Source organism: Nocardioides convexus, from assembly GCF_011090295.1.
Window position 1 is genome coordinate 1 of the sequence record NZ_JAAMYA010000002.1, and the last position, 46,203, is coordinate 46,203.

Here is a 46,203-nt window from a genome sequence, read left to right on the forward strand (position 1 = left end):
CCTGGTGCAGCAGCACGATCGTTCCCGCGCCCGTCGGAACGTCGATCTCGCGGAGCTCGCCGGTCTCGGCCGGCACGGTGCCGACCGCGGGGATCCACAGGGTGCGCGGCGCGCGCACGCGAACGCCCAGCACGATCACGCCGGTGTCGAGACGTCGCCGGGTGCTGAGCAGTGCTGCTCGCAGCCAGCCGTCGCCCTCGTCGTCGACCCTCGTGACCGCCCGAACGGCCAGGAACCCGAGCAGTCCGCCGCCCACGATCACCAGGTATGAGCGGAACACGACGATCGCGATCACCCACACGAAGCCGAGCAGCGCGAAGATCGCGACGGTGCTGGTGGAGATCGACCCGAACGACTTCCGCTCTCTCGTCTGGCCACCGAGGATCCCGGTCCGTGGCTCCTCGAAGGCGAGCGTCGCTGCTGCCCCGCTCCCCGTCAGGCTCCGCAGCCACCGGTTCCTCGTCTCTGCCGCTTCCTTCTTCATCTTCTGCGCCACCGTCGCGGCCATCACCGCCGCGGCCGCGACGGGTCCGCCGGCGGCGGATGCGCCACCCGCGCTCGAGGCGCCAGCCGACGCGCTCGCCCCACCGCCTGCTGCCTTCGACGCGGCCCCCGCTCCCCCGGCGCCGGATCCTCCGGCACCAGCACCGGGTGCACCCACCTTCGGTGCTCCCGGTCCACCAGGCGCGCCGCCTCCCGGGCCGCCTCCAGCGCCCCGGCCAGCCGATCCGCCCGGCGCCGGCCCAGCGCCCGGCCCGCCGACAGTCGGCTCCGCCTGGCGACCGCGGCCTGGACCCTGGGTCGCCGCCGGCGACGACGCGCCCGGGCCGGACGACGTCTCCTCCTGCGGCGCGCGCTGGGACTGCTTGACCTTCATCCGGTCCGCCGGCGACCGTCCAGGGGCACCGCTCCCCCGCGACGCTGAGTGCGGCGCGGGCGGTCCGCCGGCGAAGTCCGGCGGGACCAGCTTTGCTGACGATCGCGGGCGCCAGCAGCGGCGCGATCGCCAACATGAAGGTGCTCACGACCACGTACAGGCTCGTCTTGAACAGGTCATCGTCGAGGCCGTCACTGACGGCAGCCCACGTCGACCAGTACGCGAGGTTCACCGCGAACGGCATGAGCCAGATCCCGACCAGGAGCGCCGCGAGCGCCCCGAGGACCTTGCGCCACGGCGGGTACAGCCAGAACGCGATCGCGACCGGCACGAGGAGGCCGAAGAAGTTCGCGCCCCACTGCGCGAACGTCATCTCCACGAGCACGATGAACCCGAAGAAGGCGGCGAATCCGAACATCAGCATCGCCACCAGGCCACCGCCGACGGCCGCGAAGAAACCGCCGTCGTGGGGCACGTTGCCCATCAGCCTTGATGAACGACTCCGCCGCAGATCCCGCCTTGTCGTTGCCCTCCTTGCCCAGTGAGCGGGCCAGGCCGGCGAACATGCCCTGCGTGACCATCATGATGGCTGGCGCCATGCCCATCGCGGGCACCGCCCACGGCAGACGTCCCAGGACCTCGCGGGCGAGTGTCACTCCCGACACCGAGGTGTCGGGACCGCCGATCTTGGCAGCGATGAAGATCAGCATGAACGCGAGCACGATCAGGCCCAGAGCGAAGGTGACGGCGTACTGCTTGGCCCACCAGTCCATGTCGTAACCGGGCTTGGCGACGTGGCTGGTGGCGTCGGTGATCTTGTCCATGATCCAGACCGTTGCCTCGGCGGCGGACTTCGCCCACTCCTCGGCCATGTTCGACGGGCTGAACGATGCGATCGAGTCGATGGCCTGCGCTAGTGCGTCGAGGCTCTCCTTGAGCCCCTTCAGCGGCGCCGACACCGTGTCCGCGACGCCCCCGGTCACGTCGTCGACCTTGTTGCAGACGCTTTGAACACCAGCCTTCTCGCAGGCCGCGTTCTTGATGTCGCCCGCCTTGTCGCCGACCTCGTCGACGCCGTCCTTGACGCACTTGACGGGACTGCTGATGCAGTCGCCTAGGTCGGCTCGCGGGCGCGGGCCGGCTTCCGGTGCCGCCTGCGCGGATCCAGGGCCTGCGGCGAGCAGCGAGACGATCAGCGCCAGCGCCGCGATCACCCTGCTCATGCGCCCGGCTCCTTGCCGAGCAGGTCGGTGGGCCACGCCTCGCTGTAGCCCTTGAACAGCAGCCACCCGCCGTCACCGAACAGGTCGGCTCGCTCCTGCAGGCTCACGTTGGGCCGCAGCAGGTCCTTGGGGGTCGGGACGTCCTTCTCCGGCCATTCCCACTTGTCGTCGACGGCGAGACGCCAGTCGTTGGCCGCCCACTTCCAGCGAAGCGGGTACACGTTCCACTTCACCCTCAGGTTGTCGATGTGGGTGGGCGAGCCGATCCCTTCGATGCACGGTGCCCAGGTCAGCACCCACACGTCGGTCGGGGGCGTCGGGATCGGCGCGTCGCTGTTGTTGGTCTGTAGCGCGTCGCCGCGCATCGTCCGGTACATGCCGTACTGCGGCAGGCACTCGTTGTAGAACCGGTCTCCCGGCTCCCCGTCGAGTGGCTGGCCGTTGCCATCGAGGCCGTCGCGCGCTTGCGCCGCGGCGATCACCTCGTCGATGTCGGAGGCCTTGTCATAGCCGAACTCCTTCTGCACCGCGGCGCGGTCGGGGGCAGCAGGCTCGTAGCCGGCGGTGCGGGTCGCTTCCAGGCTCGCTGCGGACGCCTCGACGGCACCGGCGAGGGTCTGGGGGAAGCCCCGCGGGACCCCGCCCACCTCTCGGGTGGCCAGGTCGAACGTCGCGGTCGCGTCGCCGACCGCTAGGCCCTTGGGCAGCGGTGCCGGACCCGGGTCTGCGGTCGTTGGCTTGTCGTCGCCACCGGTCAGGACGGTGACCGCGACCACGAAGGCCACGACGAGGGCGAGGAGCGCCAGGAGTAGCCCTCCCCTGCGCCGCTTCGGTGGGCCGGCCACGGTCTCCTGGCCGGTCTGTGTTGTGGTTGCCATCGCTGCGTTTCCCTTGCCGTGTTGGGTCGGATCGGAGGGTTCGAGGCCGTCAGGCTGGTGACGAGCGCGGCCACGAGCGGGCCACCCACGACCATCACGATCGCCCGCAGGTCCCACTGCACGACGGTCGCCAGGCTGAGCGGGCGAGCCAGGACGTAGGTGCCGGCGCCGGGCGTCGTGGCGCCCGTACGCCGACACGACGAGCCCCGCGAAGACCGCGGCGATCACGGTCGCTGTCATCGCCGCACCCTCTCGCCCCACATGGTCGCGGGGCTCATCAGAACCCCACGAACACGAGGTAGATCGCGGGAACCATCGCGACGCCGACGATCGCGCCACCGTTCCAGATCAGGTCGGTGCGCACGTCGTCGAGGTCGGAGCCGTACTTGCCCTTCTTGGCCTTCGCGAACTTCGTGATGTTGATGATCAGCTGCGCACCGAGGTAGCAGAACGCCAGCGCCCAGATCAGCCCGAGGATCTTGCCGACCCGGGACTGCAGCAGGTCGGTGAACGGCCCGAAGTTCGGGCTGACGCCTTGGAAGGGGTTGTACTTCTCCGCCTCGATGATCAGCGGCAGGGTCGACAGCAGGTCGTGCATCAGTGGGTCTCCTCGATGTGTGGGCTAGCCGGTGCGGGATGGTCCAGACGCGACGCCACCGCGGCGGCCGCCCGGAGGTAGGCACGCTGCGTGGCCTTCGCGAGCGCGGAGTAGCGGATCTGGTCCGCTCCCAGCGCGGGGTCGTTGGGAATGACGACGACGTCGCGGCGTTCGGTTCCGAACTCCCGCTGCAGGCTCGGCGCTGTAGGCGAGGTTCGCGGGGTCCGCCTCGGAGACGATGACGACGGCGTTCTGGACCAGGTGGGCCGAACGCTGGTCGCGCGCGCGGAGCCCCTGCAGCATCTCCCGCGCGGCCTCCGCGTGGTCGCGCCGATTCACCATCGGGACCACGAGGACGTCGGCTCGGTCGATCATCCGCGTCCAGTTGGGAGCGGTCTCCTCGTTCCCGGAGTCGACGAACGTCAGGCGGTAGTACTTCGTCACCACGCGCCAGATCGCGTCGAAGTCTTGCTCGGTGATCCGTTGCTGGTTCGGCAGCAGGTGCGCCGCCGAGGGCAGCACGTCGTAGCGGTCCTCGCTCTGGTGGTGCACGAACCGGGCGAGGTCGGCGACCCGCGCGTCGGTGTGCAGCAGGCTCTTCGGCCCGCGGTAGCAGGTCGAGGACCGTCGCCTGGTGGCGAGCCTGCTCGGTGCGCCAGCCCAGGGAGCCGCGGGTGGTGTTGTTGCACCAGGCGAGCACGCCGGACCCGCCGCGGCGTGCGAACAGCGCGGACAGCGCGATCGTCGTGGGCGACTTCGACGCCCCGCCCTTCGGGTTCGCCACGGCGATCGTGCGTGGACCGACCCACAGTCGGCTGATCTCTCGGCCGTCGGCTTGCTCGGCGCGCGCGGCCTCGTCGAGTCTCGTCGCCGATCCCGAGCTTCGCGAGGAACCTCCGCCAGCCTCCGGCCGGCGGTGCGTCGGTCTCCTGCTGGGTCAGGAACGACCGTGAGAGCGGCGCGACCTCCGGGGCGCCGCTCGGCGGTGCGGGCGGTCCCGCACCATCCAGGCCGGCCGTCTGGCCGGCGGCTTGGTTGGCGCCGCGGGCCGCTGCCCTGTTGGCCGCCGCTCTGGCCTGCGCCACCCACAGATCGGGAAGGCTCCGCGCCCGCCTCCTCCTGAGGAGCCGCCGGAGGCGGGACGCTCGCCTCCTCCTGCACCGGCGGCCCGGACGGCTCAGCCGACGAGTCCGGTTCCGGCTCCGCTGCAGCGTGCTGCGGCGGGGCAAGCCCGCGCTGGGTGAACTGGCGACCGCTGATGAGGTCTTCGGGCTCCACGAGAAAGCACTCCCTGTCAGGTCCGAGAGCGGGGCAAATGCCCCCTCTAACAGTGTGTGTCAGACCAGTGTCACAGACACCGCCGACTCTTCGATATCGCGTTCTTCCCCGATCTGGCGTTGCCAGACCTTCGAAGCACACCCTACTCTCTCTATAGCCTATCGTCCACGATGTACCCGTTACTATCTATTCCGACCAATGTCTAGTCACGAATGCGGGTTGATATGCACACCGAGCCCGAAGTACGGCACCCTGAGCGCGTGCCGCGCTCCGTCATCACCACCTGGCAGCCCGAGTCGCTACGTGAGCGGCTGGCGGCCCGCGGATGGAGCATCGGTCAGTTCGCGATAGCGATGGACACCACCGTCGCCGCGGTCAATAACTGGCTCTACGGGGGCGCCCCGTCGCCTGGGACGCTGCGTCGCATCGCCGCGACCCTCGAGGTCGACACCACCGACCTCGCGCCGATGAGCACGGAGCCCACTCTCCACGAGTACCGCTGGCACGCCGGCCTCACCGCCGCCGAGCCTGGCGGAGCGGATCGGCCTGTCTGCTAACCGGACCAGCGTCATCCTCCGAGGTGAGGGCCGCATTAGCGCCCCTGACGCTTGGGCGGCCGCGCTCGGCTTGTCACCAGATGTGGTAATCGCCGCCTGGGAGGCCACCCGCCGCCAGGCAATGCCGTCGTAGGCCCTGTCAATCCCTGCCTACACTTCATCGACTTCCACTCTCGGGAAAGACGCTCATCGTGGCCAAGAAGGCTCGCCGCGGCCGCCACCTTCCTCCTGTTGGCCCCGCTCATCTTCATCGTCGTCGTCGCCTCGAACCCGATGACGAACGCCTGCCAGCCCAGCGCAGCGAACATGCCCGGTCTCCCGACCACGCCGGCCACGGGCACCGTCACCGTCGCGCACGCCAACATCAAGGTGAACCTCTCGCTGCCGGCCTACCGCGCCGACCTCGCCACGGTCGTCGAGGACCGCCCCGACTTCGTCACCCTCAACGAGATCTCCAACCGCAGCAACGCAGGCTCTCGCGCCGGCCGGGTACGCCGCCCACCGCGATCCCCGGCCGGCCGACCTCAGCCGCGGTGCCGCTGGCCAGGCCATGTCCACCGCCGTCCTGTGGCGCACCGACACCTGGAACAAGATCGCCGGCGGCCGCGTCCTCCTGGTGCCCTCCGGCCCCCAGAAGTGGGACGCGGGACGCTCCGCGACATGGGCCACCCTGCAGAACCGCGATGGCGGCGTGGTCTCTGTGGTCTCGGTGCACATGATGGTCAACCCGAAGGCCAGCGCTGCTCGCCAAGCCATCTACCGCGCCGCGATGGACAAAGCTCAGCGCCCTGGTCGGCACCCTCGCCAAAGACGGACTGGTCTTCGTCGCCGGCGACTTCAACGCACAGTGGTCCTCCAACGACTCCTGGGGTCCACGGCGGATGCTCCGCCCCGCCGGTCTGCTCACCACCATGGACGTCTTCGGCAAGCAGACCACCCACGACGGCGGCGGCGTCATCGACTACCTGTTCTTCCAGGGCGCGCAGGTCAACGCCACGCGCCAGTGGCTGCGCGAGCCTGAACTCCGACCACAAGATGCTGGCCGGCACCTTCGACATCAAGGCCCAGGACCCCGCGGCGACGACGTCGACGACCACCGCCGCACCCATCAGCCTCGCCTCCGGCACCACCGTCGCGGACCTCAACGCCCAGCAGACCCGCAACGCAGCGGCGATCGTTGCCGAGGGCACCGCCCGCCGGATCCCGTCCCAGGGCATCGTCGTGGCGCTCGCGACCGCCAGCCAGGAATCGAACTTCCGCAACTACGCCAACGACGGGCGCGGCGGTGACCTGGCGCCCGAGCAGCGCGGCATCGCCCGCTCCCTGAGCCTTCCCCACGAGGCCGTCGGCACCGATCACGGCTCCCTCGGCATCATGCAGCAGCAGTGGCCGTGGTGGGGCACGATGGAAGAGGCTGATGAGCCCCCGCACCGCGGCGGGCAAGTTCTACGAGGCTCTGCAGAAGGTCGACGGCTGGCAGACCAAGTCCGTCGCCGCGGCCGCCCAGGCCGTGCAGCGCTCCGCGTTCCCCGACGCCTACGCCGACGACGAGCCCCGGGCACGGCAGATCCTCGCCAACCTCGATCCCGAGGCCGCGCTGCAACTGGTCTCGGCCGCCACCGGCGGCGACTGCACCACCCCCGCCGGCGGCGACACGCAGTGCGCGCCAACCCAGTCCCCCGCCGAGGAGGGCCTGACTCCTGACGCGCTGCTCGTCCTGCGGTGCGTGAACTCCACGTTCGGCGAGCACACCTACGGAGGCGTCGGAAACCGCGCCTCCAACCCCGGCTCGGACCACCCCAGCGGCCGCGCCGTCGACGTCATGATCAACGACTGGTCGACCCCGAAGGGCATCGCTGCCGGCGACGCGATCGCCGCCTGGCTCACCCAGCACTACCGGGAGCTCGGCATCACCTACGTCATCTGGCGCGCCCGGATCTGGAACCCCGGTTCGGGCTGGCGGCCCTACCGCCACCCCTCGGGCGCCACCGACCCCACTTCGCTCCACATGGACCACGTGCACGCCTCCGTCAAGGGCAACGCCGGAACCGGCTTCGCCCTCGCCGCAAGCGGCCGCATCGTCGTCCCGCTCCCGGCCGGCACCTACACCGACCTGCACAACTACGGACGCTCCGGCACACACTGGTCCAGCACCCACACCGGCACCGACCTGTCCTCGCCCTGCGGGACGCCGGTGTCCGCGGCCACCGACGGCACCGTTGAGATCACCCATCCCGCCTGGGCCGGGCGCTGGCTGCTCACCATCAGCACCGGCACGGGTCAGGCTCTCGACGTCCTACGCGCACATGAGCGCCCTCAACGTCCGTGCCGGACAGCAAGTCCGTGCCGGACGAACTCGTCGGTCGCGTCGGTTCGGAGGGCAACTCCACCGGCTGTCACCTCCACCTCGAGGTCCGGCCCAACGGCAAGGACACCGTCGACCCGTCACCCTGGCTCGCCGAGCGTGCCCGATGACCACCCAGCCACCCACCGGAGGATCCACCGTGACCACCTGGACCAAGATCATCTGGGCGCTGGTCGCCGTCGTCATCGCCTTCACGCTCGTCCAAGTTTGCTCACCCGTGGCCACGAAGCGGCCGACGCTCCCGCGACCGCCCCGAGCCCCTCGTCATCGGAGACGGCAGGCGACAACCCCTCCCCCGCCGTCTCAGGCGCGGTCGGCGACCCCGCGCACGGCGAGGATCCCGCCGCTCTGCCGAGCGGTGTCGGCGCCTCGACCTGGCAGGCCACGGCTCGATCCTTCGCGGCCGCGTTCACGAACACCGACGGCGGCAAGGACGCCTGGCGCGCCCGGCTGCGCACCTTGGTGGCGCCCTCGCTCGACGAGGCCTACGCCGAGACCGACCTCTCGCTCGTACCGACCGCCACGTTCCTCCGGATCCTGGGCGGTCGAAGCGTGCCGAGCGAGGAGCCGACCTACTCGACACTCGCGGTCTACACCGGTGGCCTCCAGACTCGATCTCACTCTCTCCCAGGACCCCACCACCCACCGCTGGGTGGTCGTCACCGTCGTACCGAAGGAGACCTCATGACCGCCCTGCGATGGATGCTTCGCCACTGGTTCCTGAGCCTGTGGCTCATCGTGACGCTCGTCGGCACCGCCGCCATCTTCGCCTGGGCGGCCGCCGACGTGCTGAGCCACCATGCCGAGTGCGCCACCCGGCACGCCGCCACGTGCCCGCCCGGGGGCCAAGACCAGGGCCCAGGCCGATGAACGCCTCCCAGCCTGACCAGAGTGATCGCGGTCGTCCGTCCGGACGGCTCGGCCACCATCACCCTCGGGGAGCACGTCCACGAGGTGCCGACCACCGACCCGACCGAAGCCATCGACACCGTGTTGTCGCTGGTCTCCGCCGAGGCGCGGATCACCGCGCGCCCGCTCGAGTCTGCAGGCCCAGCAAGGCAACGGCGCCGTCACCACCCTGTACGTCGACGTGGACGGCACAGTCGTCGAGGACCGCGCACTTCTGACCGCGCCTGCTCCAGACGTCCCGGCACCGCGCCGCGCCCGGCGGCGTGACCGGAGAGCCGCCGCGGCGAGTGCCGAAACCGGCCAGGTCGACCACGTCGACGCCGTCGATCACGTCGACGCCCACGACCTCGAGGACGCCGGCGCGGCCGATTCCAGGCTGGAATCGGGCGCCTGACGACCAGGTCGCTCCCCCCGCAGACGACTGGCCAACCGGGGCCGATGCGGCCGGTCCGGAGCCCTCGGACAACCGCTCGCCCTCCGACAGGCGCCGTCCCACCATCGTTCTTGCTGGCGTCGCCGTCATCGCCCTCCTGGCCGCGGGCGGTGCTGCCGCGCTCACGGCAGGGCGCAGTGACGACCCGGACGCCCCCAACCGGCCCGCAGCGTCCACCAGGCTCGCCCCTGGACGCAACGACCGCGGCGCCCACGCCGACCCCAACGGCGGTCGTCCTCGCAGCCCCGCCCAAGGTCGGCGTCAAGGCACCGCGACCGGGCCGGCTGGTCATGACGATCGCCGGCATTCCCGCCGGCCGCGCCATCGTCCTCACGATCGACCCGCGTCGCGGGCCCGCCCGTACGGTCCGCCTGCTCGCATCAGGCTCGGCCGACCGTCCATGCCGTCGCCGGCCTGCCGGCCGGCCGCGCACGGTGGACCGTTCGCGTCGCCGGCTACCGCACCGCGCAGGGCATCGCGCGGGTCCTCGCGCCCCCTCCCCCGGCGCCGCCGGCCGTCTCCAGCCCGGAGCCGGCCGCCCCGCCCACCTATGACCCCCCGCCCGCCACGTCGAAGCCGCCCAAAAGGGCGGCCGCGGCGGTGGCGGCGGCGGTGGCACCAGCCCCGTCGATCCCTCGACCGTGCAGACCGCTCCCGTCGGCTGAGCAACCGGTCACCCATCTCTCGGAAGGAACCCGTCATGACACCACGCAACGACCGGCCCCGCTCTCGCCCGCGGCGCGGACTTCACCGCACGCTCGTCGCCCTCCTGGCCACGGTGCTGCTCGCCGGCCTCACCACGGTGCTCACACCGACACCGGCGCACGCCGTGTCGCGGTGGGCCGGCTACTCGATCAAGGCCGGCCGGACCGCTGATGACAAGCTGGATCGGGGGCTACAAGGCTCAACTCGACCCGGCTGTACCAGTACCAGCCGAACGCCCTGCGCAACACCAAGGGCTACCGCGCCGGGATCACCGTCGTCGGCCGGCGGCTGAACACCCGGACCACGCCGGCCGAGGTCCAGCGTGCGGCGTACGTGCTGTCGCGGTACGGCGCCTACTCGAGCTCGGCGCAGGCCGCCGCGGTCGACGCCGCGACCTACCACTACCTGTGGGGCGGGACTCTGGCCTGGACCGGCAAGCGCGGCGCGCAGCGGATCCGGCAGACCGGCTCCCACGCCGCCCAGGTCCGCTCCCTGACCCGGCAGATGATCGCGACCGCGAACATCCACGCCGGCCCGGTCCGGGTCGGCGTCAGCGCCCCGGCCACGACCGTCGGCGGGTACGTCACCGTCACGGTGACGGTCGTCGACGGCGGCGGCTACCGACAGGCACGTGCGAAGGTCCGCGCGACCTTCCGGGGCAAGAGCATGGACGGCACGACCGACTCCCGCGGCCAGGCCCGCTTCCAGTTCCCCGCCGGCGCCGGCGGGACCGCCACCGTGACCGGCGCCGCTCTCGGCGTGCCGTCGCACTACCTCCAGGTCAAGCGCGCCAGGTCCTCGCGGCAGGCGAACGCGATCATCGCCGGCCGCAAGACTCAACGTCGCCCGGTCGACCACGGTGCGGATCTCGGGCAACCAGGCGTTGGCGATCGCCTCGACGGCATCGATCGTGACCAACCGGCAGACCTCGACCGTCCGGTTCACCGTGAACGGTCTCGGCGGCTCTCAGACCGCGACGACCGACACCTTCGGCCCGTTCTCGTCTGCCTCGGCGGCCTCGTGCACCGGCACGGTGCGGGCGCGTCGTACGCAGACGATCACCGGGAACGGGACGTTCACCTCTCCGGCTGCGCCGGCGCAGCCCACGGCCGGCTACTACAAGCGGCGGGTGACCTTGTCCGGCAACAGCCTGAACAACCCGACCAGCACGTGCGGGGCGCTGTTCACCAACCGCGCCGTCGTCACCGCCACCTACCGCCGGGTCGGTGACATCAGCCGCACGCTCGGGTCGACCATCAGCGCCCGCGTCGGCCTCAGCGGCCTGCCGAACACCAACCCGGTCAGCGTCGGGATCTTCGCCTACGGACCCTTCTCGTCCTCGGCGGCCGCCACCTGCACCAGACTCGAAGCAGAGCCTGGGCGCGAGTCGTGACCTTCCGGGGCAACACCACCATCGACGCACCGGCCTGGAAGCCCACCAAGCGCGGCGTGTACGTCGTGCAGGTCAGCGTCCCCGGCACCGAGACTCACCACGAGCGCGAAGACGCCCTGTGGCGGCTCCTACGGCTCCGTCCTCATCAAGTGACCGCGACGCCGGCGGCCTGGGCACTTCCCCTGGGTCGCCGGCGACACGCCGACGCCTCGGTCATCCGGGGTTGTAACAGTTACGTCCCTCAGGATTAGGACCATGCCCCAGCCTCACCGTGGAGAACGAGTCCTTCTCGGGACCCGAGTGCCTCTGGATATGGGCGACACTGTCAAGGCCGTCGCGAAGCGCAAGGGTTTCCGCTCCGTCAGCGACTACCTGCTGTGCCTCGTCGCTGACGACGTTGAGTACGAGATCGAGGACCCCCGAAACGTCCACGATCATCCGGGTCGCCGCTGACCGGATGACCTTCGGGGCAGCGCCCCGAAAACATCAAAGGCCAGTCGCTACCACGACTGACCTTGATGTGAGAACCGAGCCTACCAACTCGGCCCCCTGCAAGCCCTCACAGATCTCACTGAGGAGGCGGCTTTGTGCTGCCCACGATAACACCCAAACCGGTATCCAGGCCGCACCTGTGTGTGCGCGATTCTGACCGGAATCACCCCGCCCCTAGGCCGGAGTCATGACCGCGGCCGCGGACGCGGCGGGTCACGCTCTCGTGCTCGCCGGCGAGCAGTGGGCCGGCCTCGCGGTGCGCCTGGCCGCCCGCGGCCGGATGCGTGTGTCCCGCAACGGCCGCGACTACGCACTACGTGGCGAGCGGTTCGTCACCGTCGAGTCGCCCAACCAGCCGGCCGCGGTGATGGTCTACGACCGCGACGGATGCGCGCCCGTGCTGTTCCTCGACCTGGACAGCCACGACCTCGGTGCCGGTGCGGTCGACCGCGACCACGCGACGATCACCACGCTCCTGCGGCGGACCGGAGCGGCATGGTTCTCCGACCGCTCCCCCAACGGCGGCCGCCACATCTACATCCCCCTCGAGACGCCCTTGCCCTACCCGGACGCCCGGGCAGTCATGGCGAGGTTCCGCGCCCTCGCGCCGACCCTCGACCCCCAGCCGATGCTTGGCCTCACCGCGGGGTGCATCCGCCCACCCGGCGCCCGTCACCGCACCGGTGGCCACCAGGCTGCTCGCGGCCGCCGCCCACGCCCCGCACGACGACGGTGCCGCCCTACTCGGCGCCGCCGTCGCGGCACTCGACGCGCCCACCACGTCGACGGCGTGGCAGCGCCTGGTCGACGAGCTCCCGGCCGCCGCCCCCTCCGAGGCCGTCACAGTCCCTCACAGCCCCGTAGAAGGCCTCCAGGGCCCCCAGGACCCCGCAGAGGCGTCCCTGGAGCCCCTGGGCCGCTTCACGGCCCCCGACGAGCGCTACCAGCACATCGCGCGGACCGGTGAGTACGACACCACCCGCTACGCCTCCCCCTCCGAGGCCCGCCAGGCCGTCATCTGGGCCTGCGTCGCCTCCGGCTGGCAGACTCGTCGACGTCGTACGCCGCACCAGCGACGGCACCTGGCCAGGCCTGGCCAGCCTTCTACGCCCGCTACCCCGCCCCCCCACCGTCACCGCGCCCTCACCCGCGACTGGCGCAACGCGATCACCCACGAAAACGCCGGCGAGAACGCGCACACTCCCAGCCTGTCCACCAAAGCACCACTAGCCCGCAAGAAACACAGCGGGGGGCACCCCCCACCCCTACGAGCCCGGGGCACACCAACCGCACCGTCCGCGAATGGACCGCGGCCGTAGACCTGCTGACCGGACCACAGACGCACATCGCCGACCGCATGGTCCTGTGGGCCCTCGCTGAAGCCGCCGCACTGACCGGCGACCTCAACGTCGAGTTCGGAAACCGCGCCCTCGCCGTGGCCACCGGCCTCGACCAGTCGACAGTCGGGCGCGCGCTCAACCGCCTCCTCGCCGAGCCCCTGGACCGCCGGCTGATCGACCGCGTCCGCGAAGCCCACGGCGTCCGCGCCCACACCTGGTCCCTCAGGATCCCGCCCCTGCTCGCACCGGCAGTGGCCGCCAAGCCGTGGCGACGCGGCCGCATCCACGCGATCCGCCCCGCTTTCCGCGAGACTCGGCCCGATCGCCGCGTTCGCCTACGCCGCACTGGAGCAACTGGACGAGCCCATCAACGGCCGAGAGCTCGCCCCGCTCGCCGGCGCCAGCGTCGCCGCGACCTACGACGCGCTCAACACGCTCGCAAAGCCTGGGGCCTCGTCGACCGCATCCCCGCAGGATGGACCCTCTCCCCCACCGCGGCCACCACCCTCCAGCAGGCTCGCCGAAGCCTGGGGCATCGTCGACCAGATCCGCGCGCAGATCGAGCGGTACCGCGCCGAGCGCCGCTCCTGGTGGATCCGCCTTGGCCTCGTCGACCGCATCCCCCGCTACCTCCGCCTCGTCCAGGACAAACCCGACATCCCGTACGCCGGCGAACCCCCGATCCCGGTCCCTCCCCCAACGGCGGCCATCCGCCGTCCGCCGAAGACCTCGTAGCTCAGGTCCTCGGTGGCACCCTGATCTCGACGAACTCCGCCTAGCGGCCACCCAGCACGAAGCAGCCCACCTGAAGGAGCACCCCGTCATGGCCAAGCAGCGTCGCCGGTCGCGCGAAGAGATCATCGCCAAACGCGCCGCGGACCGCGCCCTGACCCGGCGCCGGCCGGTGACCACATTCGTCATCGGACCCACGACTGCGCTCGAGGACCTCAGCGCCGACGTGCGCCGAACCGTGGCGGCACTCGAGGATCTCGACCACCAGGCTCAGCGAGCGAGGATGGGCGTTCTCCGAGCTCTACTCCGAGTACTACCAGACCGTGTGGACCTACAGGCCCGACCACATCCTCCTGGCGCTCATCACGCTCGCCCACTCCGCCGACGACGACGGCCCCATGACAGACACCGTCGGCCGAGCGGCCGACTTCACCTTCGGTCCGGAGGTCTTCGACCCCGCCAGCAACCATCCCGACACCGGCAGACCGTTCGACCCCGAGCACGACGACCCCGGAGAGCCTTCGAACCCGAGGCTCGTCGACTCGCAACACGGCATCTCCGCAGATGCACTTCTTCCCGAGCCTGGAACGCCGCGGACTCCTCGGGCCGGCCTGAGAAGCCCAAGCCCCCCTGACTGCCGCGCGATTCCAGCCTGGAATCGCCCCAGCCGCCGGAAGGTGATTCCAGCAGGAATCACCCCAAACTGCAGCGCCCCTCCGGGGCTCTGAACGCGGCGCCTGCGGCGCCCTGAGACTCATCGAGTTTCTTCCTCCCCGGGCTCACGATTATGAGCCGCGGCCACCTCCGCGCAACCCCCGCGCTACGCGCCGGCGCCTCCGGTCGGCGCTCGCAAGGCTCGCTTATTTCCTCCCTCCCGGCCCCGGTCCCGGGGTTGCACTCCGGCGTCCCATCGCGGCTCGTAATCGCTCTTTGCCCGGGGCGGGCGAAACAGGGTCGGCAACGCAGACGCAGGCCCCCCGGTACCCCAGGGCAGAAAGGGTCCACCGTGACCACGACGCAGAACACCAAGAAGAACCCCAACCAGGCCACGTGGGAGGCCGGGACGCTCGTGCACGTCGCCCCGGGCGACCTCCTGGTCGATCGCAACATCCGCAGCGTCCCGAAGGATGCCGCGTTCAAGGACCTGGTGACCTCGATCAAGGCCCACGGCGTCCAGGTGCCGATCACCGGCCGGATCCACGACAGCGGGAGCCTGATCGTGAAGATGGGCCAGCGCCGCACCCTCGCGGCCATCGAGGCCGGGCGCGAGACCGTGCCCGTGTTCGTCCAGGACCACGACTCCACCGAGAAGGAAGACGAGATCCAGCGCATCGTCACCCAGCGCGACGAGAACCACCACCGCTCCGGCCTCACTCAGCACGACGAGCCTGAACTACATCGCCGGTCTCGCTGACCTCGGCGTCAGCGCGGCCCAGATCGCCAAGCAGAGCGCCGGTCTGACCACGAACCAGGTCAAGGACGCCCTGACCGTCACCGGGTCGAAGTTGGCCTCCGGAGCGGCCGAGCGGTACGACCTCAGCCTTGACCAGTTGGCGGCCGTCGCAGAGTTCGAGGACGACAGCGAGGCCGTCACGGCGCTGATCGCCGCCGCGACCACCGGCCGGTTCGACCACACGCTCGCCCAGGCCCGGCAGACCCGGGACTGGAACCTGGCGAAGGAGGCGCTGGTCAAGGACCTGACCGACGCGGGCCTGACCATCATCGATGAGCCGGGCTACCCCTCCCCCACCAAGAGCCTCGCCCGGCTGGCGGTCTCCGCCGAGGACGACACCCCGCTCAGCGAGGTTGAGCACGAGGACTGCCCCGGGCACGTCGTGTGGATCGGGCGTCGTGAGGTCGAGGTCGACAAGAACGGCAAGCCGGTCGTGCTGCCGCCCGAGCCCAGCATCGAAGCGCCCGACGCGCCCTACGACCTGGACGACCACTACTGGTTCGTCAACGAGCCCGACGACTACGAGGGAGACGACCCCCGCGCCGGTATCGCGCCCGACGTGCTCGCCGCCTACGACGAGGCCCAGGCCGAGTACGACAAGGCGGTGGACGAGTACCAGAAGGCGCTGGCCAAGGCCCGCGCCGGATCGCGCCGGGTCACCCTCCCGGCGGCCATCTACGGGTGCCGGGAGTGGGCCGAGCGCGGCCACCACGACCCGCACGCCTACCACTCCCCCAGCACCAGCAAGCCGAAGGCCTCCGAGATGAGCGAAGCCGAGCGGGAGGAAGCCAAGAAGGCCCGCAAGGTGGTCATCGACAACAACAAGGCCTGGGCACCCGCGCTCGACGTGCGGCGCGAGTACGTCGCGAACCTCGCCAAGGCCAAGACCCCGCCCAAGGGCACGCAGAAGTTCCTCGCCACCGCGCTGACCGAGGACGCCCGTCTCATCAGCGACGTCACCGCCCGCCACCTCGCGGGCGACTGGCTCGGCCTCAACGCGAAGAACACGCCCAAGGCCGCGATCGAGAAGGCCACCGACAACCGCGCCCTGGTCATGACCCTGATCCGGGTGCTCGCCGCCTACGAAGCACCGCTCGGCGGGCAGTTCGGCCGTGGCGAGTGGCGCCGTGACGGCACCAACAACGCCACCGGCCGCTACCTGCGGTTCCTGGAGAGCACCGGCTACGCGCTCTCCGAGGTGGAGAAGTTCGCCATCAGCAAGAAGACCGCCTAGCACGACGGCGGTCCCCTGTGGGCCCGGTCCTCAAGCCCGGGCCCACAGGGCCCGGGCGGCTGTCCGAGCCTCCCGGGCATCGAGCCCGGAAACCCGGGTGATTCCAAGCGGAATCACCTCCTCGGCACAGCCCCGGCGCGCCTCCACCGAACTGGCGCGCCGCAGTCTCATACTTCATGTATTACCGGCAATGGAGGTAAATGATGGCCAGCAAGAAGGGTCTCGGGGCCGCGGGAGCACAACTGCTCTCCCGGCCCTCTGGAGCCACGAAGAAGACGCCAGTCCAGCCGCCGGGCGATTCCGGCCGGAATCACCCCGACGAGCGCGCCGCGCCTGAGGGCGTCGGGGCTGCGCCCCGCGCTGGCAGCGTCGTCCATGCCCTGCGCCAGAGCGAGACCGGGGGAGAGGTCGTCCGCCGATTGCCGATCAGCGACGTGGCACCCCACCCCGAGAACCCCCGTGAATCCCTAGGCGATCTCGACGGCCTCGTAGCCTCCATCGCACAGGCTCGGCCAGCCTGCAGCCCGCGATCGTCGTCACCCGTGAGGACTTCGTTGCCGCCCACCCACGGTGGGTCGACCGTTTCCCGGACAAGCCGTGGGTCGTCGTCGCCGGCCACCGCCGGCGCGAGGCCGCCGACGTGGCTGGGATCGGCTACCTAGAGGCCATCGTCAGGCCCGGCGGCGACAAGGTCACCGACTACCTGACCTTCCACGCCGAGAACGTGCACCGCTCCGGCTTGACGGCCATCGGTGAGGCGCGGATCTTCTCGATGCTGGTCGACGCCGGCCAGGGGCAGCGGATGATCGCAGGCTCGTCTCGGAGTCAGCCAGGGTCAGGTCTCCAAGCGGCTCGCCCTCCTGAAACTCCCCATCGAGGTGCAGGACGCCATCAGCCGGGACGAGATCTCCGTCGCCGACGCCCTCGCTCTGACCGGCGTGCTCCCCGCCGACCAGACTCGACGTGTGGCAGCGAGCCCAGCGTGACCGCCTTCCCATCGCGAGCGTGGTCCAGCGCCACCAGCGCGCCGCTGAACAGCGCCGCGCGATCGCCAAGGCCCGCAAGGCCGCCGACGTTGAAGGCGTCCCCCTGGTCGAAGACCCCACCGCCGAGTGGGGGAGTGGCGCGAGCGGCGCAGTCCGACACCGCGTCTACGGCAACGATGAGATCGAGGCCGCGCGCGCCGCGGGCAACCTCCGCGCTCAGCCGACGCCCCACGGCATCGACTACTACAGGCTCCGTCCCGGTTCGCGACGAACGCGAACCAAGTGCCGATGACCCTGCCGAGAAGAAGGAGCGGGACAAGGCCCGCAAAGCCTTCGCACCGAGGCCGCCGGCAACTACGTGCACCGCGAGCCCACTGCCGGCGAGGCCGCCGACGCGCTCGCCGACAGGATCCTCTTCCACGCCGGCGACTACGCCGCTTGCCTCAAGCCTGGTGCACAAGTGGCTCGGCGACAAAGCTCGGAGAGCACCGTGACGACGCCTACCGGTGGGCCGAAACCCTTCGCGGGCGTGACATCAAGGAGCGCCGGTGGGCGGCGTGGGCGATGAGCGTCGCGCACGCCGAGCCTGCGCGCCCGCTACACCCACGTTCCCTGGGACGCCGACCAGGTCGCCTACCTGAGTGCCCTGCGACTCGGCGTCGGTTACCAGCCGACCGCCTGGGAGCAGGCGCGGCTCGACGCCGCCAAGGCCCGTGCGGCCAGGGTCAACGACTCCGATGCCCGCGATTCGACGGAGGTCAGCAAGTGAGCGTCCTGACCATCGCCAATCAGGCTGGCTCGTCCGGCAAGACCACCACCGCGGTCAACCTCGCTGCGCTGCTCGCCCGGGAGGGCAACTCCGTGCGGCTCATCGACCTCGACGGCCAGGCCAACACCACCTACTGGCTCGGCATCGCCCTGGAGGAGGTCACTGCCTCCAGCGGGGACATCCTCCTGCGCCAGGCGACGATCGCCCAGGCCGCCCTGCCCACCGGCGTTCCCGGCCTTGAGGTGGTCCCCGCCACCCGCGAGACTCGACAGTCTGGCTATCGCGCTGGGGCGCGAGCTCGGGCCCGAGCAGCGGCTGCGGCTCGCGATCGAGGCCGCACCTCCGGCGGACATCACGATCATCGACTGCCCTGGCGCGCTCAGCATCCTGACCGTCGCCGCGCTCGTGGCCTCCGACGCGGTGCTCACCGTCGCCAACCCGACAGTGAAGGAGATCGCCGGCATCCCCCGCTGGAGCAGACGATCGTCGACGTCGCCGACGCCTACAACCCCAAGCTCGCGCTACGGGGCATCGTTCCCACCAACGTTCCGCCGGCCTCGGCCGGGGCCCTCTACGTCCAGGCGTTGGAGATGCTGAGCAACGCCTACGGCGAGACTCGTCACCCCGCCCGTGCGCCGCTCGGTGCGAGTGCCGGAGGCATACAGCCACCAGCCTGCCCCTTCCGGACCACTCACCCAACGAGCCGATCACCGACGACTACCGCGCCGTCTTGAAGTACCTGCAGAACCGAGGCGTCCTGTGACCACCAGCAAGCGCGAGAAGTTCAGCACCCAGGTCGACGCGACCCTGCAGGACCGCGCCCGCGCCGCGGTGCGCGGCGTCGCCCGCGCCACCGGTACCGACTACACCCTCGCTCAGCCTGGTCGAAGACGCCCTCGCTCGACACTGCGCCGACCTCGAGGAGCAGCACAACGGCGGCGCCCCGTTCCCCGTACCCGATACGCCCCTCCGGCCCGGGCGCCGACTCGGTGCCGGCTAGAGCTCGGCCCACCCCGCCGGGTGATTCCAGCCGGAATCACCCCCCCGCGAACAGCCCCCGGTCGACTGCGCGGCCGGCGGGCATCCCGGACGGGTGGGGGAGCGGTGATCTGCGCACCGCTTCCCCACCCTCCCGCCTCGACATACCATCCCCCTATCAAGGGGACCTCTCGGAAGGAACCAACGATGAGTGCCACCCGCCTCGCCGAACTCCCGTCCGCCGGAAAGCCTGATGAGCCCGCAGCGAGTCACCGAGTCTAGTCGCGAAGTACGACGGAGAGCGTCTGTGGCGGCTGCCGGCGAGAGCCGGCGTCTTCACTGCCCTCGCTGCCCTCTTCGGATGGCTGACGTTCGCCCCGGCCAAGTCTCACCCCCGCCGTACCGGCCGGGGTCTCCGAGCAGCCTGGAACAGTTCGCCACGATCGCGTTCCCCGCCGCCCTGGTCATGGCAGTCGCCCAAACCGTCGGTACGGCCGTGATCTTCTACCGGCGTCGGCGCGCCTTCGGTCTCTGGGCCAGCCTACCCCGAGCACACGCGCGAAGCGCTCCTAGACGACTACGTCACCCGTCTAGTCGCCAAGCGCGACCACCGCGGCGCGGCCGCCGTGGAGCGGTAGAGTTTCCCCAAGCGCTGACCCGCGTCCTGTGATGCGGCAAGGCACTTTCCGGCCCCCGGCACCTGGTGTCGGGGGTCCCGCCGTTTTCTGACCGGGATCCCGGGGTGGTGGGGCGGCTCCGGATGGGCTTTCAGCCTGAGCCGCAGCCGGCTACGCGCAACCCGCGCGCTCCTGCGGTCCCTGCCGGTCCCTCCGGGGCGCCGTGACCAGCTTGCTCGGCGCTCCCTCACGGTCGCTGACTTCCTCGCACCTGCCCCCGGTGCCGGGGTTGCCCTCCACCGGCCCATCGCGGCTCTCACGGCTGCCAACCCGGAGCACTCCACCGGCCCCGGGACCGGACGCCAGACCCGGCGCCCGCGTCACCGTCACCAGGCTCTAGGAGGCCGTCATGACCAAGCCCGCCGACCAGTACCACGTCCAGATCGGTTGCTGGCACTACCTGTGGACCGGACAGACTCGCTGACCCGATCCGGGTCAGCCTCGACCCGAACGACCCCGCGTACCGGCAGGAGACGTTCAGCGCGGAGCGGTACTACTCCCTGCAGGGCCTCGAGGACCCTTACCAGCCTGGAGGACCTCTTCGGTCTCACGTGCCTGATCTGGGCCGAGGACTTCTGGCGAGCCGCCGCCGACGTCATCACCGCCGGCCGCTAGCCCGCCCGGGTGCCGGCCGGCACCCGGCGCACCATCAGCCGTAGGCCGAACCGGTGTTCGGCGAGGACCGGACCGGCGTCGGCTGGTGCCCGGGCAGCCACTCCTCGAAGATCTGCGCCGGCGCGCCGGCGTTGTCGACGACGTACTTGACGTAGTACTCCGTCAGCGTGCCTGCCGGGCGTCGGTACATCACGAAGCCCTGGTGACGGGCCGGCTCGAACCCGCGGGCCACCCACACGTGACGAAACGGCGGGCGGTCCGCCTCCTCGACCAGGGCCATGCTGTCGGAGCCTACGAGTAGCCTCCGACAGGTGCTCATCCACGCCGCCGCTCGACCACGCGACACCGGTTCGAGCGAGCGCACCCACTGGACCCTCGAGGCCGACGACTACGGACCCGCCGAGCGCGAAGCGATCCGCGCTGCGGTGCCCGCCGGCTGGGTCCTGCTCTACGTCCGGCCCGAACGACCCGCCGGCACCCCGGACGGTGTCGGAACCACCGAACCGGCCGACTTCCTGCAGTAGCGCCGCACCCCAACGCGCCGCCCGCAAGATCACCGGCAACGTCACCGGCACCCCAACGGCTCACGACGACGCAGGCCACCTTGGACGATCAGGCCCTCCCTCTCCGGTTCTTCACCCCGGGCTCACGATCCTGAGCCGCGGCCACCTCCGCGCAACCTCGCGTGCGCCTGCGGTCCCTGGCGGTCCCTCCGGCTTCGCCGGCACCAGGCTGCTCGGCGCTCCCTGGCGGTCGCTTATTTCCTCCCACCTGGCGCCGGTGCCGAGGTTGCACTCCGGCGTCTCATCGCGACTCCACATCGCTCCACGCCCGGGGCGGGCGAACCGGAGAGGGAGACCACCAGGGTCCCCACCCAGCCCCAGGCGGATCGGAGACCACCATGAGCACCGACCCCACCACCGCCAGCACCACCGACAGCCCGCCGTGGGACATCAACACCAACGGCGAGTCTCCAGACCCTCCCGGGCGGCATCCAGGCCCGCACCATCAGCCCCGCCGGCCGGGTCGCGGTCGGCGACCTCACCCACTGCATCCAGATCGGCCACTACAACCTCCACCCCGCCACGGTCAACTGCCTCCTGATCGACACCAACGGCCGCTGCTACACCGCCGAGGCCACCCGATGAGCGGCATCGACGACTTCTGGGCCGCCATCGACGCCCAGGCTCGCGCTTCTCCGCGAGCACGGCACCACCGCCGACGCGGTGTGCACGATCCTCCCACCGAGCCCCGGACTGTCCTCGGGGAACGCCGACGGCTTCTTCGCCGGCGGCGGGGGAGACGAGACCGTCTACGGCGTCCTCGTCGGTCTCGGCTGGGAAAGGGTCTGGTTCAACGCCTGGTACCACTGGTGCCTGCGCTCCCCGGCCGACGGCTCCATGCTCACCTACGTCGAGGGCGACCTCCACAAGGGCAACAGCAAGCCCGTCTAGCCCGCGCCCACCCATGGGGCGATTCCATCTGGAATCGCCCCTATCGGCGTGCACCGACCACCAGCGCGGCCCGCCGTGGTCTCCTCGAGCCACAGCCTGCGCCACCAGCGCAGCGGGCCGGCCATCCGGCCGGCCAGGACCAGGTCGACGGAGCGACCCGGCCAAGGGCACGGCCCTCCGGGCCGCGACTGCCCTCGATCAACCACAAGGTTTTCTTCCTCCCCGGGCTCACGATTATGTGCCGCGGCCACCTCCACGCAACCCCGCGCTGCGCGCCGGGACCAGCTTGCTCGGCGCTCCCTGACGGTCGCTGATTTCCTCCCACCTGCCCCCGGTGCCGGGGTTGCCCTCCGGAGGCCCATCGCGGCACTGAATCGCTCCTTGCCCGGGGCGGGCGAAAAACGGTCGGCACGCAGAGCAGGCCACCCGGTCCCCGAGGGCAGGAAGGGTCACCCGATGACCAGGAACGACCACAGCAGCCGCAGCACCCAGACCGCCCAGACCCGTCGTCGGCGCGTGCGTCCCGCTCAGATCGTGTTGACAGCGCAGCAGGCACAGCCTGGGTTCAACCTGACCGATCACTTCATGGTGGTGCCGCTCTACGACACCACGCGACCGTGCCTCCCCGTGGAGCACCCGCACGACGGCGCCAGCCTCATCGACGCGGCAGCGTTCTTCGGTGCCCTCGGCCGCCGGTACCCCGGCCCCGTCGCCCTGCTGGCCTTCACCCGCAACCGGAGCCACGCCCACGACGCAGTCACCGCCGTGGCCGCGATGCTGGACGACGTGTGCGAGGTCGAGGCCGCGTTCTGCGTGCAGGACCTGATCGAGGGCACCGGCGTGGTGGAGGTCGGCTCCTGGGACGTCGTTGACGTCATCACCCAGGACGACCGCGAGGCGTTCGCTGCGGTGGCTGATGCCCACCGCCACGAGAACCGGCCCATGCCGCCCGCGCAGCACTACCTCCCCGACGACGACGGTGGCCTCACCGGCTACCCGTTCCAGCCCACCGACCCAGAGCAGCGCCGCCGCCAGATGTTCCGCCCCGAGGCTCAGGTCCCGGCCGCGACCATCGATGCCGCCGAGCGGCGCCTGGCCATGCTGACCGGCAACCCCGCGGCCATGGGCACGGAGCAGCGTTGGACCAAGAGGACCGTTCGCGCGCTCGCATACGGAGGAACCAGGCCGGGTGAGGCGACCGCCGCACGGCTGCTCTGCGGCGCTCAGCGCAGCGTCCTGAGCCGACACGCCATCACCCAGGTCTCCCCGTTCCAGGCGAACGACCACGTGGACGTGTGGGCCGACCTCTACCGCCGCGCCCCCCAGGGCTACGCCACCCAGGCCGCACTGCTGCTCACCTGGGCGCTGTACGTCGCCGGAGATCGAACGCTGGCTGCCGAGGCACTGCACCTGTCGCAGCACGACCCCGACGACGCATTCGCCAACGACCTCCGGGCACTGCTCAAGTGAGCGGGGGAGAGGTGACGATGGAGCACCAGGTCAAGGAGTTCACCACCAAGGAGACCGCCGCCGAGCTCCGGAAGGCGCTGCGGGCGGCGTACCCCGGTGTCCGGTTCTCGGTCCGGATGGCCCGCGGCAGCGCTCACGGGTGGTTCGACGTCAACTACGTCGACGGCCCGCCGACGGAGGTGGTCGACCAGATCTGTCACCGCTTCCAGAGCCTCGACTTCGACGGTCGCGACGACGGCTACCACCCGGTTGAGCCGACGCTGTACGCCACCGAGGACGGCGGTCTCTTCGAGCCCCGCTACTCCTGCTGTGGCGTCGCCACGCGGCGCGAGTACACGCCGGAGGTCCAGGAGTGGGCCGAGACGATCGCCGTGGAAGGCACGCGGTGGTGGAACGACACCGAGTACCCCCAGAAGGCCGAACCGGTGTACTACGCCACCCGTGCCCTGCTGGGCGGTCTGGACCTGACCAACGGGCTACCCGATCACCCCGAGCGGGTCTGGCGATCGCGCTGGGAGTGGACCAAGCGCGGCCCGGTCGACCGACCGGCCACCTGACCGGCTGACGCCGGGCGGGGAGGGCCCCAGGGCCCTCCCCGCACCCCTCCCAGCCCCGGACGCCCTCCGGGCACCGGGGCGAGCCGCACGACGTCCTGACGGCCGTCTCCGGGCCTGTCGGCCGGCTCGTGACGGCCACGACGAGCCGCTGAGGCGGAGGCCGGCCATCCGGCCGGCCAGGACCAGGTCGACGGAGCGACCCGGTCGACGACTCGGCCCTGCGGGCCGCGGCTGTCCTCGATCAACAACCTGGAGTGTTTCCTTCCTCCCCGGGCTGTCGATTCTGAGCCGCAGCCGGCTACGCGCAACCCGCGCGCTCCTGCGGTCCCTGGCGGTCCCTCCGGGCGCCGGCCCCGGCTTCTCGGCGCTCCCTGCGGTCGCTGATTTCCTCGAACCCGGATCCGGTACCGGGGTTGCACTCCACCGGCCCATCGCGGCTCGTCATCTCTCTTTGCCCGGGGCGGCCGGGAAACGGTCAGAGGGCCAAGAGGCCCTAGGCTACCAGCACGAGCAAGGAGCGAGGACATGGTCACCGTCATCGAGCGAGGACAAGCAGTCCGCAGGGCGCAGGACGCGTTGCGGATGCTGGAGCAGCACGAGACCACCACCGTGTCCCAGGCTCGGCGCAGCGCGCGACCAGCCTGAACATCGCGACCAACTCCAGCGACCGCCTGGCAGCCCTCGACGCCGCTTACGCCATCGAGTGCCTGGTCCTCCAGGTCACCGGCCGGCCCAGCAACTAACCCTCGACCGACACAGGACAAGACTGCGCGAAATGCAGTCTTAGACGTAGCATCAACCCAACCCACACAAGGAGAACCACCATGCTGAACACCACCGTCACCTTCGCGGGCAACCTCGCCGGGGACCCCGAGCCTGCGGCACACCCCCAGCGGCACGCCCGTCGTGAGCTTCCCCGTCATGGTCAACCGCCGCGTCCCGGACGGCGAGGGCTGGAAGGACGCCACCCCCACCACCCACTACTGCGAGAAGTTCGGCCCCGAGGCCGAGAACATCGCGGAGTCCCTGACCAAGGGCACCCGCGTCGTGGTGCACGGCTCCCTCTACACCGAGACGTGGCAGGACCGGGAGACCAACCAGCCCCGCTACGCCGCCCGCGTCCGGGTCGAGGAGATCGGGGTCTCGCTCAAGTGGGCCACGGTCAGCGGGATCGAGCGCAGCGTCCGCAGCAGCGGCACGAGCACCCAGGGAACCGACCAGGGCCAGGACGAGCCCCCGTTCTGAGACGCCGACCCTGCCGTGAGGGTGTCGACTCCGCAGCGAGTCGGCACCCTTGCGCATCCGCTCCGAGAGGGGAAGAGGCATGCCGCACACCAACGCCGGGTGGGGCGACGGGCAACGCCTACGCCGAACCATCCAGTGCGCCATAGCGGTCGCAGTGCTGAGCGCTGTCGGTCTCGTCGTCCAGCACAACGTCGGAGATCTCCTTGACCGGGCCGAGGGGGGCCAAGTGCGTACGACGTCCGCAGTCGTGGTCCGCGTCGTCGACGGCGACACCCTCATCGTTAGTCGCCCCGGCGCCAACACCGGACGCGAGGAGCGGGTACGGATCCTCGGCATCAACGCCCCCGAGACCGCCCACGACGGCCGACCGGCCGAGTGCTACGGCCCCCAGGCGACCAAGATCCTCGAGCAGTCTGCTCGCCGACGTCGACCAGGTCCAGGCTGATCGCCGACCCGACCCAGGACGACCAGGATGTCTACGAGCGCCTGCTGCGCTACGTCGAGGCCGATCGCACGGACCTCGGCGCACTGCTGCTGCGCCGCGGCGCAGCCCGCACCCGCGAGGACCACCCACCCGTCCAGAGGCACGAGAAATACGCCGGCAACGAGAACGCAGCCCAGCAGGGTGACCGCGGCCTATGGGCCGCCTGCCCACGCTGAGCCCCGGAGGAAGGACCCGCATGGCCACCACCTGCAGCAACTGCACTCCCGCCGACCACGACCCGGCCGGATGCGAGAACCGCACCGTCCCGATGATCCATCGCACGTGCAACTGTCCGTGCGACCGCGCACAATCAGACCCAGCGCCCTACTGGTCGAAGCTTCACCCCGGCCGGGCCGACCCCACCCCACGGAGGACTGACCGATGAGTGACACCGGCACCGACCACGCGGACACCGACCGCGAGGAGACCGACCCCGGGGGCCGCCTGTCGTACCGCGACGCCTACGAGGCGCGTCTACAGGAAGCGATCTCCGCTCTCACCGCCGCGGCGCGGATCCCGCGGCCGCGGATCACGCAGAACGAGGCGGGGGAGTGGGTCGAGGACGACCAGGCGCCGGCCGAGCAGATGGACTGGGCCGAGCTCGTCACCCTCGCGCTCGCCGGCGCGGCCGCGAACCTCGGAGGCATCGAGGCCGCCCTGGGTGGGCGCTCCGGCTCCTGGGAGGCCGAGGGTGTGCGTCAGCCTGCTCTTCTCCACCGTCGGAGCAGATGAGGCCGCCCTGTGGGCGCACCGCACCGAACCGCTGAACATCACCCTGTTCGTCGACGAGTTCGTTGACGACGTACGCCACGAGGTGTGGCAGCAGTACGAAGCAGCGCAGTCGGAGATCCAGCGCCGTTACGACGCGGCCGATGCCGCCCGTGACATCGACGACGAGCGCTACCTGTGGATCTACGACCGCACCGAGTCCGGCGACTTCATCGCACGGGACCCGGCCGCACCCACTTGGTCGTGGGACGCTTGGCGTGCGGGCATCGCCGCCGCCGGCGCCCCTGACGACTTCCGGGCTGCGGTCGAGGAGAGCCTGCGTACCGGCGTCGGGCTGTACTCCGGCCGACCCGGCGACGCCACGACTGCCTACATCGCGAAGAGCCCCGAGCCTGGGCGCCGAGCACAGTCGCCTCGTCGAGGATCACGACCAGCGCCTCGCGACGATCGCCGAGCCTTGAGGAGCCTGCTCGAGAAGCAGCGGGTGCAGGGAGCTCACCGCCTACGGCGACGCCTTGGCCGAGCGAATTCGTGCAGTCGCGGCCAGGACCCCGGGCCTGAGTGTCGAGGTGAACGTCACCGTCGATGCCACGACCTACCGCACCGATAGCCAGCGTCCTGGGCGGTTCTGGAACGGTCTGGAGCAGCGGCTCGTCGAGGCGGCGGTCCTCGACACCCCGACACCGGCCGACCTCCCTGGCACGCCCCTGGAGCGCCTGGAGGCCTCCCTGCCGCCTCAGCAGCCGGACGCCTGACCGCTAGCCATGTCTCGGGATCCTGACGCCGTCGTGGACGGCCCGCGCGTTGTCGACGTCGGCGATCGCGTCACGCGCCGGCGCGCCGCGCGAACAGCCGCGGCCGCCTACCTGACCTCACCCACTGCGGCCATCTTTGCGCTGGTCGCTGAGTGCATCGCCTACGCGTTCTGCGTGCTCTATCTCGGCCTGCCGTGGTGGGCCGTGGTTCCTGCCACTCTGCCGATTGCTCTCGCGTGCCTGGCCGCGGCTAACGCATGGGTCACCTACCGAACGCCACGCTCCCGCGGCCGCGAGACTCGTCTACGTCCGTACCCGCCGTGCCGCCGCGGTGATGGTGCTCCGGGCCGGAGGTCGACGGGGGAACCGGCCAGGAGATCTCCACGCCGCGACCCTCGGCGCGTGGCCACGCGGTGCCGGTGCCGGCACCGTCTTGTGCCTGTGGGCGCTCGAGTACGCCGGCCGCGAGGGCCGGCGGCTCACGCTGACCGCGTTCCCCGGTCTGGCCCGTGTCTACATGGAGCGCTCTCCGGTGCCGCTCGTCGACGACGGGCGCACGGCCTGGGTGCTGGTGCGCCTGGCCGCCGAGCCGGACAATCACATCGCAGCGGAATCGGGTCCGTCAGAAAGGCATGACCATGACTGAGCAGCACGGCTTCGGGCCGGATGGATCACGCGGTGCCGAGGAGCCCGCCACTGCCGGGGGAGGTTTTGCGCCGTACCTGTCCGAGCCATCGGCACGTCAGCCCGTCGACCACGAGCGGCCCTGGCTCGACGCCGGCCTCAGGCTGGTCCGCGGCCGCGGACCGCATGGAGTCCTTCACCGCCGGCACCCAGCCCAAGCGCGGGCGGCTGGCGAAGTGGTGGAAGGGACCTGACTCCGGCGAGCTCTCGCTACGAGCTCGGGCCCACGCCTGCAGCGTCCAGGCCGGCGAGCTTGCGCCGCCTCGCATCGCTCGGGTGGGTCACCTGGCACGACCGCCTCTCGCCCGGCAGACTCAACCGTGCTCGACCACGTCCTGGTCGGTCCCGGGGGAGTGGTGGTCCTGCAGACCATCCCGGTGCATGACGTGGTCGTCGACGCCGGGCACCGCTTCGCCGGCGCCGCGACCCTGACCGCCCTCGGCCAGAGCATGTCCGTGCTGCGGGACCAGGTCGTCGACCCGATCGCGGCCGCCGCGAGCGTCCTGCTCGAAGGCTGGGAGGTGCCGGTGCGAGCCCACAACGTGCTCGTCGGCAACGTCGTCGGCGAGTACGAGGACGCTCTGCGCCCTGAGGGCGTTCTCGCGTTCGTCACGGGCCACGGTGCGCCCTACTCGGCCACGCACGTCCAGGACCTCGCGATCACCTTGGAGCCGCTGTTCGCTCTCGCGCCGCTGAGCGCCTGAGCCGCGCGTCCCAACTGAGCGGGGGAGTGCGGATGGCAGTCGACGTCGAGACCCGGTTCTGGCGCCGGGTAGTGAAGGGCCCGGGCGATCAGGACTGCTGGATCTGGACCGGCGCGATCGCCGACGACGGCTACGGCCGATTCTGGGCCGGCGGAGACGTCGGCGCCAAGGTCGTGCGGCCACACCGATTCGTCTACGAGACTCGTCACCGGCACCATCCTTCGCCCCAGCGACGTGATCGAGCACGCCGTGTGCGACAACCCAATCTGCGTACGGTTCGCCGGCGAGCAGCCCGCAGACCTCCCCGCCGGAACAGCCAGCACACCGGCCGCCGGGTCGATCGGCGGCCGCGATCATCTGCTGCTGTCCACCCAGTCCGCCAACCTCACCCGCATGGGCCGCCGCGGCCGCGGGGGAGGGGACCCGACCCACTACCGATTCACCAGGCTCTGACCGCGCAAGCCTGCACGCCCGGTCGCTTCGCATCCGAGACGCAGTGAAGGACGGCTGGGACGCCGAGCGCCTGACCGCGGCGTTGGCACCACCCTCCCAGCCGTCCCTCTTCTGACCACTTGCGGGGCTACAGGCTCGACCTGGCCTCGCTCGTCGCCGGCGTCGCCGAGTCCGGCTGCATCCGCTCCGCTGCCAGCGCATCGACCCCTAGGCTGGGTCGGTGTCCGCGGCTCCAGGTGGTCGTGCTCCGCTGGCGCCGCTCCGCAGCGCACAGCAAGACCCCGAGCTCGTTCCCGCAGAGCGCTGAGCGCCTGCCCGGTTCGTGACGGCTGCGGCTGCTCGCGTTCACGATCCTTGATCACCTCGCGAGGGCTCAGCGCCGTCGTGCCGGCGGGAACCATCGATGGACGCGCCGGCTCAGGGTCACTCGCCTGCAGCGCCGGGCCCTCGGGCCACTCGGTCTCCAGCCGTACCTCTATCGCGCCCCGGATCACGTCCTGCACGATCGCGTCGAGACTCACGTGGGCCGCACGCTCCTGCAGACTCGTACGCGTGAACCGCGGGTCATCGACGACCTGGTCCCAGAGCCTGGGCGCCGATGGGGAGCCGGTCCGGGTCCATCGACGGCGAGCTTTGCGTCTAGGCCGCGGTCGACGAGCACCGCCGCTCCCTCGGCGTCGTACGCCACCGCGATCGGGAGGTAAGGGAGGTTCGGGTCGGGCGTCCACTCGTCGGCCGACAGCGCGGAGTGCAGACTCGTCCTGGAACAGGTTGACGATCTGACCCATCTCGGCCTCGGTGAGACCGGCCTCGTCAATCAGCGGGGCAAGGTACCGGCGGACGTCGTTGTCGACGGCCTGGTCCTGGAACTCTTCCGGCAGCCTGATGCCTTCGGCGACCCAGTTGTGGTCACTCGACAGTTCCGACTGTGCACCGAGATCGAGGTCTGCTCGTATCGCTGGCCCGATCCAGCCTGTCGGGGAATCTCGACTCGTTCGCTGAGATCTCAGTCGCCATCGCTGTCACCCGTCCGGGAGTCCGACCGATCGGCCGGCGAACTGGCGTCCTTCTTGATCCGCCGGACCTCCTTGACCGGAAGACCGGTCAGCGTCGCAACGCGCTCGGCGGTCTCGCCGACGCCCAGCAGGCTCCGCCACGGCGCTCTCGGCAGCCTTGGTCGCCTCGGCGATCTGCGCTTCCAGGCTCCTCGATGCTCGTCGCAGCGACGTAGTACGACGTGGTGATCTCCTCGACCTTTGCGTCGTGTGCGGCTCTCTCAGCGTCCAGCACCGCCTTCGCTTCGCGCGCGCGGCGTCGCGCCTCAACAACGGTGCTCGTCTTCGTGCTAGCCATCCCTAACCCCTAACGGTTCCCGAGTGTTTGTTTGGTGGCCCTGATGGGAGGGCTCTTGCACAGCGACCCGCGCCTACGGCGTGGCCGGCTGTGCGTTGCAGTTTGCTCGACGTCATCGTGACTCACGTCCTCTTCGATGTCTAGAACGTCTCTGACTGTCGTGCTTCCGATGAACTCCTTCGTCGTTCATCTGTCGGAACTCCGTTCCTCGGATTTCGTCGGCTTTCGCCTCCTCAACTTCCACACACCTCTTGCACTATCAGTGAGAGGGGTACTCTGTGGCGCGTGATGACCGTGCATGTGCTCCACGCCGGGAACGGGTACACGTACCTGACCCGGCAGGTCGCGCATGGCGACGTTGGGCGAGAGCGCGGTAAGGATCTGTCCGACTACTACGCCGAGAAGGGCGCGCCGCCCGGGGTCTGGCTCGGCTCGGGCCTCGCCGGCCTCAGCGTCGAGGGCCGGGTCGAGGAGCGCCAGATGCAGGCGCTGTTCGGCGAGGGCATGCACCCCGACGCCGACCGGATCACCACCGAAGCGCTGAGCGCCGGCGCCGCGCCGGCGGCGGCGGTGCGCGCCGCTCAGCCTCGGCCGAAGGTTCCCCACGTTCGACACTGCCCGCGAAGAGGAGTGGCGCCAAGCCATCGGTCAACGCGTCGCGGAGCCTGGCCGCAGCCTCCGACGTCGATCCCCTCGCCGCGCCCCGTGCGCTGCGCGCGCAGGCGCGTGCAGAGGTAGGCCAGGAGTGGTTCGTCCGCGACCGCGGGCGACAGCCCGTTGACGAGGCCGAGCCTGAAGAGGCACATCGCGATCTGCTCCAAGCCGACGCCGCAGCCGGTCGCCGGCTACGACCTGGTCTTCACGCCGAGCAAGTCGATCTCGGTGCTGTGGGGAGTCGGAGACGACGCCACCCGCCGCGCCATCGAGGGCGCTCACCGCCGCGCTGTCACCGACGCCCTGGGCTACCTCGAGGACGAGGCGCTGTACACCCGCCGAGGCACGGCGGGCATCGAGCAGGTCAACGCCAAGGGCATCGTTGCGGCCGCCTTCGACCACTACGACAGCCGCTCCGGCGATCCGAACTTCCACACCCACGTCGCGGTCGCCAACAAGGTCCAAGGCCCCGACGGCCGGTGGCGATCGATCGACGGCAGGGTGCTGCACGCCGCGGCCGTGTCGTCCTCTGAGCGGTACAACGCGGTCCTCGAGCGTGAGACTCGTCCAGGAGCCTCGGCGTGGCGTTCGAGGAGCGCGGAGGGCTAGACGGCAAGCGTCCGATCCGTGAGGTGGTCGGCGTCGACGAGCGGCTGATGACGGAGTTCAGCCAGCGTCGCAACGCCATCGAGGACCGGTTCGACGACCTGCGCGCGCAGTACCGACTGGAGCACGGCCACGAGCCCTCGAAGGCTACTCAGCACCAGGCTGGCGCAGCAGGCCACGCTCGACACCCGCGAGCGCAAGGAAGAGCCTGGAGAGCCTGGGGGAGAAGCGGGCCAAGTGGCTTCCACGCGCCGCCGCGGTGATCGGTGAGGAGCGGCTGGCCAGCCTGGTCACCGACTGTCAGGCCCGCGCGCGGGAGGTCGCCGGCGTCGGCCCGCGGCCCGAGCCCGCGCAGGCTCGCCGACCTGGTCGTCCGGCGGATCTCAGTTGACCGGTCACGGTGGAAGGTGTGGCATCTGCGTGCCGAGGCGGAGCGCCAGGTCAGGAGCCTGGAGGGCCTGACGAACGAGGAGGCGCGCACGCTCGTCGACCAGGTCACGGCGGCGGCCACCGACGGGTACAGCGTGCTGCTGGAGGCCCCCGAGAGTGAGCGAGCTTCCGGTCCAGCCTGCGGCGCGCCGACGGGGAGAGCGTGTTCCGTGTGCACGGGTCGGAGTGGTATTCCTCGCCCGCAGTCCTCCGCGCCGAGGACCGGCTTCTCGACGCCGCCGCCACGCCGGCGCAGCCGGTCGTCGATCTGCAGATCCTTGACGCAGTGATGGCGTCCCGAGCCACCCAGGCTCGACCCGGGGCAACGAGATCTCGTACGGCACTTCGCGACCTCCGAGCGGCTGGTCGCGGCCGGCGTTGGCGCCGCCGGCTCTGGGAAGAGCACCGCGATGGCTGAGCTCGCGGCAGCCGTCGACGCGGTCGGCCGGCGCGTCGTCGCCGTCGCTCCTTCGGCTGTTGCCGCCCAGGAGGCTCGGCGACAAAGCCTGAGCGCGCCCGCCACCACGATCGCCAAAGCCTGCTCCACACCGCCCGGATCTCCGGGGACGCGGCAGCCGGCCTGCAGCCAGGTGACCTGCTCCTCGTCGACGAGGCCGGGATGGCCTCCACCCGCGACCTGGACCAGGCTGGTGGACCTGGCCCGTTCCCAGGGCTGCGTCGTGCGGCTCCTCGGTGACCCGCAGCAGCCTCTCGGCCGTCGAGGCCGGCGGGGCGTTCCGGCTCCTGGTGAACCGCACGCCCGCCGCCGAACTCGTGACGCTGCACCGGTTCACCGACCCCGCCGAGGCGGCGGCCACGCTCGGCGTCCGCGACGGCGACGGCGCCGCACTGGACTTCTACGAGGACTCCGGCCGCCTCCATGCCGGATCCCGGGACGGCGTTCTCGAGCAGACTTGTACAGCGACTGGAAGAGCGACGCCGACGCCGGCAAGGACAGCATCATGCTTGCCGGGGACGCAGCCACCGTCCGTGAGTCTGTCGACCCGCGCGCGGCTCGACCGGATCGCTGCCGGCGAGGTCACCCGCGAGGGTGTCGGCCTGCACGACGGCACCACCGCCGGCAAGGGAGACGTGATCGTCACCCGCCGCAACGACCGGCGTCTGTCCACCGCCGGCGGCCGGGACTTCGTGAAGAACGGAGACCTGTGGAAGATCGAGGCCGTCGGCCCCAACGGGTCGCTGCTGGTTCGCCACGCGCGCCGCTCCGGCGGCGCGGTCATGCTGCCGGCCGAGTACGTCGCACGCAACGTCGAGCTCGGCTACGCCCTGACGGTGCACCGGGCTCAGGGAGTGACCGTTGACCGGTCCAGGGCGCTCGTCGACGACGCGACGAGCCGCGAAGCGCACTACGTGGCCACGACCCGAGGCCGGGAGGAAAACCACGCCTACGTTGTGACCGAGTCCGTCGTCGACGTCGACATGCACCACCCCACCGACCGAGACCGAACCGCTCGCCAGGTCCTCGAGGACGTCCTTCGCCGCGAGGGCGCGGACCGGTCTGCCACCGAGACGATCGCCGAGCAGGCTGGAGGCGGCCGAGTCGCTGTCTCGACTCATCCCGGAGTACGAGCACGGCCGCGGAGCCGCCGCGGCGCAGACCGGCCAGGTCGACCAGGTCCTCGTCGACGCCCTCGGAGCGGACCTGGTCGAGCAGCCTGCGCGAGGACCCCGCCTGGCACGCTCTCGCCGACCGCGTTGCGGCACTGCAGGACGAAGGCCGCGAAGCCGCCACCGTCGTCGCAGCAGCGGTCGACGCCGGCACGCTGGACGACGCCGAGAGCGTCGCCGCCGTGCTCACCTGGCGGATCAACCAGGGCGCGCCCCGCGGCGGCCTGGAGGAGTGGAGCATCCGGGAACCGTCAGGTCCTGGGGCAGGTGCCGGGCCGGGGGAGCGGCCTACGGCGCCGGTCGGCAGCATGGAGGCCTGGCTGCACGGGCGCCGTGAGCGGATCCGTGCGCGGATCGACGCCGTCACGGAGCGAGCGATCGCCGAGCAGCCCGCCTGGCTGGTCGCGGCGCTCGGCGCCGCCCCAGATGAGGGAACACCGCGGCGGGACGCCTACCATGCCGCTGCCCGCGCGGCCGCGACGTACCGCGACCGGTACGACGTCCGCGACAGTAGGAGCCCGTTGGGTCACGAGCCGGCCGACGGCCGTCAGCGCCGCGACTGGAGACGAGCAGGCGACGCACTCGCGGCCGCCAAGCCCGGTGCCCCCGGCCGCGGAGCGGCAGCGGACCCGCGGCACCGTCAGCGGCAGGCTCGACCTCGCCGAGCGGGCCCGGCGCCTGCAGGAGCGGACTGCCGCCCCTGCGGCCGATGCCGGCCGGAATCAGCCCGGAGACGCCGCGGTGCCCGACGTAGCGGCCGCGGCTCGGGAGCGTGAAGAGCGGCAGCGTCAGATCGAGGAGCAGCAGCGCCGAGACGACCTCGAGCTCTAGGCCTGGCCCCGGGTGCGCGCGGTCACAGCAGGTGTGACCAACGCCGTGCCGTTCGCCCAGCGTGCACACGCGGTACCCGGCTTACTCTCGAAGCATGACGCCGGAGTCTGCAGTACCACTCACTGGAAGACTTCCTCGCCTCGACGATGAGCCACGTCGACATCGTCCTCGACGACGGTTTCGGCTCCGGCTTCCCCCTCAAGGGCAGGGAGATCGACGCCGTGGTGCTGTTCGCCGACATCAGCGCCTTCTCGACACGCACCGCGGACATGTCGCCCGTCGAGACGCTGGTTTACGTGCAGAACTTCTTCGCCTGGATCACTGCGGAGGCCTTGAACGGCCGGCCGGGGATCGTCGACAAGTACATCGGCGATGAGGTGATGGTGGTGTTCTCGAAGGAGTTCGGATCGGCCGATCCGTTCGCTGACGCGGTCGTTGCCGCGGCCGCGATGAGCAGGTTCGACGTGCACGCCTACCGCCCGCACATGGGCATCGCCTCCGGACCGGTCATCGTCGGGTATGCAGGTACCCCCGCTCGCTACAACGTCTCGGTGTTCGGTGCGCCGGTCGCGCTTGCGAGCTCGGTGCGCCGGCGTTCGTCTTCCGGAGGACTCCGACCAGGTCGTCTCCTCGACCATTGCCTTCCCGGCGGCGGACTGGGGTGACCGCAACATCGACGACGTCCTCAAGCCCGGAAGCCGGGTGCAGCCGGCGGACTGGAAGGTCTTCGAGCTCCAGGAGGCCCGCGTCGAGCCCCTCAAGGGCTTCGGGGACGTCGAGGTTCGGGAGATCTACAACACCGGCATGTGGGGACCGACGCAGAGCGCCGAGGATCGGGCACGGCACGCGATCAGGTTCGCGACCCAGGAGAACCGGTACTGGCCGCGGTGGGACGCGGCGCACTCCGCAGGATGACGCCGTTGCGGGGCCCGGGCGCTGCCGCCCCCATCGACTGCGTTGCCCGGACCCCGCTCGGGGTGAACGCCGGCCCCTTGGCCGATTCGAAGAAGCCACTCCGGCGCTCGTCGTTGACGCTACCACGAAGAGTGCAACAAATGCAGTCTTGCGACGAGCGAACGGCCTCCCCGGCCGGCCCTGAGATGGGCGGTGGCCGGGGAGGCCGTCCTGTGCACCGGTGACGTCGTGGGGAACGTCGACCGGACGCTGGTAGGTGCTCAGCGGGGCCGAGCGCGTCCGGTCAGGCCCGGCGCGGCCTCCGCGTCCTGGCGTCGACCTCAGCGGCTGGGGATCTCACCGAGGCTGCTCTTGAACACGGAGAGTCTGCTGCAGCGGCGTTAGGCCGCTGCCTGGTCGCTCACCTCCGCCGCGGTCGTCCGCCGACGGCTGCGCGCGAGCATGACGCCGCCGGCGGCGAGGAGCGCGAGGCCTCCGCCGGCCGCGCCGAGGGCCGGTCCGCCGGTGTTCGGCAGGGACGGGCCCTTGGGGGACGCCGGCGCCTTCGGCGTGGTCGGCGTCTTGGTGAGTGCCGTCTGCGTGACGTGGCCGGGCGCGTGGTCGTAGGGGTACGACTTCGGCGTCTCGGCGATGGACTCCGAGTAGGTGTAGCACCCCTCCGCGTCGAGCTTCTTGCTCAACCGGGTGACGTACTTGCCGTTCGCGGTGGCGGTGAACACCCCGGTGTCGAAGGCCGCGGCCTTGGACCAGTCGAGGTTCTGGCACTTGCCGTCCTTCGGCGCGACCGGCCCGTGCAGCGTCCACTCGACCTGGACCGTGACGCCGGGCTCCAGGCCGCTGACCCACGCGGTGTCCTGCAGCTGCGCGCCGAGCGCCGGCTTGGCGTCGTTGATCTGGGTGCGGACCTCGGGTGCGGACTTGTCGACGAGCGTGGTCTGGCTCGGCTGGCCCACCGGGTGGTCGACGTCGGCGACGGTGTCGTTGCCCTCCAGCCTGCTCGGCGTAGCCTGTAGCAGCCGCGCTGCTCGACCGGCTTGGACTTCGGGGTATCGAAGGTGCCGTTGCCGTTGACGGTGATCTCACCCTGCTCGAACACCGGCGCCTCGGCCCAGTCCAGCCCGGTGCAGGCGCCGTCGACGGGCGCGATCGGCCCGTAGAGCGTCCACCCGACGGTCACGGTCTGCCCCTCAAGGAGGCCGCTCACCTTGACGTGGTCGAGCAGCGTGGCGCCCAGGAGCACCATCTGGTCGGAGACCTGGGTGCCGAGCTCGGGGATGTTCTTGCCGGTGAGCGTGGTCTGCGAGACCTCGCCGACCGGGTGGGAGTAGGGAGCGACCTCGCTGGTCGCGGCCAGGCTCCTCGCCGTAGGAGTAGCATCCGGCGGCCGGGAGCGCGGTCGCCGGCGTCTCGTAAGCTGCCGTCGGCGGTGACGGTCATCTTGCCGGTGGCGAGGACCTTCGCGGCGTCCCAGTCGAGACCCGCGCAGGAGTCGTTCACCGGCGCGACGGGCCCGTACAGGGTCCACTCGACGGTCAGCGGCTCGGTGATCGTCTCGCCCTCCATGCCGGTGACGGTGAAGGTGTCGTGCACCTGGTCGCCGGCGTTGGAGGCCTGCGCGGAGATCTGCGTCGCCAGCGTCACCTTGATCAGCGGCTTGGAGACCAGCGTGGTCTCCTGCACGATCCCGCACGGCGTCGTGACCGCCGCGGTGTCGGCGGTCGCCGGCAGCGAGATCACCCACGTGTAGTAGCCGGCTTTGTCGGCCGGCACGGTCACGTCGGGGGTCGGGTAGGTGCCCGGCCCCCGGACCGCGAACGTCTTGCGGGCCGCGACCTCGGCAGGCTGGCACGCCTCACCGGTCGGCTGAGCGGGGTACGGCCCGTAGAGCGTCGCCGTCGCGGTCACCGCGTAGTCGGCCGGAGCGTTGCTGACGCGGACGTTGTCGTGGAACGGCACGTCGGCCTCGACGTTCCTGCTCGAGGTCTGCGTCACGACCGTGGGGACGCCGAGACCGACCTCGCCCTGCAGACGCAGCGAGGCGGTGTCGGTGGACCGGTCCGCGATCCAGCCGCGCTGGATCCGGTTGTCACGGGGGTCGAAGAGCTTTGCCGTCCCCTGCCGGCCCCTCGATCGCGCCCGCGATCGTCAGCGTGCCCGCACGGGTGGCGGTGACGTTGAACGAGACGACGTCGGCCTTGCTGGTGACGGTGGCCGGCCCCGTGACGCGTGCGTTGTAGGTCATCTTGATGGCGACGTTCGGCACTCGGCGGCCGGCGGCCGAGACGACGGCCGCCTTGATGACGCGGGTCTCCCCGACCTTGATACCGGCGGTGCTGCCGGTCAGCCTGCAGGGTCCACGGGCCGCGGTAGGCGGAGGCGAGGTTCCACATCGACCCGGCGAGCCGGACGATGCTGGCGTTGAGGCCGCCACGAGGTGCGATGACCTCCTGGCCGACCTTGAGGCCGCTCGGGAACTGTCCGCCGGTGTCGGACATGACCTCGCGGATGATGAGCGCGATCGCGGCTGCTTCGGTGCTCGTGGCGCCCTTGCCCCAGCGGTCGATCACGTAGTTGAGCGCGGAGACCTCCCGGTCACCGATGCCCTTGCCGAACTGGTTGCGTAGTCCGGCGGTCGACCGGACGGGCGCGGTCGCCGGCAGGCGGCTGTCGAGGTTCTTGTCGATGCAGAAGAACGCCCGCCCCGTGGGGTTGGTGAAGTTGCCGAGCCAGGTGACCTTGCCGTCGGGGAACTGGTGGCACACGCCGTTGCGCAGGTTCGGGTCGTAGGCGCGGCACCGCGACGTCGCGACGACGCCCCGGGCCGGCATCGGGATGGCGGCCGCGGCGCGGCCGACCGATCCTGACGTGGTGCGGACTGCGGCCGCGGGATCTCCGGCAGACCGGGCCGAGCCTGGCCAGGGCTGACGTTCCCGGGCTGGCGCTCGCCGGGGACGGCACGATCGCAGGTGCGCCCCCGACGAGCATCAGCGCCAAGAGCGCAAGGATGCTGAGGTATCGCTTCATTCCAGTGGATTCCTTCGGGTGAAGTTGGCACCGCCAGATGGCGGGACCAGGAGGGGATGCGGCCGCGCACGACTCCGTCCCGAGACCGCGCAGGAGCGGTCTCGGCGGGAGAGGTTGGTGAAGGCGCTTCCGCGGCCCGGGCGACAGGGCGCCGCCCCGGGCCGACGAGGTCGCTGAAACCGCGACCCGTCAGGGGGATCTAGGAGGCGCCGTCAGCCGGCGATGTTGGAGCAGTCCGCGGTCGTGGTGCGCAGCACCACGGTCCACGTCTCGCTCGAGGTGCTGTAGGCCAAGCCGACGCCGGCGTACGTCGACGACGGCTCCAGGAGGATCGGCCGGTGGTTGGGCGATCCCATCCACCAGGTCACGACGCGGGCTGCGATCTCAGCCGGCGTTCCTTCGGAGCCCCAGTGGATCGCCTCGGACGTCCCTGGCGGGAACCCGTCGAGGGGGTCGCTGCAGCGCAGGCTCGCGAGGTCTGCGTCGTAGCCTGTCGCGGGGTCCGTGTCGTGCTCGTACGGGCCGTCCTTGGTGTGCTCGGCCCACTGGTCGGCCAGCGGCTGCGCGGCCGCGAGGGTTCGCAACGCACTCAGGCCCGCCGAGGTGCGCTCGGCGTTGACGCGGGCGAGCACGGCCGAGCGAATCGCGGTCCGGTCAGGCTCGCGCGGCCAGAAGGGCCGCCAGCCGCGCCCGTGCGGCCGCAGGTGCCGCCGCGTTCGTGGCCAACACGCCGCGGGCGTGAGCGAGGTAGATCGCTCGCTTCACGGCGAGGTTCCTCGCCGCACGCAGTGCCGCCAGCCGACGAGGCCGCACCACGGCGCCGGTTGTGGTGAAGGACGCCGGCGACCGCCGCACCGAGATCGTCGTCGACGTCGTCGACGGCGAGCCTGACCCCGTTGGTGCACGGGTCGAGCCGGCCCGTCACCGCGTAGACTCGAAGCCGTCGTGCTGGTGAGACGGAGCGCAGCCCGGCCTCGCCACGCCCGAGGCCGCAGCCGCTTCGCGCTGCGCTGGGAGGCCAGCACCCTGCGCGACGTGGTCGACGCCACCCGCGACACACGTGTGACGGTGGACGTCGGAGTGCAGGCTCGTCGTCGACGCTGTCGAGCTCGCGGCTGCGACCGGCCGGGGCACGGCCAGGAGAAGCAAACCGATGATTCCGGCCAGTGCGACCGCGTGGGCCGCGGCCGACAAGGCCGAGCGCCGTGACGGTCGACCTGACGTGGAGCGGTGGTTTGTTGGCAAGATGGTCTCCGTCCCTTTGCGGGATGAAGCCCGTTGTCCGAGATCTCGCCGGCAAGCAGATGAGACTCGGGCAACGGGCGTTTTGGTCTGTGGCGACCGCGCGTCGCGACGTCGCTCCCTACGCGCGGTCCGAGCCTTCCTCCGATGACACTGGTGACCCTCGACGTCGACGGCTGGTTGTCCAGCGGGCCTGATGCTACCTTGAAGACTGCATTATTTGCAGTCTTCGCGGAACCTGATCTGATGACGTGCGTCGCACCGGGCAAGATGTACCCCGTGCGACGCGCCTCCCGAACACCTATGCACCCGGAGGTGCGCGCGCTCGTGGAAGTGCTCGGCAACGTCGTAGCCACCAAGCTTGCTGCGCCTGGCGGCCATCAAGCCGAGGACCATTCCCGAGTTGGCCACCGAGGTCGACGCCGCTCCCACCACGGTGCTTCGCAACCTCACCCGGCTCGAAGCCGCCGGCCTCATCGAGGCCGACACGCCGCCCGGTGAGCGCGTGGGAGTCGTGGTGACCTGGTCGACCAACAAGCGGGCCGTGCTGGACGCGGCCAAGCACTGGGGCGCCTACATGACCGGCGCACCGCTCGACCGCGAGGAAGTAACCGACGCCTGAGGCGCGCCCCGAGTAGCCATACTCGTGTTGTCCGATAAGTTTTCTTATGACACTTCGCGGAGGGCTCGGCGTCGCTCGCACGGCCCCGCGCAGGGTCTCCCGGGAGCACTCCGTGCGGCGCTGAAACCTGCTCGCACTCGAGCAGGTGCCCAGCCTGGTTGCGCCTCATGTCGAGCCCCCCGAGAAGTCGCCGGCTTAGTCGCTACCGGTGTTGCCAGCGATCCTATACAACCTGACATGGCTAGACATGTCGGCCCGGCTCCGCAATAACCAGATGCGGCGACACGTCGTCGGCCTCGCCGCGCAGCGCTTCCCACTCGCGGACCCGGTCGCGGAGTTCGGCGAGCATGTCCTCATCGCCGATGGCGCGCAGAAAGGCCGCCGCGGCGTCGGCGGCCGCGACTGCTGCTGCCTGACGCGGATCCCGCGGTCCCTCGCCGAACGACTCCTCGAGCAGTTCGTCCAAGTCGGCCCGCAGGACCGAGGCCACTCGCTCGACGACAGGCTGGCCGTGTGCCGCGATCGCCCGTTTCGAGGCGGCTCAGGTGAGGCGCTGAGATCCCCGTGAGCGCAGCGAGCCTGTCGCAACGTCAGCCCCGCAGGCTTTGCCGACGGATACGGAGCCTGTCGCCCCAGGCTCCCTCGGGTCCAGGGCGCCCCAGGCTTTCGACGTGATCCAGCCTCATTGCGTGCCTCCGCTCGGGAGCATCGAGAAGGCCACGAGGTACAGCGTCGTGAGCGCCCACAACACCGTCAGGACGATCGCGCCGATCCCGACGAGCCCCCGGCAGAGCAGCAGGGCCAGGCTCCCGGCCCGAGGTGTCCTGTCCCGCCCCAGGCAACGCATGCCAGCGGACGTGACCGATCGCGACCAACCCGGCCCAGGCCGCCGCAGTCCCGATCGTCACCACAACCCACACAAACCCGGTCACTGCCGGCCCTCCCGCTTGCGCTGCGCGGCGGCCCACGACTCGATGCGCGAAAGCACGCGCGCTAGTGCGTCGTGCCACTGCGTCGCCTCGAAGCCCGGCTGGCGGGGCAGCCCGGTCTCCGGGTCGTAGGCGAGGAGCCAGGCCCGGCGCAGCGCGTCCAGACTCGTCCGGTACGCCGGCGATCTCCCGCCACTTCGCCGGAAGCGCGTCACCGAGGCCGTAGCGACCGTCCAGCCACTCGGTCCAGGTCACCAGTTCCTCTGACGGCTCGGCCTTCGCCGGGGGTACGCCCGCCGCGCCGGATCCCGCATCGCCGGCCAGCCCCGTCGGGGCTTGCTGCTCCCGGCCCTCGAGGCGTTCGACGCGGGAGGCAATGTGCTCGACGCTGTTGCTGATGCTTTCGAGCGTGTCCATCACGACGCCGAGCGCATCGCCGTCCTGGTCGGTCCCGTCCGGCTCGCCCAGCGTGCCGGGCGGCGTCGCGGTGGGCTCGTCGGGCGTCTCGGTTGTCACCGGCCGCTCGCTTTCGCAGAACGTCGAATACGGCGCCGGTTGTCCGGCGCTGGCGCCGGAGCGAAGGCTGCGTCGTAGGACGCAGCGGTTGCCTGGTCGACCAGGGCCCGGAACTCGTCGTCCTCGTACCACGCCACGGTGTCGAGGCGCAGCGGCTTGACGTTGCTGACCACGCACAGCGCCTTGCCCTGGGCGAGACTCGCGGATGTAGTGCGGCGGCGCCAACGGGGCGTCGAAGTGCTGCGTCGACCGCGACCGGGATCCGTTGGACTCGGTCACGTTCTCCCGGTGGAAGGTGGCCGGCCCGATCAGGTCCGACATCGTCTGCAGGGTGCGGTTGTCGGAGATGCCCGGCAGCATCAGGCTTGGCGGTGTGGTTTGCCAGAACAGTTCGAGAGGTCGCGTCGCCGTAGATCGTCACGACTTGGCCCTCGTCCTGCCAGATGCTCACCAGCCTGGATGCCCTGACCGCGGCCGGCCGACGCGATGGTCGGCAGCCGGCGCAGCGGGGCGCCGTTCGCGGCCTCATCGAGCATCAGCAGCAGTCGCGGTGAAATCGGCACACCGCCGAGTGACGCCGACCGTTCCTCGACCGCCCGGACCACCGAGTTGACCAGGGACTCGAAGATCGGTCGGAACAGCCTCCTGGTCCTGCGCCGGTGCCACCACGTAGAGCGTGCCGCCGGAGTCGAGAAGGTCCCTGGCGCGGAACACGTCTCCGTTGCCGGTCGACCGGAGGGCATCTCGCACGAGCGGCTGGGTGAACACGTGCAGGATCCGTTGGGCGGTGACGAACACCGACTGCTTCGTCCGGCCCTCGGTCTCACAGATCGAGTTCCAGTGCGCCAGCGCCTCTCGGTTGCCCAGCTCGTCGAGGATCTTCGTGACGGCCTTCTCGTCGCGCATCAGGATCCACTGAGCAACCGCTTCCATCTCGCGGCCCGTGTTCGACGCGGCGAACAGCAGCGGTGCGATCAGCCTGCTCCCCCAGCGTCGCCCAGAGCCTGCTGATCGTTGGAGGTGACCTTTTCGACCTGCGATGAGTCGCCGATCTGAGCGGCCGATTTCAGCGCTCCGGGGTAGGTTCGTGAATCCTCCAGGATGGGCCACTGGCAGGTCGGGAACGGTGTCGCTCCGGTGGGGTCGAACACCCACACCGGCCCCTCCTTGCGTCGCTGCGCGATCGTCAGGGCCGTCGCGTCGGCCTTGACCGATGTCACCACCGCTGCGCCCTTCCAGCGCAGGACCGTCGGGACGACGTACCGCGCCGTCTTGCCCATCCCCGTCGGTGCGATCACCATCACCGACCCCAGGGGAGGCATCGCCACGAGTTCGGTCGTCGAGGCGACCAAGCACCGCCCGATCGGTGAGGCGTTCGTGGACGATCAACTTGGCGACGTCCTTCGGGCGCGCCCACCGCTTGGAGAAGTGTCGCTGGCGTTCGATGTCGTCGCCCTGCCCGTCGCCTGACACCTGGCTTCGGCCATAGACGATGAGTACCAGGACTCCGATCACTACTGCCGCGACGAGCGCAGCCGTCATCGACGCGGTCACCGGTCCGCCTCCTCGAGCGTGAAACTCGTCCTCCTCGAGCAACACAGTGCCCTCCGACGCACTCACGCCATCAGGCGGGCCGCCGTCCGCGGCCGGCGTTCCCAGGCTTCGCGCGGCCAACCATCGCGGCGTCGGAGTCGGTCAGATCTCGCTCCAGGCTGGAACGCACGTGCCGCACCAGCCGCGGCGGCTCCGAGCCGATCCGCATGATCTGGACACCCTGCTCGAGGTCGCGCAGCGTCTCCGCGATGCTCGCGGGGAACCCGTACTGCTCGATCACCGCCCGGATGTCGTCGGTCTTGTCCTGCCGGTAGACGTGCACGATGCCGGCCTCCTTGACGAGCGAGATCGCGTCGGTGTGCGACGGGATGTCGCTGAGGTGGTGGATGACGATGACGAAGCAAAGGCCGATGCCGCGAGCGCGCTTCACCAGGGACTTGAGCATCCCGGCGACCGTGACGCTTCCAGCGCCGTCGAGGGAGTTGGTGTGGTAGCCCTCCTCCAGCAGGATGACCCGCTGGCGCGACCCCCGTGCCGACCAGACGCTCGAGAGGAACGAGCACACGAGCATCATCACCAGCGACAGGGCTGGCGAGTTCTCGGGCAGGCTCGCTGGTGTCGAAGACGAGCATCGGGGCGTCCCAGTTGATGTCCTGGGAGGTGTCGGCGTCGACGAGCCCGGAGAGGTCGCCCTGCACGAACCGTTGCAGGTCGAGGGCGAGGTCGAGACCCCACATGACCATGTCGTTGCTGTCGACGGTCTCGCGCGTCTTCAGGCTCGGGTGCGGGATCGCGGAGTCGCTGGGGTCGAACAGCGCTTCGATGACGTCGTGCAGGTTGGCGTAGCGGCCCTCTGTCTTCGCCTTCGCGATCGCCGTTCGGTGCGCCGCCGCGAGCGCGGCGCGCTCCTTGGAGGTGAGCTTTGCCGTGCGCGTACTCGGCCGCGAGCACGAGGAGTCTCGTCCTGGCCGACGACGCCCTCCTCGGCGATGCTGCTGAGCGAGAGTCGCGGGTCCAGGAGGTTGATGGATCGGCCACCCTGACGCGCGAAGCGGATCACTTCGCCGCCGACCGCCTCAGCCTGCCTCGAAGTACTCGCCGCGGCCCTCGCGGCCGTCGGCCTGCTGCTTCTTGCGGTCGAACGCCGCGACCTGCTTGCCCATCGCAGCCTGGCGATTGCCGTACTGCGTCATCGTGAAGGACGTCTTGCCCGAGCCGATCGCGCCCATCACGACAACGGCCGCGCTCGTGATCCTCTTCTGGTCGTAGAGGATGTGCGGGTCAGGCTGAGACCGCGTTGTTCGTCAGCACGTCGATGCCGACCGGTGGGCCGGCGAGCGGTGGGTGCGTCGTGACCAGCGCCGGGTTCAGGACCTCGGCTTGCCTCGTGGAGGTGAAGATCGTCGGCTCATGGATCCGGTGCCAGCCCAGGAGCCGGCGCAGTGCCGACGGCTGCGCGCCGACGTGCCGCACCGTCAGCGCCGACGGCCCGCCCTGCAGGACCGCCTTCGTGGCCAGGCCGGCGTCACCGATCAGCGGTCCGGAGCCCGACAGCGGTCCTCGCTCCGCTGCTCGCTGCTGCTCCGCCACCCGTGCCCGACGGCGTCGGACGCTAGGGGGCACGACGATCTTGTAGGCGACACCGCCGACCGTCGCCAGGACGCCGTCGGTCGACCCGCCGACGGAGGCCTGCGTGCCCGCCTTGCGCCGCTTCCCCGCCGCCTCCGGGCGCTGTCCGCTGGACTTGGGCGTCGTGCTCACAGCCCCTTCACCCCTCGGCCCAGGGGCAGGACGGTGAACATGGCCAGATCGTGCGCCTTGTCGTACCAGCGCAGCCTCTGGATCTCCATCTCATCGGCCGCACCCTCGACGACACTGCGCGCGTCCTCGAGCTCCTGGGGCGACCCCGCCGAGACGAGCACCCGGACCGCCGGCAGGCAGCCGGCTGCAGCCGACCGGAGATCGCTCAGGACCCGCTCGGCCGCGCTGGCCTGCTCCTCGGTCTCCCCGGTCGAGACCTGACCACGCTTTGCCTGCCCGTGCAGCGACGCCGAGTCCAAGGTGAGCGCGACGGCCGCCCGCTCACGGGCGACCGATCGCGGCAGCAGCCTGGTGCTGCGCGCGGACCGTGCGGATCACCGCACGGTCGGTGTCCGTGACGAGCCCTTCGAGCCACCGCGAGTGCACTCCTCGCAGCGGCCAACCATCCATCGGGATGCTCGCCACCGCGTGGAACCACTGCCCCGCTGGGCCGGCCTCCACCTTCAGCGAACGGCCGTCGGGCCCGTAGTCGTAGCCGAAGAAGGCGAAGGCGTCCGCCATGGTCTCCAGCCCCTCGACGTCGTCGATGGCGTAGGCTCGGCACGTACAGGTGTCGGATGTAGGCGCCGAGGCGTCGGGCGCTGAGGACGTCGCGTACGTCGTAGCCGGCGCGCATGAGCCGTTCGGCGATCTGCCGCAGCGCCTCGGTGCCGGCGTCGACCACGCCGGCGAGGTCGTCGCGGCCGTAGGCCTTCTTGTGCACCTCCGGCAGCGGCATCCGCACGGTCACGAAGGACCGGTAGGCTCTCCGAGTCTGCGTGCCCCGACCTCCGCCAGGCTCCTCCATCGACTCGCGCAGTGCGGGGGCGATGTCGTCGGCCAGCAGCCCTCGCACGTGGTCGTGATACTCCCCGGGGTCTGTGGCCAGCACCCGGGTGTCGATGTCGAGTCTGGTCGACGGGCAGCCGCGGGGATGCGGCTGCCCTGGTGATCCGGCCGAACCGGACGCCCTGGTCGTTGATCTCGTGGGTGGCTCGGATGCCGTCGCCTCCCCCGATCACCTCCAAGACGCCGGTGAAGTGGCCATGAGCGAAGCCCTTGCGCGGATCCG

Annotated in this window: 60 protein-coding genes and 2 pseudogenes; 36 read left to right on the forward strand and 26 right to left on the reverse strand. The window is 70.7% G+C overall.

Features of this window, described 5'->3' with window-relative positions:
* From G5V59_RS35035 to G5V59_RS35055, 5 genes and pseudogenes are all read right to left on the reverse strand, one after another.
* Positions 1-877: pseudogene (locus G5V59_RS35035) on the reverse strand (hypothetical protein); the annotation flags it as partial.
* 191 nt (positions 878-1,068) lie between these two features.
* Positions 1,069-2,100, reverse strand: a complete 1,032-nt coding sequence (locus tag G5V59_RS35040; RefSeq protein ID WP_278260389.1) for a hypothetical protein — start codon at positions 2,098-2,100, stop codon at positions 1,069-1,071.
* Complete coding sequence (locus tag G5V59_RS35045; RefSeq protein ID WP_278260390.1) at positions 2,097-3,218, reverse strand: hypothetical protein; 1,122 nt, start codon at positions 3,216-3,218, stop codon at positions 2,097-2,099. The genes G5V59_RS35040 and G5V59_RS35045 overlap by 4 nt, the downstream gene beginning before the upstream one ends.
* A 37-nt stretch (positions 3,219-3,255) precedes the next feature.
* Complete coding sequence (locus G5V59_RS35050; protein WP_278260391.1) at positions 3,256-3,576, reverse strand: hypothetical protein; 321 nt, start codon at positions 3,574-3,576, stop codon at positions 3,256-3,258.
* Positions 3,577-3,600: 24 nt separating this feature from the next.
* Entirely contained in the window at positions 3,601-4,854 is a 1,254-nt protein-coding gene (locus G5V59_RS35055; protein ID WP_278260392.1) for a hypothetical protein, read from the reverse strand.
* A 224-nt stretch (positions 4,855-5,078) separates the two neighbouring features.
* On the opposite strand from G5V59_RS35055, the gene G5V59_RS35060 reads away from it, so the two are divergent.
* The 10 genes from G5V59_RS35060 to G5V59_RS35105 all read left to right on the forward strand — a co-directional run bounded on the left by G5V59_RS35060 (position 5,079) and on the right by G5V59_RS35105 (position 13,827).
* Positions 5,079-5,411, forward strand: coding sequence for a helix-turn-helix transcriptional regulator (locus tag G5V59_RS35060; protein WP_278260393.1), 333 nt, complete (start codon positions 5,079-5,081; stop codon positions 5,409-5,411).
* 1,417 nt (positions 5,412-6,828) lie between these two features.
* The gene (locus G5V59_RS35065) at positions 6,829-8,646 is read left to right on the forward strand and encodes a hypothetical protein (protein ID WP_278260394.1); all 1,818 of its coding nucleotides are present in this window, start codon (positions 6,829-6,831) and stop codon (positions 8,644-8,646) included.
* Between the two features lie 21 nt (positions 8,647-8,667).
* A complete protein-coding gene (locus G5V59_RS35070) occupies positions 8,668-8,952 on the forward strand; it encodes a hypothetical protein (protein WP_278260395.1) in 285 nt (94 codons plus the stop codon).
* A 276-nt stretch (positions 8,953-9,228) separates the two neighbouring features.
* A complete protein-coding gene (locus G5V59_RS35075) occupies positions 9,229-9,672 on the forward strand; it encodes a hypothetical protein (RefSeq protein WP_278260396.1) in 444 nt (147 codons plus the stop codon).
* A gap of 146 nt (positions 9,673-9,818) precedes the next feature.
* Positions 9,819-10,115, forward strand: coding sequence for a hypothetical protein (locus tag G5V59_RS35080; protein ID WP_278260397.1), 297 nt, complete (start codon positions 9,819-9,821; stop codon positions 10,113-10,115).
* A gap of 41 nt (positions 10,116-10,156) precedes the next feature.
* A complete protein-coding gene (locus tag G5V59_RS35085) occupies positions 10,157-11,053 on the forward strand; it encodes a hypothetical protein (protein ID WP_278260398.1) in 897 nt (298 codons plus the stop codon).
* A 159-nt stretch (positions 11,054-11,212) separates the two neighbouring features.
* Positions 11,213-11,467: a hypothetical protein gene (locus G5V59_RS35090; protein WP_278260399.1), complete on the forward strand. Its 255-nt coding sequence runs from the start codon at positions 11,213-11,215 to the stop codon at positions 11,465-11,467.
* 61 nt (positions 11,468-11,528) lie between these two features.
* Positions 11,529-11,669, forward strand: a complete 141-nt coding sequence (locus tag G5V59_RS35095) for a hypothetical protein (RefSeq protein ID WP_278260400.1) — start codon at positions 11,529-11,531, stop codon at positions 11,667-11,669.
* 226 nt (positions 11,670-11,895) lie between these two features.
* A complete protein-coding gene (locus G5V59_RS35100) occupies positions 11,896-12,675 on the forward strand; it encodes a hypothetical protein (protein WP_278260401.1) in 780 nt (259 codons plus the stop codon).
* 390 nt (positions 12,676-13,065) lie between these two features.
* Positions 13,066-13,827: a hypothetical protein gene (locus G5V59_RS35105; RefSeq protein WP_278260402.1), complete on the forward strand. Its 762-nt coding sequence runs from the start codon at positions 13,066-13,068 to the stop codon at positions 13,825-13,827.
* On the opposite strand, the gene G5V59_RS35110 is transcribed toward G5V59_RS35105, so the two are convergent.
* Positions 13,824-14,045, reverse strand: a complete 222-nt coding sequence (locus G5V59_RS35110) for a hypothetical protein (protein WP_278260403.1) — start codon at positions 14,043-14,045, stop codon at positions 13,824-13,826. The genes G5V59_RS35105 and G5V59_RS35110 overlap by 4 nt on opposite strands.
* Positions 14,046-14,103: 58 nt before the next feature.
* Here G5V59_RS35110 and G5V59_RS35115 point away from each other — a divergent pair, with 58 nt between their 5' ends.
* The 5 genes from G5V59_RS35115 (at position 14,104) to G5V59_RS35135 (ending at position 18,956) form a co-directional block, all read left to right on the forward strand.
* Positions 14,104-14,508: a hypothetical protein gene (locus G5V59_RS35115; protein ID WP_278260404.1), complete on the forward strand. Its 405-nt coding sequence runs from the start codon at positions 14,104-14,106 to the stop codon at positions 14,506-14,508.
* Between the two features lie 278 nt (positions 14,509-14,786).
* Positions 14,787-15,194 carry a ParB N-terminal domain-containing protein gene (locus G5V59_RS35120; protein WP_278260405.1) on the forward strand — a complete coding sequence of 136 codons (408 nt, stop codon included), beginning with the start codon at positions 14,787-14,789 and terminating at the stop codon, positions 15,192-15,194.
* A 136-nt stretch (positions 15,195-15,330) separates the two neighbouring features.
* The gene (locus G5V59_RS35125) at positions 15,331-16,467 is read left to right on the forward strand and encodes a hypothetical protein (RefSeq protein WP_278260406.1); all 1,137 of its coding nucleotides are present in this window, start codon (positions 15,331-15,333) and stop codon (positions 16,465-16,467) included.
* A gap of 963 nt (positions 16,468-17,430) precedes the next feature.
* Positions 17,431-17,745 carry a hypothetical protein gene (locus G5V59_RS35130; protein ID WP_278260407.1) on the forward strand — a complete coding sequence of 105 codons (315 nt, stop codon included), beginning with the start codon at positions 17,431-17,433 and terminating at the stop codon, positions 17,743-17,745.
* Complete coding sequence (locus G5V59_RS35135) at positions 17,742-18,956, forward strand: AAA family ATPase (RefSeq protein ID WP_278260447.1); 1,215 nt, start codon at positions 17,742-17,744, stop codon at positions 18,954-18,956. Before G5V59_RS35130 ends, G5V59_RS35135 begins: the two co-directional genes overlap by 4 nt.
* Before the next feature lie 1,570 nt (positions 18,957-20,526).
* Here the strand turns inward: G5V59_RS35135 and G5V59_RS35140 are convergent.
* Positions 20,527-20,772 (reverse strand): hypothetical protein, encoded by a 246-nt coding sequence (locus G5V59_RS35140; protein ID WP_278260408.1) that lies wholly within the window; start codon positions 20,770-20,772, stop codon positions 20,527-20,529.
* A gap of 31 nt (positions 20,773-20,803) precedes the next feature.
* On the opposite strand from G5V59_RS35140, the gene G5V59_RS35145 reads away from it, so the two are divergent.
* The 13 genes from G5V59_RS35145 to G5V59_RS35205 all read left to right on the forward strand — a co-directional run bounded on the left by G5V59_RS35145 (position 20,804) and on the right by G5V59_RS35205 (position 29,353).
* Positions 20,804-21,016 carry a hypothetical protein gene (locus G5V59_RS35145; RefSeq protein WP_278260409.1) on the forward strand — a complete coding sequence of 71 codons (213 nt, stop codon included), beginning with the start codon at positions 20,804-20,806 and terminating at the stop codon, positions 21,014-21,016.
* Between the two features lie 377 nt (positions 21,017-21,393).
* On the forward strand, positions 21,394-22,260 hold the full coding sequence (locus tag G5V59_RS35150) for a hypothetical protein (RefSeq protein ID WP_278260410.1): 867 nt from the start codon (positions 21,394-21,396) through the stop codon (positions 22,258-22,260).
* Between the two features lie 142 nt (positions 22,261-22,402).
* Complete coding sequence (locus tag G5V59_RS35155; RefSeq protein WP_278260411.1) at positions 22,403-23,416, forward strand: DUF4192 family protein; 1,014 nt, start codon at positions 22,403-22,405, stop codon at positions 23,414-23,416.
* Between the two features lie 17 nt (positions 23,417-23,433).
* On the forward strand, positions 23,434-23,973 hold the full coding sequence (locus G5V59_RS35160) for an LPD29 domain-containing protein (RefSeq protein ID WP_278260412.1): 540 nt from the start codon (positions 23,434-23,436) through the stop codon (positions 23,971-23,973).
* A gap of 876 nt (positions 23,974-24,849) precedes the next feature.
* Positions 24,850-25,218 (forward strand): single-stranded DNA-binding protein, encoded by a 369-nt coding sequence (locus G5V59_RS35165; RefSeq protein WP_278260448.1) that lies wholly within the window; start codon positions 24,850-24,852, stop codon positions 25,216-25,218.
* Positions 25,219-25,297: 79 nt separating this feature from the next.
* Positions 25,298-25,663 (forward strand): hypothetical protein, encoded by a 366-nt coding sequence (locus G5V59_RS35170; RefSeq protein ID WP_278260413.1) that lies wholly within the window; start codon positions 25,298-25,300, stop codon positions 25,661-25,663.
* Positions 25,664-26,083: 420 nt separating this feature from the next.
* Positions 26,084-26,434, forward strand: a complete 351-nt coding sequence (locus tag G5V59_RS35175) for a hypothetical protein (protein WP_278260414.1) — start codon at positions 26,084-26,086, stop codon at positions 26,432-26,434.
* The gene (locus G5V59_RS35180) at positions 26,394-27,041 is read left to right on the forward strand and encodes a hypothetical protein (RefSeq protein WP_278260415.1); all 648 of its coding nucleotides are present in this window, start codon (positions 26,394-26,396) and stop codon (positions 27,039-27,041) included. Before G5V59_RS35175 ends, G5V59_RS35180 begins: the two co-directional genes overlap by 41 nt.
* Positions 27,001-27,186: a hypothetical protein gene (locus G5V59_RS35185; RefSeq protein ID WP_278260416.1), complete on the forward strand. Its 186-nt coding sequence runs from the start codon at positions 27,001-27,003 to the stop codon at positions 27,184-27,186. Before G5V59_RS35180 ends, G5V59_RS35185 begins: the two co-directional genes overlap by 41 nt.
* A gap of 433 nt (positions 27,187-27,619) precedes the next feature.
* Positions 27,620-27,832, forward strand: a complete 213-nt coding sequence (locus G5V59_RS35190) for a hypothetical protein (RefSeq protein WP_278260417.1) — start codon at positions 27,620-27,622, stop codon at positions 27,830-27,832.
* A 358-nt stretch (positions 27,833-28,190) separates the two neighbouring features.
* On the forward strand, positions 28,191-28,574 hold the full coding sequence (locus G5V59_RS35195) for a hypothetical protein (protein ID WP_278260418.1): 384 nt from the start codon (positions 28,191-28,193) through the stop codon (positions 28,572-28,574).
* 249 nt (positions 28,575-28,823) lie between these two features.
* Positions 28,824-29,027, forward strand: a complete 204-nt coding sequence (locus tag G5V59_RS35200; RefSeq protein ID WP_278260419.1) for a hypothetical protein — start codon at positions 28,824-28,826, stop codon at positions 29,025-29,027.
* Positions 29,028-29,146: 119 nt separating this feature from the next.
* Entirely contained in the window at positions 29,147-29,353 is a 207-nt protein-coding gene (locus tag G5V59_RS35205; RefSeq protein WP_278260420.1) for a hypothetical protein, read from the forward strand.
* A 696-nt stretch (positions 29,354-30,049) separates the two neighbouring features.
* Here G5V59_RS35205 and G5V59_RS35210 read toward each other — a convergent pair.
* Positions 30,050-30,352, reverse strand: a complete 303-nt coding sequence (locus G5V59_RS35210) for a hypothetical protein (protein ID WP_278260421.1) — start codon at positions 30,350-30,352, stop codon at positions 30,050-30,052.
* Between the two features lie 316 nt (positions 30,353-30,668).
* On the opposite strand from G5V59_RS35210, the gene G5V59_RS35215 reads away from it, so the two are divergent.
* From G5V59_RS35215 to G5V59_RS35230, 4 genes and pseudogenes are all read left to right on the forward strand, one after another.
* On the forward strand, positions 30,669-31,118 hold the full coding sequence (locus G5V59_RS35215) for a relaxase domain-containing protein (protein ID WP_278260449.1): 450 nt from the start codon (positions 30,669-30,671) through the stop codon (positions 31,116-31,118).
* A gap of 36 nt (positions 31,119-31,154) precedes the next feature.
* Positions 31,155-31,643, forward strand: a pseudogene (mobF, locus tag G5V59_RS35220) (MobF family relaxase); the annotation flags it as partial.
* Positions 31,616-31,903, forward strand: coding sequence for a relaxase domain-containing protein (locus G5V59_RS35225; RefSeq protein ID WP_341351375.1), 288 nt, complete (start codon positions 31,616-31,618; stop codon positions 31,901-31,903). The pseudogene mobF and the gene G5V59_RS35225, both read left to right, overlap by 28 nt.
* Positions 31,900-32,031 carry a hypothetical protein gene (locus G5V59_RS35230; RefSeq protein ID WP_278260423.1) on the forward strand — a complete coding sequence of 44 codons (132 nt, stop codon included), beginning with the start codon at positions 31,900-31,902 and terminating at the stop codon, positions 32,029-32,031. The genes G5V59_RS35225 and G5V59_RS35230 overlap by 4 nt, the downstream gene beginning before the upstream one ends.
* A 4-nt stretch (positions 32,032-32,035) precedes the next feature.
* Here the strand turns inward: G5V59_RS35230 and G5V59_RS35235 are convergent, their stop codons facing one another.
* Positions 32,036-32,827, reverse strand: a complete 792-nt coding sequence (locus G5V59_RS35235; protein ID WP_278260424.1) for a hypothetical protein — start codon at positions 32,825-32,827, stop codon at positions 32,036-32,038.
* Here G5V59_RS35235 and G5V59_RS35240 point away from each other — a divergent pair.
* The 3 genes from G5V59_RS35240 to G5V59_RS35250 all read left to right on the forward strand — a co-directional run bounded on the left by G5V59_RS35240 (position 32,817) and on the right by G5V59_RS35250 (position 35,444).
* Entirely contained in the window at positions 32,817-34,529 is a 1,713-nt protein-coding gene (locus G5V59_RS35240) for a hypothetical protein (RefSeq protein ID WP_278260425.1), read from the forward strand. The two genes, G5V59_RS35235 and G5V59_RS35240, sit on opposite strands and share 11 nt — an antisense overlap.
* Positions 34,530-34,675: 146 nt before the next feature.
* The gene (locus G5V59_RS35245) at positions 34,676-35,194 is read left to right on the forward strand and encodes an adenylate/guanylate cyclase domain-containing protein (protein ID WP_278260426.1); all 519 of its coding nucleotides are present in this window, start codon (positions 34,676-34,678) and stop codon (positions 35,192-35,194) included.
* A gap of 37 nt (positions 35,195-35,231) precedes the next feature.
* Complete coding sequence (locus G5V59_RS35250; protein ID WP_278260427.1) at positions 35,232-35,444, forward strand: hypothetical protein; 213 nt, start codon at positions 35,232-35,234, stop codon at positions 35,442-35,444.
* Positions 35,445-35,824: 380 nt separating this feature from the next.
* Here the strand turns inward: G5V59_RS35250 and G5V59_RS35255 are convergent, their stop codons facing one another.
* From G5V59_RS35255 to G5V59_RS35275, 5 genes are all read right to left on the reverse strand, one after another.
* Positions 35,825-36,397, reverse strand: a complete 573-nt coding sequence (locus tag G5V59_RS35255) for an LPXTG cell wall anchor domain-containing protein (protein WP_278260428.1) — start codon at positions 36,395-36,397, stop codon at positions 35,825-35,827.
* Between the two features lie 247 nt (positions 36,398-36,644).
* The gene (locus G5V59_RS35260; RefSeq protein WP_278260429.1) at positions 36,645-37,436 is read right to left on the reverse strand and encodes a hypothetical protein; all 792 of its coding nucleotides are present in this window, start codon (positions 37,434-37,436) and stop codon (positions 36,645-36,647) included.
* Positions 37,433-38,272 (reverse strand): hypothetical protein, encoded by an 840-nt coding sequence (locus G5V59_RS35265; RefSeq protein WP_278260430.1) that lies wholly within the window; start codon positions 38,270-38,272, stop codon positions 37,433-37,435. The genes G5V59_RS35260 and G5V59_RS35265 overlap by 4 nt, the downstream gene beginning before the upstream one ends.
* A 408-nt stretch (positions 38,273-38,680) precedes the next feature.
* The gene (locus G5V59_RS35270; RefSeq protein ID WP_278260431.1) at positions 38,681-39,100 is read right to left on the reverse strand and encodes a CAP domain-containing protein; all 420 of its coding nucleotides are present in this window, start codon (positions 39,098-39,100) and stop codon (positions 38,681-38,683) included.
* 129 nt (positions 39,101-39,229) lie between these two features.
* Positions 39,230-39,493: a hypothetical protein gene (locus tag G5V59_RS35275; RefSeq protein WP_278260432.1), complete on the reverse strand. Its 264-nt coding sequence runs from the start codon at positions 39,491-39,493 to the stop codon at positions 39,230-39,232.
* Positions 39,494-40,071: 578 nt separating this feature from the next.
* On the opposite strand from G5V59_RS35275, the gene G5V59_RS35280 reads away from it, so the two are divergent.
* Positions 40,072-40,332 (forward strand): winged helix-turn-helix domain-containing protein, encoded by a 261-nt coding sequence (locus G5V59_RS35280; protein WP_278260433.1) that lies wholly within the window; start codon positions 40,072-40,074, stop codon positions 40,330-40,332.
* A 241-nt stretch (positions 40,333-40,573) separates the two neighbouring features.
* Here G5V59_RS35280 and G5V59_RS35285 read toward each other — a convergent pair whose 3' ends face one another.
* The 12 genes from G5V59_RS35285 to G5V59_RS35345 all read right to left on the reverse strand — a co-directional run.
* On the reverse strand, positions 40,574-40,798 hold the full coding sequence (locus G5V59_RS35285; RefSeq protein ID WP_278260434.1) for a hypothetical protein: 225 nt from the start codon (positions 40,796-40,798) through the stop codon (positions 40,574-40,576).
* A 462-nt stretch (positions 40,799-41,260) separates the two neighbouring features.
* Complete coding sequence (locus G5V59_RS35290; protein ID WP_278260435.1) at positions 41,261-41,476, reverse strand: hypothetical protein; 216 nt, start codon at positions 41,474-41,476, stop codon at positions 41,261-41,263.
* A gap of 297 nt (positions 41,477-41,773) precedes the next feature.
* Positions 41,774-41,950, reverse strand: coding sequence for a hypothetical protein (locus tag G5V59_RS35295; RefSeq protein ID WP_278260436.1), 177 nt, complete (start codon positions 41,948-41,950; stop codon positions 41,774-41,776).
* A 352-nt stretch (positions 41,951-42,302) separates the two neighbouring features.
* Positions 42,303-42,683: a hypothetical protein gene (locus G5V59_RS35300; RefSeq protein ID WP_278260437.1), complete on the reverse strand. Its 381-nt coding sequence runs from the start codon at positions 42,681-42,683 to the stop codon at positions 42,303-42,305.
* A gap of 68 nt (positions 42,684-42,751) precedes the next feature.
* Positions 42,752-43,099 carry a type IV secretory system conjugative DNA transfer family protein gene (locus G5V59_RS35305; RefSeq protein ID WP_341351376.1) on the reverse strand — a complete coding sequence of 116 codons (348 nt, stop codon included), beginning with the start codon at positions 43,097-43,099 and terminating at the stop codon, positions 42,752-42,754.
* 302 nt (positions 43,100-43,401) lie between these two features.
* The gene (locus G5V59_RS35315; RefSeq protein WP_278260440.1) at positions 43,402-43,908 is read right to left on the reverse strand and encodes a hypothetical protein; all 507 of its coding nucleotides are present in this window, start codon (positions 43,906-43,908) and stop codon (positions 43,402-43,404) included.
* Positions 43,905-44,282 carry a hypothetical protein gene (locus G5V59_RS35320; RefSeq protein ID WP_278260441.1) on the reverse strand — a complete coding sequence of 126 codons (378 nt, stop codon included), beginning with the start codon at positions 44,280-44,282 and terminating at the stop codon, positions 43,905-43,907. The genes G5V59_RS35315 and G5V59_RS35320 overlap by 4 nt, the downstream gene beginning before the upstream one ends.
* A 125-nt stretch (positions 44,283-44,407) precedes the next feature.
* Positions 44,408-44,560, reverse strand: a complete 153-nt coding sequence (locus G5V59_RS35325; protein ID WP_278260442.1) for a hypothetical protein — start codon at positions 44,558-44,560, stop codon at positions 44,408-44,410.
* 52 nt (positions 44,561-44,612) lie between these two features.
* The gene (locus G5V59_RS35330) at positions 44,613-45,092 is read right to left on the reverse strand and encodes a hypothetical protein (protein ID WP_278260443.1); all 480 of its coding nucleotides are present in this window, start codon (positions 45,090-45,092) and stop codon (positions 44,613-44,615) included.
* Positions 45,089-45,391 (reverse strand): hypothetical protein, encoded by a 303-nt coding sequence (locus G5V59_RS35335; RefSeq protein WP_278260444.1) that lies wholly within the window; start codon positions 45,389-45,391, stop codon positions 45,089-45,091. The genes G5V59_RS35330 and G5V59_RS35335 overlap by 4 nt, the downstream gene beginning before the upstream one ends.
* Positions 45,392-45,413: 22 nt before the next feature.
* A complete protein-coding gene (locus tag G5V59_RS35340; RefSeq protein ID WP_278260445.1) occupies positions 45,414-45,593 on the reverse strand; it encodes a hypothetical protein in 180 nt (59 codons plus the stop codon).
* A gap of 2 nt (positions 45,594-45,595) precedes the next feature.
* Positions 45,596-46,203: hypothetical protein (locus tag G5V59_RS35345; protein WP_278260446.1), on the reverse strand; the 608-nt coding region annotated here is incomplete at its 5' end.

Excerpts from the sequence above, each read along its gene's own strand:
- G5V59_RS35105 (WP_278260402.1), top strand. The coding sequence starts at position 13,066 with ATGGTCCTGTGGGCCCTCGCTGAAGCCGCCGCACTGACCGGCGACCTC.
- G5V59_RS35305 (WP_341351376.1), bottom strand. The coding sequence starts at position 43,099 with ATGCCTCCCCTGGGGTCGGTGATGGTGATCGCACCGACGGGGATGGGC.
- G5V59_RS35050 (WP_278260391.1), bottom strand. The coding sequence starts at position 3,576 with ATGCACGACCTGCTGTCGACCCTGCCGCTGATCATCGAGGCGGAGAAG.
- G5V59_RS35300 (WP_278260437.1), bottom strand. The coding sequence starts at position 42,683 with ATGCGCGACGAGAAGGCCGTCACGAAGATCCTCGACGAGCTGGGCAAC.
- G5V59_RS35245 (WP_278260426.1), top strand. The coding sequence starts at position 34,676 with ATGAGCCACGTCGACATCGTCCTCGACGACGGTTTCGGCTCCGGCTTC.
- G5V59_RS35265 (WP_278260430.1), bottom strand. The coding sequence starts at position 38,272 with ATGCCGGCCCGGGGCGTCGTCGCGACGTCGCGGTGCCGCGCCTACGAC.
- G5V59_RS35100 (WP_278260401.1), top strand. The coding sequence starts at position 11,896 with ATGACCGCGGCCGCGGACGCGGCGGGTCACGCTCTCGTGCTCGCCGGC.
- G5V59_RS35045 (WP_278260390.1), bottom strand. The coding sequence starts at position 3,218 with ATGACAGCGACCGTGATCGCCGCGGTCTTCGCGGGGCTCGTCGTGTCG.
- G5V59_RS35065 (WP_278260394.1), top strand. The coding sequence starts at position 6,829 with ATGAGCCCCCGCACCGCGGCGGGCAAGTTCTACGAGGCTCTGCAGAAG.
- G5V59_RS35040 (WP_278260389.1), bottom strand. The coding sequence starts at position 2,100 with ATGAGCAGGGTGATCGCGGCGCTGGCGCTGATCGTCTCGCTGCTCGCC.
- G5V59_RS35135 (WP_278260447.1), top strand. The coding sequence starts at position 17,742 with ATGACCCTGCCGAGAAGAAGGAGCGGGACAAGGCCCGCAAAGCCTTCG.
- G5V59_RS35150 (WP_278260410.1), top strand. The coding sequence starts at position 21,394 with ATGAGCACCGACCCCACCACCGCCAGCACCACCGACAGCCCGCCGTGG.
- G5V59_RS35170 (WP_278260413.1), top strand. The coding sequence starts at position 25,298 with ATGCCGCACACCAACGCCGGGTGGGGCGACGGGCAACGCCTACGCCGA.
- G5V59_RS35095 (WP_278260400.1), top strand. The coding sequence starts at position 11,529 with ATGGGCGACACTGTCAAGGCCGTCGCGAAGCGCAAGGGTTTCCGCTCC.
- G5V59_RS35080 (WP_278260397.1), top strand. The coding sequence starts at position 9,819 with ATGACACCACGCAACGACCGGCCCCGCTCTCGCCCGCGGCGCGGACTT.
- G5V59_RS35140 (WP_278260408.1), bottom strand. The coding sequence starts at position 20,772 with ATGGCCCTGGTCGAGGAGGCGGACCGCCCGCCGTTTCGTCACGTGTGG.
- G5V59_RS35160 (WP_278260412.1), top strand. The coding sequence starts at position 23,434 with ATGGAGCACCAGGTCAAGGAGTTCACCACCAAGGAGACCGCCGCCGAG.
- G5V59_RS35155 (WP_278260411.1), top strand. The coding sequence starts at position 22,403 with ATGACCAGGAACGACCACAGCAGCCGCAGCACCCAGACCGCCCAGACC.
- G5V59_RS35175 (WP_278260414.1), top strand. The coding sequence starts at position 26,084 with ATGAGTGACACCGGCACCGACCACGCGGACACCGACCGCGAGGAGACC.
- G5V59_RS35325 (WP_278260442.1), bottom strand. The coding sequence starts at position 44,560 with ATGGGCGCGATCGGCTCGGGCAAGACGTCCTTCACGATGACGCAGTAC.
- G5V59_RS35215 (WP_278260449.1), top strand. The coding sequence starts at position 30,669 with ATGACCGTGCATGTGCTCCACGCCGGGAACGGGTACACGTACCTGACC.
- G5V59_RS35060 (WP_278260393.1), top strand. The coding sequence starts at position 5,079 with ATGCACACCGAGCCCGAAGTACGGCACCCTGAGCGCGTGCCGCGCTCC.